Source organism: Sphingomonas sp. 179-A 2A2 NHS (assembly GCF_045371305.1).
In the GTDB taxonomy this organism is placed as follows: Bacteria; Pseudomonadota; Alphaproteobacteria; order Sphingomonadales; family Sphingomonadaceae; genus Sphingomonas.
In genome coordinates this window covers 112629-169054 of record NZ_JBIQDE010000007.1, presented here as the reverse complement: position 1 = coordinate 169054, position 56426 = coordinate 112629, and the positions used below count along the sequence as shown (strand labels likewise).

Here is a 56426-nt window from a genome sequence, read left to right as displayed (position 1 = left end):
GCTCGAATGCGTACCGGCGCGTGATCCGTTCGAGTTCGGCTGCGGAGAATTCGTTGCGGTCGATCTGGATCGCCCCCTTTGCCCCTCCGAAGGGCACGTCCATCAGTGCGCATTTGTATGTCATGAGCGAGGCTAGGCCAACGACTTCCTCAAGCTCGACATTGGGGCTGAAGCGAATGCCACCCTTGGTCGGCAGCCGGTGGTGACTGTGCTCTGCGCGCCAGGCATTGATGACCCTGACGGTTCCGTCGTCTCTCCTGATCGGAAACGCGAACTGGCAAACCGTGTTGCAAGTCCGTATTTGCGAGAGCAGCAGGGGGTCGTGCAGGGTATGGCCGGCTGCCCGGTCGAAGGCCTGGTCTACTTGCTGATCGAGGCGGATACGAGAATTTTGGGAATCATTCATCTTCCGGAGGCTCCGTATCTCGACGCTGGCATCATGCGACCAGATCAAGACCCGGGGCACCTACGTCGCCCTTCCATCGAATCGCGACGATACAGGATTGCTCGCCGGAAGTCGCTAATCGCCAGCTTTCTGGTGAAGCGCCAATAGCGCTGGGTAACCCGACCACCGGACAGAGTCCGGATCATGGTACTCCTACGCTTTCGGGCGAAGAACCTGCTTTGGTCCCGATAGCGTCCAACTAGGAGGATCGCTGGCCGGAAACGACTCAATGATAGCTTCCTCCACCGGGTCCAGTTCATCAGCGGGCTGCTCGTCTCGCATCGAGGCTAATTCGGCCTGTGTCCTGTCATTCTCGGCAGCCTTCACAGGCTGTGTGGGTTTCTCGGAAGCAGACATCATATTGGTCCCTGGTTGGAGTTCAGTTCGTTGCTTTTTATTGGCTTCATTTTCCCGTGGCACGGTCAAGCTCGCCGAAGCTTCAGACCGAGGCCGATGAGAACAAATCCGGCAAACATTGCATAGGCCCCGATCACCCACGCGGCCGAAGGCAAGGTCGTCAGGGGATCAAGGACCAGCAGGATGAAGATCGCGATCCCAAGAAATACCGAGAGGGCGCCTGAGAGGCCCATCAACCACTCTCCCCTGATTTCCTTGCGAAGGCTCGTTGCGGCAACCATCTCAAGGGCGCCCGTCACGATCGCCCAGATCGCCAGCATGACAAGAGTGACGAGAGCGTAGCCGACGGTCATGACCTCGGGCATCAGCACGAACAGGATCGCGGTCGCGATGCCAATGATCCCGCGGATCACATAGGCCCACCAGCGCTCCTCCTTACGCCGGGCGCCGCGCACCGCCGCGACCATGGAAAGGATTCCATCGGCACCGGCATAGGCGGCGAATACCATCGCAAAGGCGAACAGGGCGCTGAGCGGGAACAGGAAGGATACCACGCCAAGCGCGAGCGCGAGGACACCGCGAAAGACGATCCATCCCCAGTTGCGGCGCAGTGTCCCCAACATCTGCTGACCGACCGCGTCGGACACGCCGGAAACGGCATCGACTTTGACTCCAACCATAAGGCCTCCTTTTTTGGCACCCTAAAGGGCGCATGATGTGACGTCGCTATGCTCGTTCACGCTCCCCCATGAGGTTGAGCAGGAGCTGGAACAGGTTTATGAGATCCAGATAAAGGGATAGCGCCCCCATCACCGCGAGCTTCTCAGCTGATTCTGTCCCCGCATAGGCGAAATATTGACTCTTCAAGCGCTGGCTATCCCAGGCGGTAAGGCCGGTGAAGACCAGCACGGCGATGATCGAGACGGCGAACTGCAGTCTGTCGGAGGCAAGGAACAGGTTGATAAGACTCGCGATGACGACCCCGAAAAGCCCTACCATGAGGAAGGTCGACCAGCGCGAAAGGTCGACATTGGTCGTATAGCCCCACAGGCACATCGTCGCGAACAGGGCGGCGGCCGAGAAGAACGCCAGCGCGATGCTGGTGCCGGTGAACACCAGGAAGACGCTGGCCAGCGACAGTCCCATGATGGCCGCGAATGAATAGAAAGCGATCCGCGCAGTGTTGGCGCTCATCTGCTCGACGCGGAAGGAGAAGAACAGGACAAAGGCGAGCGGCGCCAGAATCACGACCCATTTGAGGGGCGTGTTGAAGATCGGTTGATAGAGAGCTGGCGTGCTGGCGACGAGGAAGGCGACGAGCCCGGTAAGGACCAGTCCCAGGGCCATCGTGCGATAGATGCCAAGCATGTAACGGCGAAGACCGGCGTCGTAAGAGACCGCACGCCCCGAGGCGTCGTGCAAATCCGCGCCGGAGCTTTCAATTGGCGTGTTCATCTGCAAATCTCCAACGGATGGTGCAGCGATCGAGGAAGCATGTGCCGGTCCGGTCCTGCGCCTTCCTGACACGGTGCGGCAGCCGGTTGAAACGTACCGGTCTTTTGTAAAGCTCATCTGTAAAGCTCATCAGGCGCTGCACGGCGACCGCGCTCACGATCGGCAACCCGATCGCGCCACCCTGCCTCTGGAGCACTGAACCAAGCGAGATCATGGGCTGTCCGTCCCTGCCGACGTTTTCCTCTTCTCTTGGACGGTCCCGTAGCGAATCGGTCGCAATCGCCTGCTGATCTATATCACCTCGTCGCCGCATTTCCTGAGGCAATGTCTGACCGCGCGCCATGCGATTGTGCGCGCATCGGCATTCACATGGCTGAAGCGCCAGGAAGTGCGGGAAATGTCTTGATGGTCGAAAATCGCCTTCCTAGCTATGCCGAAAACGACCGTTCCCCGCGAACGGGAGGGTCGTCACATCATGATCTGCTTTGGAGGTAATGCATGCATTTCCGTCCCCTGCACGACCGTGTCGCCGTGCGTCGCATCGAAGCCGAGGAAAAGACGGCCGGCGGCATCATCATCCCGGATACTGCCAAGGAGAAGCCCCAGGAGGGCGAGGTCGTCGCCGTCGGGCCGGGCGCCCGCGACGAGACCGGCAAGCTGGTCGAGCTGTCCGTCAAGGCCGGCGACCGCGTCCTCTTCGGCAAATGGTCCGGCAGCGAGGTCAAGATCGACGGCGAGGAACTGCTCATCATGAAGGAGAGCGACATCCTCGGGATCGTCGAAACCGAAGCGTCGTCCAAATAGGGCGGCGCACCCACAGAAATCCACGCGAACATAGGAGGAAACGATACAATGGCTGCAAAGGAAGTCCGTTTCTCGACCGACGCGCGTGACCGCATGCTGCGGGGCGTGGACACGCTTGCAGACGCGGTCAAGGTGACGCTCGGGCCGAAGGGCCGCAACGTCGTGATCGACAAGAGCTTCGGCGCGCCGCGGATCACCAAGGACGGTGTCACGGTCGCCAAGGAGATCGAGCTCAAGGACAAGTTCGAGAACATGGGCGCGCAACTGATCCGAGAGGTCGCGTCCAAGACCAATGATCTCGCCGGCGACGGGACCACGACCGCGACCGTGCTCGCCCAGGCGATCGTCCGCGAGGGCGCCAAGGCGGTCGCCGCCGGCATGAACCCGATGGACCTGAAGCGCGGCATCGATCTCGCCGTCGGAGCCGTCGTCGACGATCTCAAGGCGCATGCGCGCCGGATCAGCGCGAACAGCGAAATCGCCCAGGTCGCCACGATCTCCGCAAACGGAGACACCGAGGTCGGCCAGATCCTTGCCGAGGCAATGGAAAAGGTCGGCAACGAAGGCGTCATCACCGTCGAGGAGGCAAAGAGCCTCGCGACCGAGCTCGAAGTCGTGGAGGGCATGCAGTTCGACCGCGGCTATCTCTCGCCCTATTTCATCACCAATCCCGAGAAGCTGCGGGTCGAGCTGGAAGATCCGTACATCCTGATCCACGAGAAGAAGCTCTCGAACCTGCAGGCGCTGGTGCCCCTGCTCGAAAAGGTAATCCAGTCGGGCCGCCCGCTGCTGATCATCGCGGAGGACGTCGAGGGCGACGCCCTGGCCACCCTGGTCGTCAACAAGCTGCGCGGCGGCCTCCAGGTCGCGGCCGTCAAGGCGCCGGGCTTCGGCGATCGGCGCAAGGCGATGCTCGAGGACATCGCCGTCCTCACCGGCGGCAATGTCGTCAGCGAGGACCTCGGCATCAAGCTCGAGAACGTCACCGTCAACATGCTCGGTCGCGCCAAGAAGGTGGTGATCGACAAGGACGACACGACGATCATCGATGGCGCCGGCCAGAAGTCGGACATCGACGGCCGCGCCGCCCAGATCCGCCAGCAGATCGAGACGACCACCTCCGATTATGATCGCGAGAAGCTGCAGGAGCGGCTCGCCAAGCTCGCCGGCGGCGTCGCGGTGATCCGTGTCGGCGGCGCCACCGAGGTCGAGGTGAAGGAGAAGAAGGACCGGGTGGACGATGCGCTTCACGCCACGCGCGCCGCGGTCGAGGAGGGCATCCTGCCCGGGGGCGGCATCCCGTTGCTGCGCGCGGTCAAGGCGCTGGAAAGCCTCTCCGCGGCCAACGACGACCAGAAAGCCGGCATCGAGATCGTCCGCCGCGCCCTGAAGGCGCCGGCACGCCAGATCGTCGACAATGCCGGCGAGGACGGCGCCTACGTGGTCGGGAAGCTCGGCGAGGGATCGGACTACAACTGGGGCTTCAACGCTGCCACAGGCGAGTATGAAGATCTCGTCCGGGCCGGCGTGATCGACCCGGCCAAGGTCGTGCGCACTGCGCTCCAGGATGCGGCGTCGGTCTCGGGATTGCTGATCACGACCGAGGCGCTCATCGCGGAGCTGCCGAAGGACGAAAAGCCGGCACCGGTTCCCGCTATGGACTATTAAGGATTGGGGGCCGCAAGGCCCCCATCCGAACACCGAGTACCTTTCGTCTAGGCGGAGTCACCGGTCGCGCTTTTCGCCGACCGGATCTCGGCCAGTTTCGCGGCCAGTTCGTCCTGCCGAAAGGGCTTCATGAGGCGCGGAAAGTCGGGAGTGATCTCGCTGCTCTCGGCATAGCCGGAGACGATCAGGACGGGCGTGCGCGCCCGCAGCGCGCGGCCGAGGGCCGCGCCCGACATCCCTGTCGTCAGATGATCGGTGACCACGACGCTCGGGTTCATGCCGCTTTTCACCAGCTCCAGCGCGTCCTCCGCGGATTTCGCCTCGGTCACCTCATAGCCGATCGCCGAGAGCATCTGGCTGACGCTCGCGCGGACGAGATCGTCATCGTCGACAAGGAGGGCGGTTCCCTCCTGGGGGAGCGTTCCCTCGACCTTTGGCGCCGCGCGCTGCGGGGTCTCCGTCGAGACGGGAAGGAGAATCTCCACCCGGGTCCCGGCATCGGGAGCGGTCGTGATCGTGAGGGTTCCGCCGAGTTGCCGCGCAAGGCCATGCGCCATCGAAAGGCCAAGCCCTGTTCCCTTGCCCAGCCCCTTGGTCGAGAAGAACGGCTCGACGGCTCGCTTGGCCGTCTCCTTATCCATACCGGTCCCGGTGTCCGAGACCGCGAGGCTGATATAGCTGCCGGGGCTCAAGCCGGCGTCATTTTCCGCGCTGAAATGCCGCTCGGATGCCGAGATGCGGAGCGTTCCCCCTTCGGGCATCGCGTCCCTCGCATTCACGCAAAGGTTGAGGAGCGCCATCTCGACCTGGTTGTGATCGGCGCGTGCGGGAGGCAGCCCTTCCGGCACCTCGAACACCAGGCTGATTTTCGGCCCGATCGTCGATCCGACCAGTTCGGCCATGCCGCGTACCAGCGTGCCGATTTCGATCGCGCGGAGCTGCAGCGGCTGCTGCCGCGCGAAGGCCAGCAGCCGCTGTACGAGCGCCCTCGCCCGCTCGGCCGACTGTATGGCACCCTCGATGAGGCGGCGCTGGCGCTCCGTGCCAAGTCCGCTGCGGCTCAGGATGTCCAACCCGCCCACAATCGGCGTCAGCAGGTTGTTGAAGTCGTGCGCGACGCCGCCGGTAAGCTGACCCATTGCCTCGAGCTTCTGCGCTTGACGGAGCGCCTCCTCGGCCCGCTTGCGGTCACTGATGTCGAGCGCTTCCACGATGAGTGCCAACGTATCGCCTCGCGGACCCCGCATCGGCCGCATTCCCACGTCGAACGAGCGCGGGCCGATCGGAAGATGGATGGTCAATTCTCTTTGCAAGGTCACACCCGCTGCGACGCGCAGCACACCAGCCTTCACGGCGTCGTGGAGGTCGGGGGAATGCGCGAACCACGGTGTCTCCCATAGGGGCTTGCCGACCACATCCTCGAGCCGCGCCTCGATCCCCGCCAGCGCCGTGGCGTTCGCGTCCAGGACGGTCCCATCGAGATCGATGAGCAGCTGATATTGATTGTTGGTCTGGAAGATCGCCCGCATCCGCGCTTCGCCCAACGTTAGCTCGGCGGTCCGCTCCTCGACCTTGCGCTCAAGGGAGCCAGCGAGGCTACGCAGCTCCTCGAGGCGCGCGCGTGCCTCATATTGCCGGCGGCGGGCGCGCAGCGCGGCGCGAGCCAGGCTCATGAGGGTAGTCGGATGAAAGGGGCGTTCGAGGAAGCTGACGTTCCCGAGCCGCTCCAGCAAGCGGGCAGCCTCGGGGTTGCGCTCGAGCCCGCTGCCTTGGTGCACGAGCAGCACGAACGGAAAGTCGGACCAGTCGGGCTGGTCCGCGATCCATGTCTGCAGCGAGCCGGTGTCGGCACCGATCAGCGCCTCCGAGGTAACGACCGCGAGCCCTGCCCCCGCGCGGATCTCCTCGACCAGCCGTTCGAGCGAGGGGCATTCGAGGGCGCGGATGCCGGCGTTCGCCAGAACGGTTGCGGCGACGTCTACATCCCGGCCGAAAGGCGCGAGTATCAGCGCGCACTCGGAAACCTCGGGCATCAATGGCGTTCTTCGATCAGCTCAGGTGCATCCCCAAAGAGGCTGCGCACGCCACGCGCCATTCCCTGAAACGAGACCAGCGCTTCGCCGATCCGGACCCCGTCGGCGCCAATGCTATATTCGCGGATGGTGTCTTCATGCGCACCGGTTCGCTTCTTCACGACCGAAATCGCCCGGCGGAGACGGCCGCAGGTCTCGAAGTAGCGCAGCAAGATCACCGTGTCGGCGAGATAGGTGACATCGACGGGGGTTCGCGTATCGCCGACCAGCCCGTGCTGCGCGATGGTCACGAACGTCGTTGCGGCCTGGCGGTTCAGATACTGCAGCAGCTCGTGCATATGCAGCACCAAGGCGTTCTCGCCCGGCATCGCGGCCTGGTAACCATTAAGGCTATCCACCACCACCGTCCTCGCGCCATTCTCTTCGACGCATTTCCGGACCCGCGCTGAACACTCTCCGGGGGTCAGCTCGGCGGCGTCGATCTGCTCGACCTGCAAGGCACCGGCGTCCATCATCGCGATGATGTCGATTCCAAGCCCTCTTGCGCGTTCGGCAAGGAGCCCGACCTCCTCGTCGAACACGAACAACGCCGCCTTCTCTCCTTTCTTCACGGCCGCGGCGACGAACGTCAGCACGAGCAGAGACTTCCCCGTTCCTGCAGGGCCCAGGATCAGCACGCTCGATCCACGCTCCAGACCACCCCCCGTCAGCGCGTCCAGTTCGGCGATCTCGGTCGTGACCTTGTCGCGCTCGAAGCTGGACCGGTGCTCGGCCGAGATCAGGCGCGGAAATACGCGGGCGCCGCCTCGTTCGATGACGAAGTCGTGATAGCCGCCGCGAAAGCCTCGCCCGCGATATTTGGCGACCCTGATCCGCCGGCGCTCCGGACCGAATTCTCTTGCGAGCTCCTCCAGGCAGACCACACCATGCGCAACGCTGTGAACGGTCTTGTCTTCGGTCTCCGTCGTCATGTCGTCGAGCATCAGCACGATCGTGCCCTGGCCCGCGAAATAGTGCTTCAACGCAAGGACCTGTCGCCGGTAGCGGAGCGAGCTCTGCGACAGCAGTCTTATTTCCGAGAGGCTGTCGAGGACCAGCCGGTCGGGCTTCGATCGCGTGAAGGCTTCGAATATTCTCCGGGTCGTCTCCACCAGCTCGAGGTCCGACAAGTAAAGCAAGCTTTGCTGCTGCTTCTCGTCAACGAGGCTATCGGGGGAGATCAACTCGACGATCTCGACGCCGTCGAACGCCCACCCGTGCGCTGCGGCGGCGGCGCGCAACTCTTCCTCGCTTTCGGAGAGCGTCAGATACAGCACCTTCTCTCCGTTCCGGGCCCCTTCGAGCAGGAACTGCATCGCGACCGTGGTCTTGCCCGTTCCCGGCAGGCCCTCGAGCAGAAAGACTCTGCCGCGGCTCAACCCTCCACCGAGGATATCATCGAGGCCCGGCACTCCCGTTCCAGCAGGTTCTTCGCTATTCACCGTACAACTTGCCCCTTCGAACATGGGTTTCCCCGACCGTTCTGCGCGACCCGCACCGCCTAGCGATGGATCGCCGGGCAGGAGCAAGCCTCGTTGAACATGCCGACAAAGCACCCAGCGAAGCCTGGATTGCTGCCCCACGGCGCCCCGCCAGAAAGGGTGCCGGATCAGAGATGTAATCGTCCCTGAGCTATATCAGTCTGTCATGCAGGTGCCGGTCAGCCGCTACCCTGCTCGAGGAGCCTGGCGAGCTTTACCCGCCCGCCTGTTCCCCACTGAGCCGATCACCTCCCCCACAGCTTCTCGCCGCGAAGACAACCGCTCGTGGCACTTTACCCCGCCGGTAAAGTGCCACGGCTGTTCATTCCCGGGCTTCTCGCATCGGGAAAGTGTCTGACCTAGTCGTCAGAAGACGCAGGACGGGCGGCTCACCTTGCCAAATTTTGCCAAACCGCTTATCTATTGCGGCCATGAGCACGATGAACATCTCGCTGCCCGATACCCTGAAGGCTTTCGTGGACGAGCAGGTTGCCGGCCGCGGCTACGGCACGAGCAGCGAGTATGTCCGCGAACTCATCCGCAAGGACCAGGACCGCCAGCGATTGCGCCGGCTGCTGCTCGACGGCGCTGAATCCACCCCGGGCGCCCCAGCAGACGACGACTATTTCGAAGGACTGCGCGTGCGGGCTCGCCGCACGGCATGACCATGAAGCGGGTCGTCCCCCGCGACGAGGCCCATCGCGACGTCGAGAGCGCTATCGACCACTATGCTCACGAGGCTGGGCCGGATGTCGCGCTCGGCTTCGTGACCTCGCTAGAAGCAGTCTACCGAGCGATCGCGGAGCAACCGGGCATCGGCTCTCCGCGCTACGCGCACGAACTGATGTTGCCGGGTCTGCGACATCGCCGTCTCGCCCGCTTTCCGTGGCTCGTCTTCTACGTCGAACGCGACGATCACATCGACATATGGCGCGTGCTCGACGCGCGACGCGACATTCCGACGTGGCTCGACGACCCCGACGGCCATGAGCCCACATCGCGCTGAGGTCCGGGCGTCCAAGCGTTCTGGCGGCTGTGCCGGCTTGCGAGCCAGACACGCGACACCTCGATAAAATGGACGCGCCGCAACAAGAGGGATTCACATGAGAATCAAGATGTGCTTGATTCGTTCTCATGTTTCAACCGGACTTCTTCGCCGCCGAAGGCAATGCGGAACGAGCAGCGCCGCAGGACGCACCTGCGCTGGACCTGCCCAGCCTGCTCGATCGCCTGACGGCAGTTTGCGAGCGCCCACGCTACAGCTTCATGGTGCTCAACTTGATCGCGCAGGCTAGCGCCCAAAGCGGCTCGGCCGGCCCGTATGTCCGTGAAGGTGACCGCGAGGTGCCGGTGCGGGACTGGCTCTGCGATGCTCTGGTGCCCGTCGCCCGGCGCGACCCCCGCCGCCTTGCGATCGCCCACAAGGTTAGAGCTGAGCTCGAGCAACGCAATCAGCTTCCATTCGACACGGCAGCCGCCGAACGGCTGATCGCGGCGGAAGTTCAGAGGCGCATCCGCCTCTCCGGCCGGACAAACGTGAGCCGAGCGGTCTCGGAGCTCGTCAGGGCCGGCTTCGTGCAGCGCCACTACCAGGGCTACCGCGTCGACCATCATAACCGCGGTGCCCAGCGGCAGGCTGTCTACACGATCACCGATGGGGTGCGGCGCGCACTCTATCCGAGGTCATGAGTTTAGCGACGAATGACCGCGGGCCGACTGACGACAATGCCCAGCAACCTCGGTCCGTTCGGAGCCTCAGCCTAGCCATCAGCCGCAATCTCCATTGCTTGTGATCAAACCTCGAACCCTGTATGTTGGACAGGTTCGGAGGTTTTATGCTCAAGCTTGACACCGCGACATACTTGATGACCCAGGATAACTCTGCTGGTCCGATCGTTCAGTACGTCGACGATGGGTTTGAGCCTTACGGTCCCGTCACCGACACCGATGGCAACGTCAGCAGAACGAGCGCAGCTGCTTATCTCGTCGCCTATGCGCTTTTAGCTGGCGCTATAGGGTACCTCTTTTTCGCGCTTTAACACCCAGCTTACTCCCGCAGCTTCGGATCATTGAAGAAGCCGCGGTTGTGATCGCTATGGACCTCCTGCTGTACGCCTAAAGAACCCTGCACAGCGTTGGTCCGAGCAGCCTGCGCCGCACCACGATCGATCTCAAGCTGGTCCCCACCGGCGTCGATAATTTCCCCAGCGGCGCGAGGATCGCCGCCTGCAGGACCAGACGGAATGCCAGATACGCCATGTGGGCGATACGAGCCCACCACATCCGCCGCGCGGTCGATGCTCGGCCTGCTCACCTCAACGAGGTCGGGTGCTTGAAGCTTGCCCGCGATCTCTTCGCGAATGTCGTCCTGCTTCTCGCGCATCCAGCGAGTGACCATTTCCTGACGAACGGCACGCTGGTGGTCGCCGAGGTCGGTGGCCCAAAGCTCCGGAGCATCCAAACCCGGGTTCGAAGCCTGTTGCGCCCGGTACCACTGCGCCAGATCCTGACTCATGTTCTCGCTTAGCTGCATGCCGTGCGTCTCCGCGTAGCTGGCGTCGCGGGAGAGTTGCTGCGACAGTTCCTCCAGCTGCCGAGCGGTCTCAGTGTACGACCGGGCGCGAGCGAGTGCCTGCTCGTGGGTGAGTGAGGAGCTGGACGTCGTCGAGGCGCGGCTGAACACGCCCGAGCGATCATAGGTGCCATCGGATGACGTTGCGCCCGAGCCGTTGGAGTGTTCGTCCCGGACCCCGCTGCTTGCGGTGCTGGAACTATCAGACGAACGAGTATCCGTCGTTCCATGCCGCAAGGTATCCTGCTGCTGACCTTGCGCCGTGACGGTTCCACCTACTCCTGGCAAGCGACCTATAACTCTGCCGATGCCGCTTCGCCCACCGCCTGTGCCTTGCTGACTACCGCCCAGTCCTGCTGACAGAGAGCCGGACACCTGATTGATGGTACCTGCCGATCGGTCGTGGCCGTTCGTCACCGACAGGCTCTGCCCGGTCGACGACCGATCCTCCAACCCTTGCGAGCTGCTGCCGGTTGTTCGATCAAACTGCTCAACAGACGTGTTCGACGAGCGGCCGCTGCTCGAGTCCCAGCCTGACGAGCGCTCGCTGGACGTCCCGTGCGCACTCCGGTCAGTCTTGGTCCAGGTGAGCATCTCCTGAGCCGCATTGTCGTAGGCTTGCGATTGACGGTGCGCCTCGCTCGCCATCTCCCGCCATTCCGCGACGGTGCCGGTTGTCACGGTCGGGGTGAATGAGAGCCGCGAGATCGCGCCACCGGTGTCGAACACTTCCTGGCCATTGCCGAAGCCGCTGATTACGGCGCCGTTGTCCTGGCGCCAGCCGACGCTCGCCGCGCCACCCATGAAGCTCGGCGCCGTCTGCCACTGGTCGGCCTGCCGCATGTTCGAGGTCGAGTTCGCCCAACTTACATTTCCGTAGGAGTAGTTGCCGGTGGTCTGCTCCAGCGCAGCAGCTTCCGCGGCATTCTGCGCCGGCGCCAGCATCGACGTCGCCTGCCCCGCGATCGACATCGCGCCCCGTGCAAGCCCGCCCGCCAGAAACGGTATGCTCATCAGCATGAAGCCGGCGATCGTCGCCGTTTCGCCGTTCACCGCGCCGATGCCGGCATAGCTTCCGAGCGACATCCCTCCTGCGGCGACGCCGTTCGAGGCTGCCTCGGCCCGGGTCATGCAGATCATGTGGAGGATCACGTAGAGCGGTCCCCAGGACGCCAGATAGAAGAACCCCATCGCGTAGCCCTTCAACGAACTCAGCCCGGTCTGCGGGAGCAGGAAGAGCGGGAAGATCACAGGGAACATCGCGAAGAACACGACAGTCAGGACAATGTTCAGGATCGGCACCCACGCCATCGCCTGCTGCGCGATCGAATTGTAGGTGTTGCGGGCCTGAATGTCCGCGCGGGTCTGTGCGAAGGTGTCGATCGACGCCGCCCCGCTTCCGCCGGCCATCGAATTTCGCGCCTGCATGAAGGCGTTGATGGCGGTGTTCTGCCTCATGACGCCGGTGAAATCGTCGCCCGAGCCTGTGAAGGCCGCATTCACGATCGGGACGTCGTGCTTGAGCTTCGCCGCGGCGACAGCATTGCTGAGCTTGGGATAGACCTCTTTTGCCCAAGGCTCCGCGTTCGCCTCGATCATGCTCGCCCATTGGCCGTTCAGCGTGTCATAGGCTTGGCGACACGTGACAATGAAGTTCTGGACCGAGCCGTCGCCTTGCCTTTCCAGCCACTCCTGCGACCGCGCTTCCGAGCCCGGCCCGATCGCCGCCCACAGGTCCGGCGCCTTCGCAAGGTTGGTGAGCGACTTCTGGTAGAGCATCACGTCGCCGAACAGGCAATTCTTGAAGTGGTTCTCGAGGTTGGTCGAGAATTCCGCGTCGCGGATGGTGAAGTTGCGGGTCGCGTCGAATAGCCGGGCGCCGTACACCATGCCGTTCGTAGTGTAGTTGAGCTCTCCGGGCATGACGAAGACGGTCTCGGCCGTCCGGGTGAGCCAGTCGCCGATTTGGGTGGTGAAGCTCGCGAGGACCCCCAGGCCGAGAGGTACATTCGCCACCGTCGCGGGCGACAGGCTCGGATTGAGGCGGTCGGTCACCTTCACGTCGATCGTCGGGACCATGAGGCATAGGTAGATGCCCGTCGCCTGAAGGAACCAGTTCAACCACGCGCGGAAGTTGAGGGTGAAGGCGACGACGAGCAGCGAATAGATCAGCCCCATCACCATCACGACCCGCAGGAGAGAGCGATAGCCCCCTCCCCCCGCCCACGCGGCGACCGCGTTGAAGGTGTTGACGAGATACTCGCCCCCGCCGACCGTGTAGACCTCGAGCACGCCGCTACCTCCCTGTTGCGCGCCTAGAGCAAGCCCTGCGCGTTCAATCCCCGCGAGAAGTTCAGCGCTGAGGACATGCCGGGCGTCATTGTGTTCTGCAGCGTCGATTCGAGCATGATGCTCCGGTTGATGATCTGCATCGTCACCTGGAGCTTGGTGCTGAGCTTCACGTCCCGCTGCGCGAACTTGGCGCGGGTCGCCGCGATCTGCTGGCGCCACTGCGAGGCCGTCTCCTGGTCCGCGGTCTGGTAGAAGACCTTCGCCTGCTCCACCCTGTCGAGCATGTTGTCGAGCATGGCGTTCAGCAGATCGACCGCGACGATTTCAGAGAGCGTCTGAATCTCGCCGTCGGTGAGCGCGTAGTGGGCGTAGGCCTGAACCGCGAGGATCTTGTAGATCGGAACCGTCGCCATGTTCAGCAGCTGCTTCTCGGCTGCGTCAAGCGCGCTGTCGCTGCGAATCTTGGAGCTCATGCTCTTGATCATCGTCGCGATCCGGGGCCGAAGCGCGCTCGACGCAGGCACGTTCAGGGTCTGGTCGGAGACATCGGTGCACGGGTCGTTGTTGCACTTCAGGATTTTCACTGCCGGCGCGTTCGCGGTGCCGTCGAGCAATGCCGTCACGACCGCCTCCTCGGCCGGTCCGTAGATCACCACCTTCGGGCCATGCTCGCTGCCCGACGGAGGAGTCGTGACGATCGTCCCAACCAGCGTCATCACATATTCGGAGAAGCCCTGGTCGAACGCTCCGAACTTCGACGACTTCTTCAGCGCCTCCCACGTATAATTGTGCGGGTCGCCGATGATCTGCTCCTTCATCGCCGGGTCGGTGTTGCCGGCGAGCGTCGCGTCCCTCTGGCCCCCGTTGTTGCAGCCTTGGCGGGACGCGGCCCAGTCCGAGAAGACGCCCTGGCTGTTGCCGACAGCCTCGCAGATGGTCGATCGGGTGGTTTCCATCTGCGGCCAGATCCCGCCCACCAGCGCCTGCGCGGTCTCGCAGCTCGAGATGTTCATCTGGTTGAGGAGCTGAGCCTTCTGGCTGAACTCGTCCATGACCTTGCCAATCTCGGGCGAGACGCTGTCGATCGCCAGCTTGAAGGCGAAGCCGAGCGCGTTGTTCGCCGTCGCCTTCAGCATCGCGACGATCTCGCTCGCGTTGATGAAGCTGAAGGAGCCGGAGAACAGGTCGATACCCCCGCATCCCGCCCGCGCGCTTGGGAGCTGCAGGTTGAACGGCGACACGCTCTTCTGCGGGAAGCGCGTCCAGACGTTGCCGAGCGAGTAGTAGCCGGCCGACTGCCCCTGGAACGCCGTTGGCCCGGTGACGTTCGCCGCGCCGCCGGCGTCGTTGAAGAACCCGTTCATCTCCGAGGCGACGTCCGCCCGTGCGACACCGATGAGCGCGAAATGCGAGGCGGCGGCTACCGTCAGGACGGCGCCGGCGCGGTGAGCCAGCCTTCTCAGCCGGCCCTTCTGCCGTTGAATGGACATCAGTAGTCGCTCCCGACCTTGGTGTTGGTGAGCATGAAGATGCGATCCATGATCTCATCGGCGCTGAGGATGCCGTAGCCGACGGGGATGGTGCGCTTCGTCGCGGTATCGAACAGGACGAGTGCCGGCGTCTCGTTGCCGGGTATCCCCATCCGCGCGCGCTGGCCGGAGTCGACCACATAGTTGGGGAAGTCGCGGCTCGGCCCGCCGTCCATCGAGACGGCCATCACCGCCATGCGGTGACTATCCGCGACCGATCGCAGGATCGGCGAGAAGACCTCGCACGCGCCGCAGCTCTGCGCGTAGAAGTAGAACAGACCGTAGCGCTGACCGAGGTTAGTCAGGACCTGGTCGCGGTCGGCCTTCCGGTTGTCGAGCCAGGCGCGCTTGGCTACCGTGTTGACCGGCCGCTGCAGCGTGTAGTCGATGTCCGGGTTCTGCCAGAGCGCGCGCTGCCAGGTGTCCGAGAAGGTCGAGGCGCGGTCCAGCTGCTCGCGCTGGAAACGGACATAGGCAATGACATTCTCTTCCGACGGATCGAGGATCGCCCGCGCCTTCAGCTCATCCAGCTGCCGCGTGATAGCGGCGAGGCGGTCCGCCGCGCTCTGCTCAGGAACCTGCGGCTGTGCCTTCGCGCTCTCGGGCGGTTTCGGCTTGGTGCAGTAGAACCATTGCCCCAGCCTGCGCTCGCCGCAGTAGAAATCGTCGCCGCGGTCGGACGCCTCGACGCTGTCGTCCCGGCGCTCGGCGTCCTGCGCCCGCAGCGGCGCCGCCAGGGGCGCGACCGCCAGCAGGAGCATCGCCAGCTTCGCGATCTTGGACATGCTCATCGTCCTTCCTTCTGATCGGCCGCACCGTCCGGGGATGGCGCGGGGTGGATGAGCGGTGCGGTGAGCGGCGCCTTCCGCAGCGCGAGGTCGAGGCAGCAGTCGAAGGCGGAGGTGATGGTTGCGTGGCTACTGCACGGTGAGGCGGGCGCGGACATAGGCGCTGCAGGCGCTGGCAGGCCGACGCCGGCGAGCAGCACCGCCAAGATCGCTGGCTCAAAGATCGCGAATGCCATGGTCCAGTTCTCCTTTCGACAAGCGCAGCACGGACATCATCAGAGCGACATCGATCAGCCGCGTTCCATGGTCGAGCATCCGCACCATGCCGCTCATCAGCGGTCGCGCCGCACGGCGGCCGTCCTCGGTTGCGCACAGGCCATGGCCTTTTTCCGCGACCCATCGATTGGCCAACATGTGCTCGATCGGCGCGGCTGCGGCCGGCGGGTCGACCACGCATTCGAACCAGCCGCCGATCACCTTGCAAATGTCCTCCACGCGCCGCGGCTGCCCGGCGCGATACAGGCACATGAAAATCGCCAGCTCGAACACGGTCATCTTCCAGTCACACCCTGGAGCACCGGCAGAGAGCAGGTCATTCGCCGTGGCCGTCATCTCGATCCCCTGGCTCGTGGCTGGTCATGGCTTGCCTCCATGCAGGTCGTAGTAGTTCTGAATCTTCGACTGGATCTCGGTCATCGTCTGGACCTCGTCCGGCAGCTTGGCCGCGTCTAGGAAGTCGGCGTAGACTTCCGTGAAGTCCATTTTCGAGAGATCGAGCCGCTGGAACTCGGCAATGCTGAAGCCCTTGCACTGCTCGTTCTTGGGCTTCCCCCAAGGTTTGTTCAGCTGGACGCGGCCCTGCTCCTGAAGGACACGGCTCAGCTTGCTTTCGAAGCAGCAGTAAGCAGTCTTCTTCGTCTTGCAGATGCCGAGGAAGCTGGACGAGCACCAGGTTCCGACCTTGTGACAGAATCCCATGCGGTCCTTGATGTCGAGCTTCATCTCGTCCTGTGAGCAGGCGAACAGTGCGAGGAACGGGGTCGCGAGCGCGGCGATCGCAACGGGCCCGCCGGCGAGCGCCGCGCCGCCTGCGGCGACCGTCAGCGCGCCGGATACCTTGCCCGCGCAGCAGTTGATGAGGCCGAAGACCGGCTTGTGGCAGGTGTCCCGCGTTCCCGAGAAGACGGTGAGGTTGTTCGGGTCGAAGCCCTTTGAAGCGTCGTCGATCGCGTGCAACGCGACCAAGGCGTCCTTGAACTCGGTCGAGGCTTCGCGGGTAATCGGCTCGCAGTCCCCGTTGATGCAGTAGACATCGTCACCACAGATGTACTGCGGTGCGTTTGAGGTCGGGGTGTCCGGTGTCGGGCAACGATAGACCTTCTCCTTGACCTTGCACGCACCCTGCTGCGGGTCGTCCAGGCAGTCCTCGCGCAGAAACGTGCACTGTCGGTTCGCGTCGAGATCGCCGCAGTCGTTCCCTGCGCTCATGACATTGCAGGTGAAGTCGCGCTTCCACGCCCAACAGGCCTGCGTTACCGGCACGCCGTCGATGACCCGGGTCTCAGGTCCTTCGCTGCAGACCTCGCCGGCCCCAGCAGCGGTGCACATCGCATCGGCTGCCATATCGGCGCAGCCGTCGACCCGCTTCACCGTCACGCTGGTCTGGACGGTCCTCTCGTGCCAGCCCTCGCCAGTGATGGGGCTCGGCAAGAGGGCGATATCCCTCAGGTTCTGCGAGCAGACATATTCCGTCGCATAGTAGTCGTCGCAGAACTTGTTGGTGGACACACCGTAAATCCGGTGCGCGGCGCAGGCCTGCATGGCCACGCCTGTGGGCTTGCAGGTTCCGGCCGCGACGTGCGGCGCCATCGAGGAATAGCGTGCGAACGGCGTACCATAGGCGCTGTCGGGAACGACGAAATACTTGTACGCGTCGGTTTTCGTGATCTCAGGCGCCATCCTGATGGAACAGGACCTCGGCACTTCGTCGAGCTTCGTTCCCTGGTTGCACGTCGCCTCGTAATATCCTCCCGCGCCGGAACCTGGCGGCAGCGGTTGGCACTGGCCGGTGGTCGAGCCGATATTCTCATCGGCGAGGTAGGCCGACGGATCGTTCTCGATCGACGTTGCGCGCGACGTCGTCGCAAGGATCTCCGCGTTGCTGAAGGCGGGCCGCGTGCGGTCCGCATCGGTGACGGTCCGGTAGGACTCGTTGGTCGACCGCTGGGCCGTCCCCGCCGCGATGAGCGCATCCGGATCGTCGAAGTAGGTGCTCTGCGGCTGATTGGTCCCGGAATAGCCCGGGACGGCCTGGGCCTGCGCCTCCGAATTGGGAACAAGGCTCTCATCTCCCCGCTTTGCGTTGCCAAACGCCTTGCCCTCTTCGCGCGCCTGCTCGATCGTCATCTGCTGCGCGCCAGCAGAGCTGATCGTCAGGCACACGCCGGCAAGCACGGCCACGATGGCGCGAAGCTTCATTGGCGCCGGCTCCGCGCCAGGTTGCCGAGCGCCACCGATGCGATGCGCGCGCCCGGTCCGTTAGCCTCCGCGAAGGTGTTGAGGGCATAGTCGACCGTGACGTTGCCCTCGATGCGGTCATGGGGCGGAACCTTGGTCTGGCAGTGAAATCCGGCGCACAGGTCGAAGGTCGACGAGACCGCCACATATGTCGGTACCGCCTGCACGTCGAAGGCGCGGAAAAGCCGCGGGTCGATTCCGATGTTCGGCATGTCGCCCTTCTGGACGACCTGACCGAGACGGCTGACGAACTCCTTGGCCGAGTTGTTGGGGAACCCGCGGAAAACGACGACGCCGCCAGCCCGCGCGGTATCGGCGATCAGCTGCTTGAGCGACGCCGGCGGCATCGACAGGCTGGCGAAGACGATGAACTGCGGGGCATCGCCCCCTGGGACATTGGCATTTGTCGCCGCGCCCTGCACAAGCTCGTCGAAGTCGATCTTACCTTCCGGTCCCTTTGGCAGATCGGTCGCGGCAACCCGCTGCATGTTGTCGATGCCCGACTTACGGACGACGCTCGCCTGCTCGCGGAATTCGTCACCGCGCTCCTTCACCTGGTCGACGAAGGCCTGCGCTTCTGCCGCCATGTCGGCCGCGCGCTTCTTGACGGCCTGAACGTCGACCCCGTCGACGGATTGCGCGAGCAATGCCGAAAGGCCAGCCGTGCCGAGAAGCGCGACGATGCCGGATGTCAGAAGACGCATGTCTCTCTCCTCAGAACACGCAGCAGTTGCGCTTGCGCCAGACGAGGTAGCCCATGTCCTCGCCGCCGGCGGGAAAGGCGCGTCCAGCATCGGGCGGCATGGTCGAGGTGCCGATCGCCGAGCAGGCGAACCGGCCGCTCACCGTCGGGATCGGGTTGACCATCTGGAAGCGGTATTGCTGCTTCCGCATGATCGGCATCAGGTACTTCTTGCAGAGCCCCTGCGAGCCCATCGTGCCCCAGGCGAGGCCTTCGCGGTGCATCTTGTAGGCGAACCGGGAAAGCGCGAGCCGCGACGACTGGACATGCCCGATCGAGGCGGGAATGTTGCCGTTGAGCGGATACATGCTGCCCTGGCACCCCGCGCACCAGAACAGCGCGTCGAGCGGCAGCGCGGCCGTTCCCGCAATGCAGTCGCCCGCGCACGCCGCCTTCGCGATCGGGTTCGCGAAGACGATCGCCTCGGGGTTGATGATCGCGGTCAGCGAGTCATCCTGCCACAGCGGATCGACCTCGGTCATATAGGCGATGTCGAACGATGCCTGCTCGAAGCAGATGAAGTCGGTCAGGATCTCCATCCAGTATAGGAGCGGGTAGACGTACCAGTGGACGTGCCACTTCGCCGTGCTCTGTGACCGGCCGCCTACCATCGACGGCCCGGCTAGGTAGCCTTGGCCGATGTCGAAGCCCGGCGCGATCCGCGTTCCCCCGAGGTTGGGAAAGCACCACGGCTTCATCGTTACGTCCGCCAGCCTCGCTGGCTCCCAGAAGCCGACCGAGATGCCGATCCGGGGCAAGGGGTCGGCGCACGCGCACACCGGCGACGCAGGATTGTTGGTGTCGGGGCGGCTGCCCGGCCAGATCTTCGCCCCGCCGATCGAAAGCGGAAAGAGGCAAGACCAGCAGACGTCCGTGATGGGATTCACGAACTTGCCCGTGCACGTCGGCGCCGCCTCGGCGCGCGGCGCCAGGGCCACCACCACGAGCAGCAGCCCCAAGACGCCGAGGATGGCCCTCAGCCAGCGCATCAGCCCGCCTCCCCCGTCTCCTGGAGGAAGGCGGTGTCGGCCGCATTCTTCCGGCGAAGATAGAGCCAGGTGTACAGCGCCGCCGCGGCGAGCAGCGCGGCCGCGAGGCACGGCGCAGGCCGGCCAAGGGCGGCATGGAACTGCGCGAAGAACCCCACGACCAACGCGACCGACAGGCACAGCCCCTGCCACACCAGCCGCATGCGGCGAAGGGCGCCGGTTTCCGGTGCGGCCATGGGGGTCCGCAGAAGGTCCAGCCAAAGGGGCATCAGCTCTTTGCTCCCGGCTTGAGGACGGTCTCCGAGACGCGCAGCAGACTGCCGGCCTGCGACACCACGGCGGGGGTGTGGCGGATGCCAAACTTGGCGGTCAGGCGACCGTCCTGGTCGAAGAAGAACCGGCGCTTGCGCGCCGTCATCGATTCGATCGGCGAGCCGTTGACAAATATGATCTTCGCGTTGAGCTCGGTGAACCGCTTGGTCGCCCACGCGACCTGCGCTGTGTCGTCGCCGTCGACAAAGACGAGGCTCTGCCGCATCGAAACGAAGTCGAGCGGATTGATCCTCTGCCCGGCTTGCGCGATCACCTGTCCTTTGTGATCCCGGATCTCGCGCTCGAGCGTGATGCTCGGGTCATAGTCCCAGGCCCGCGGCTCCTCGGCAGGCGTGATGCCGGCGACCGGCACCGGGCGCCGCACCTTGGCCTCCACGCGCTTGGCGAAGGCCGCGTTGACGCGGTCCATCTCTCCCGTCGCCTGCGCGCGTTGCAACCGAGCCTCGATCGTGGAAAGCAGGTCGGCCTCGATGACGGGGAATGTCTGCCCGAGCTGGCCGAAGTCCCGCGCTTCGCCCCGCTCCGATCCGGCGACCAGGACCGCGGCGCCCAGACAGGCAGCACCGGCGAGCGAGGCAGCGGCCGCGCGGATCACAGGATCGCCTCGCCGGTGCCGACAATCTGGCGCCGACAGGCAAAGCCGATCGCCGCGTAGCGGGAGTCGAAACCATCCTTGTGGGGCGTGCCGACATAGTAGCAGCCCGCCGGTATCACGCCGCTCGGTCCGATCGCGAGCCGCTCGCCGCTTCTGGTCGTGGGCTTGGTGTAGCCCACGAGCCGTCCGTTCACCGTTACGGCGCGGTGCCAGTGCTCCACAACGTCGCCCGGCAGGCCGTAGACGATCTTGCCGAACATCTGCGGCTTGGCGCCGAAATGACGCCGCACCAGCTCGCTGGGGGGCGGATCGAAGAAGACGTACTCGCCCCTGACCGGCACCTTGTTCCGGTGGATGACGAACGCCCAGTTCGGAAGCGAGTCGGTGGTGTTGATCAGGAGCGCGTGATTGTCGCGCCAGTCGCTGATCGCGCCGAGCACCACGCTTCCCGCGACGAGCCCGCCACACAGGCCCCAAAGTCGTTTGCGCGGCCGCCAGGGGGCGGCCGTCGCATTACTGACCGCCTCTGCCATCGGGACCTCCAAAGGTGGTGATCGCTGCCCCGGGGATTGCCGCGGGAGGCGCAGCGCCGGCACCGGAGCCGGCCTGCGGCATGGCCGCTCCGGATGGGACGGCCGCCATCGGCTCGAGCGTTGCGCCGGCACCGGCAGCGGCCCCGCCGGGCATCGATGGCGTCGCCGGTCCCGGCGCCATCTGCTGCTGGAGCTGCTGCATCTCCTGAGCGCTCGCCGCCCGGGGTTGGCGAACGCCGCTCGCATAGACGGCCTTTCGCAGGCTGTCGGTGATGTCGGGCACGTTTTTCGTCAGCACCGCCTCGCCGACCAGCACCACCTGCCCCCCCGCCCCACGACGCTGGAGTTCGTGGTCGAGCGAGGACATGAAGGCACGCATCTCGGCCTCGACCTGCCCGGGCGGCGACGCCGAGCGCGCCTGCGCGCTCACATATTCGCCAACGATGTTGGAGAGGCTCGCCTTGACGATGTGCTCCTCCCGGGGCTCGACGAGGGCCTTGGTCACCCACATCGCCCAGATCAGTGCGACGATCAGGATCGCGCCCATCACCAGCTGAGCCCGCGTGAATCCGCCGAATCCGCGCCCCGAACGGGCCGGCGCAGCGGCCTTCGGCGCCGTCGGAGGAGCTTGAAGGTCGAGCTGAGGCTGATCAGACATCGGTGTTGCTCCCCTTGGGATCGCGCGAAGGCAGGATGCTGTGCCGGCGGAAGAAGATGACTCCGGCCGCCAGAAGCATGTGCGCGACGATCAGGACGTGCCGGAATGACGTGATGCGAGCGGCGTCGGCGGCGACGTACCGGCTTGCGAGATTGTCGAGCTGGTGCATCATCCCGTCGAACGAGAAGCCGCCGATGGCGAGGAAGAAGAGGACGAACAGGCCCCAGGTGATGAGCAGGGTCGACGCGAGGAACCCTGCCATGTGGAGGTAGAAGTAAAGCAGAAAGCCGACATCGAGCCCGCGCGACGGGCGTCGTGGGCTGGGGGTGGTCGGCTCTGTGAGCATCGTCGCCATGGGTTCACTCCGCAGCGATCGCCGCCGCATCAGCGGCGGGCATCGTCCATTTTTCGGGGTTCTCGGGGAATGCGATCCGCTCGATCGCCTCATCCATGCTGAGCCCGTCGGCGACCATCGCCTCAATGGCAGCAAAGGTGCGCGGACTCGACGAGAACAGCGCGGCAGAGAAGGGATCGAGGACCAGCCGGCCGACCGCCAGCGTCTCCGGCCCCTTGATCATGATGTCGGAATATTCGAAGCCGTTGCGCTTGAGCGAGCGGAGCAGCGCGTCGGTATAGTCGTCCATCTCGAAGCGATCGTGCTTCTTGAAGTCGGCGATCGTTTCCGGCTTCTGCTGGAGGATCACGAACCAGTCGCTGTTCTCGAGGGCGGCTATGGACCCGGCCGACTTGTAGTAGTCGTTGAGCGACTGCGTGGCCGTCACCAACGAGGCGCCATACTTGCGGCACGTGCGGGCGTAGGTTTCGATGAAATCGGCCATCGCCCCGCCGCGAAGCATCTGCCAGGCCTCGTCCAGGAGCAGCGCCTTGGGAATCGAGCGGTCGACCTTCCGCATCATCTGCTGCGACATGAACATGATCGCGGTCAGGACGACGCTGCGCAGTTCCTCGCGCGAGGACAGGTCGGACAGCTCGAACACCGTGAGCTGTGCCTGCAGCTCGAACGAGACCTCACCCTGGAAGAACTTGCCGTAGGTGCCGGCGCTCGAGAACGGCATCATCGCGATGGCGAGATGCGAGGCAAGCTCGTTGCCAGTCTCGTTGAGCGCGGCGATCACGTCGTCGATCGAGCCGTTCCTGCCTTTAGCCTCCCAGACGCGGTTGACTGCGCCGTCGATCAGGCCGCGCTCGGTGTCGGTCAGCCGGTCGATGTGGCGGGACATCTGGTTCACGATGGCCTTGAGCATCGCCATGCAGTCGAGGAGATAGTCCTCATCCTCGGCCGCCTGGGCGGCGTCGATCATCGAGAACGGGTTCAGGCAGAAGCCGCTCGACATCGTGAACTCGACGAAGGCACCGCCCTGCAGCTTGGCCGAGTGCTCGAAGGAGCGGCCGTCATCGATCACGACAACCTTGGATCCCGCACCGCACAACGAGGCGCACAGCTCCTGCAGGGCGACCGACTTGCCCGACCCCGACTTGCCGAACACCGCCACGTTATGGTTGCCTGCGGCGTTCTCGAACGGGCTCCAGAAGAAGGGCTGGCCCCGTCGGCCGATCAGGAGCAGGTGCGGCGTGTGACCACCGAGATACTCGCCCTGTATGGGAGCCAGGTTCGCCGCGGTCGTGCTGAGCATGGTCCGCATGCGCTTCATGCGCTCGAGGTCGCGGGACAGCCCGTTCGCCATCGTCATGGGCATCGCGCACAAGAGGCCCATCACCTGGAGGTAGCGGTCGTCGAGCAGGTCCCAGCCTGCGGCCCGGTAGACCGACTTGAGGACGCGCTCGTTGGCGTCTCCCTTCCCTTTGGGAGAGAAGGACGTAACGCTGTAGAACAGGCGCACGAGCTTGCGCCCCTGGCGGATCTCGTCATTGACGAACTTCCACTCCTGGGACTGGTCGCGGAGTTGGGGAAGGAAGCGCGCGGACTTGGAGTCGGCGAGGCTCGTGGTGCGCATGAACTTGAAGCCGGCCTTGTTGCTCGAGGCCTGGGGATCGGGAAAGTCGAGGCACAGGTTCGTGGAGACCGGGCACGGCATTCGCAGCTTGTCGGCGAACATGTCGCCGATCAGCCGCGCGCAGTCCCAGGGCGCCCAGCGCTGAGGAAGATTGCGGACCGAGAACGAGCGCACGTCGAATACGTCGGGATAGATCTCGCCGATCTCGGGCGCGCCGTTGACCTCCTTGCCCGTCGGGCGGAACCGTTCGGTCCGCAGCAGGATGCGGTCCGGATCGACCTTCATCTCGATGTCGCGGCGCACCGCCTGGTCAGCGATGGGGTCGAGCGGATTGTAGCTGATGACGTCGTCACCGGCAGCCGTGGTCGGCGAGGTGATGTCGTCGATCCACCCGATCAGCGCGACCGGGTCCATCTTGCGCGCGGAGACCCCGATCGAGCCTAGCACCGAGATGAGGCCGTCCATCACGGCGACGATTTCCTCGGTCGAGACACGCGAGCTTTCCGGCGTCGAATAGGAAATGGCGACGCGGTGGTTGCGGAGACAGAACGGCGCATCGGCCGAAAGCGAGTTCCACACGCCGTCCGTGAGGAAGTCGACCCGATGCTTGGCCATCCGCTCGTAGACGCCGCTCGCCGAGTAGCGGGGCAGATACCATTTGGAGAGCCGCTCGCTGATCCGCGGGCTCATCCAGTCGTGGAACTGCAGGCATCCGGGCACCGGGATGCCCTCGGACAAGAATTGGGTCAGGATCTCGCCGGTACGCTCATCCGCCCCGACGAGCGGTGAGACCTCGATCACGAATCCGCGCGAGGCGGAGTTGTAGAAGATGCCCGTTTTCGGGTCGTAGCTGCGATAGGGCAGCCAATGCGCGAGCATCGGCACGGCCAAGTCCGGACGCTCGGCCTCTGGCCGCTTGCTATCGCCGAACAGACCGGAGAGCAGGCTGTCGTAGAAACGGGGCTTCGCGCTCATGTCAATTGTCCTCCGGAACCGCCGCGGGGAAGCTCGCAGCGCGGACGGTGGGGCTCGTCAGGGTCGTGAGCCCCGCCCCGGGCGTCGCTCCGGCGGAGCCGCGCGCGCTGTCCTCGATCCGCTCGCGCGCTTCCTGATACTCTTGGCTCGCCTTCACGCGCGCAGCTGCCTCCTGGCCGGACGCAGTGCTCGTGGCGGGAGCACCCTCCGAGCGCTGTTTGACTTGAGGCGGCGCCTCGCTTCGGCGGCTGGCTGGCACGCCCGCCGCGGCGCTCTCGCCGCCGCCAGCTGCGCGCTTGGTGGCCGTGGCGGACGCAGTCGGTTGCTGCGACCCAGTCGCTGAGGATGCCGAGGCGGGCGCTCCAGCCGTCGGCGCGCCGCGCGCCGGCTTGACCTTGATAGCCAGACGGCTGGCGACATCCGCCTTGATCGCTGCAACCGGATCCGGCTTTCTGGACCGGGCAGCCGCCACCACATCCGGGTCCGGCATGTTCGGGTCGAACGCGGCGACGTCCACCACACCGGGAACCTCGCGCTCGACCGCATCGACAAGGCTCAGCTGAACAGGTGCATCAGCCGACCTGCTATCGGGGATGGGGGTCGCATCCGCAAGCGCCTGGGCCTGCCACTCGGATTGGACGACCGCGTGGACGGCGCTCGATTCATGCAGCCGGCCCCGGTCATCAACATAGGGCTGAAACACGATCCGGAGCACCTTCTCGCGGGTTCGCGACGCGACCTGCCCATGTGCGTCTGAGGACGGCGCTGGCACAGCGGTGCGCAGGGCGCGGGGCTGTTGTGCCGGTGTCGGATAGGGCCCTGCCGGGATCATGACATCGCCGGCGTCACCGGAGATCATCGCCAGCGCGCGATCGTCGATCGTGGAGGACGGCGCGCAGATGCCGTCCGGCGCCTGGCAGGTGAAGCTGCCCTTCACGTTGCCGCCGAAGGTCGTGCAGCCGTTCAGGCTCATCAGCGTGCCGAAGCCAAGCGCGGCGACCGCAGCCCGGCGGCCGAGGCGCGGCGCGCTCACGAGCGCCCGTCCTTGAGCCAGCTCTGCAGGAACTCTTTGGGCCGATAGCCCTCGAGCATCGCTCCATCGCTGCGCACGATCACCGGCGTTCCGCTCAGGCCGTGCTTGTGAGCGAAGGCCTCGTTCGCATCGAGGCCCGACGTATCGCACGACGGGCCGCTCTTGAGCGGCTCGCCGGCATAGGCGGCATGTAGCGCCTCCTCGCGATTCCTCGCGCAATAGACCCGGTCGGCGATATCGCGACTGCCGAGAACGGAGATCGGCCGCTCGACGACCCGAACGTTCATGCTGCGCAGCACGTTCGTCAGCGCGCGGCAATACCCACACCGGAAGTCGGTGAAGACCGTGACTGTCTGCCCTGCCGGATTGCCCCAGACGATCGCGCCGTCCTTGGGAAGTCCGTCCAGCGCCAGCCTAGTCGGCCGCGCGGGGAGCGCGGTCTTCTCGACCCTCGCCTGCGCCGGAGCCGCCGCTTCCATTTCCTGGCCCTCGCCTTCCGCGGCATTGGCCTTGGCCGCACCGCCGACGAGCATGTCGGGGTTGATCTCGAGCAGCCGGGCGGCCGTGAGATCCTGGCGTGTCTCCATGTCATAGACCCGGCCGATGATGAGGTAGCGGGCGCCGGCGTCGACGTAGAAGAGGTTCGACCCCGCCGTCACCTCGCAGAGGCCACGTACCTTCTCGCAATTGACCTGGGTTAGGGGCGTCTTCGGCAGGCGCGTCTTGAGCAGGTTCGTGACCTCGGCGCTGCTCGGACCCGCGACCTGGGCCGCGAGGGCGACGCTGGCAGCGCCAAGCGCCGCGACGCCGGTGAGCAGCTTCCAGGGGCGCGCGAACGCGCTCCGGCGCAAGCGATCAATTGCGGACATAAACACCCTCCAGGAAGACGATTTCGACATCGACGCCGGTCGGCATCTCGATGACCGGCTGGTACTGTTCGGCGCGCTCGATCAGGTATTTCGAGACGTCCTTGCCCGACTCCGCGGCACCGCCGCCGAGCGCACGCAGGCCGACATTGCCCAAGCTCGGCGTGCGGTTAGTTCCACCGTCGCCATCGGTGCTGATCGTCGCCAGCGGCTGCTGGAAGGCCGTGTTGAGCGCGTTGCCGGCACCGCCGACGAGGCCCGCGAGGAACGCCTGCATGGCAAGCGAACCCTCGCGGCTGACCACCCGCCCGCGCACGCCGGTCTTGCCGCCGAACGCGATGAAGCCCTTGACCTCCGAGACGGCGTAGCGGCCGCCGGGCTGCGGGCACGTCATCTTCTGCAGCTTGACGTAGACCTTCTCGCTGGAAAGGTCTCCGCGCGCCGCGCCGTTGATGAGGCAGCCCTGGATCTTGGTCGTGAGGAGCTTGCCGTTCTGCAGCACCGAGCGCGCCGGCCCGGTAACGCGCAGAACGACGGGCAACGGATCGGTCTGGCTGTTCACGCCGGCGCTCGCGTCCACCCCCACGATGACCTTGGCCGAGGCGAAGCTATTGGGCGGCAGATAGTTCGGGCTGTCGGTATAGACCGTGCTGCCCTTCGCCACCTTGGATGCAGTCCCCGTGTCGGAAGACGAGAAGCTGACCATCTTGACCTCGGCGGCGCGGCTGAGCGGAGGCGCTGCGCCGGCCTCGCCCGGCGCGTCCGGCCGCTGATAGGCTTGCGGGCCACCTCGCCCGTACAGTGCCGCGGGGCCCGGCGCCGGGGGCGGCGCCGAAGGCCGCTCGTTCAGCTGCTTGCGGAGCTGCTCATTCTCCGCCTGGTAGGCGGACAGCACTCGCTGGCCGTCGGCCTGCATCGACGAGTTCTGCCCCTTCAGTGCTTCGATCTGAGCGGCGAGATTGTCCATTCTCGCCTGCTGGCCGTTCACCGACTTGAGCTGGTTCTCGGTGGACTCAAACCGGTTTTCCGAGAGCGCCATCCACTCCTGCTGCGAGAGGTTACGGTTCACCAGATCCTTGGTGGAGACCTCGACCTTCTCGGCGCCATCGGCGTCGGCGGCCTTCTCGCCTTCGTCGCCGCTGAAGATCCACATGGAGGACAGAACCAGCCCGACGCCGGCGACCCCGGCGAGCAGCATTCGCTGCTTGCGGCGCACCGCTTCGTTGCCCGCCAGTTCGCCTCCGACAGGCGAGACCCCCTCGCCCTCCGCCTCGTCGAGGGGCCTCCGCTTACGAGTGAAAATGTCCGAGAAGGCCATGGGCTTACCTCACATTCTGGGAGACGAGGTAGGCCGTCGTGACCTTCCCCGGGGCGAGCTTGGGCTCGGCGATGGAGACGGCGAGCGCGCTTGCCGGAGCAACCGTGCGCTCGGTCAACTCGGTCGGCGCATCGCCCGTGTTCTCGATGCGCAGCACCTTGCCGGTCAGGTCCTGCCCGCGATATTCAGCGATCATCTGGACCTTGAGCTTGCCGACATAGACCGGCTTCAGCGCGCGCTGCCGCATCTCATAGCCGTCGGCGACGCTGTTGGCGTACATGGCCTGGACGAGCTCGACCGCGGCATCCTGCGGCCCGGCGGCGACCTGCTGGGGCGAGCCCTCGGCTGCCTTTTCCCGGGCGATCGCCGGATTGGACACAAACACCTGCGCCGCCTGGTCGCCGGCGATCCGGCAGACGAACTTGTAGACGTAGCCGCGCTTGCTCGTGCCGAAGAAGGAAAGCGCCGGGCGGCCGAAACCTTCGGGCACGCTCAGGTAGATGTCGCCCCGGACTGGCTCGTTGACGACCGAGAAGTCGTCCTGCGGGTTGCCGGTCGAGATCTTCGACACGCTCGCGAACTCGTCATCGACCAGGCTGATCCGGGTCAGGTCCTTGGCCGACGCCTGACAGTCGACCTGGGCGCTGTCGGCGGCCACGACCGTCTGGTCTGCCCATGCCGGCTGCGCGAACAGGAAGACCGCCAGCGTGATCAGGCAGGCGCCCGCCACCCTGCTCAGGATGCAGTAGATGCGGGACATGAGGATGGTGCCTGCAGCAGCGCTGCCGACGGCATAGAAAGCCATCATTTGTCTTGCTCCTTGCCGGTGCGGACCATCCCGAAGCCGACCAGGCGGAGCGACAAGCCCTCATACTCCCAGTCGTAGCGGAAGGTGCGGCGCTCCCTCGAGATCACCTTGTTGCCGACGATGGTGTGGAGCTCGCCTGTCACCTCGGACCGCAGGTTCTTGGGATCGATGTCCATCGACTCGATCGTGAAGAACTGCGAGATCGAGGAGCCGCGCTGCTCGTTGACGATCTTGAGGAGGTCGGACTTGATCTTGCCCTGAACGCGCGGCGATGTGATCTCGAGCACCGCGTTCATCCAATATTCGAGGTTTTGCGGACTGCGGTCGAGCGTGAGCACCACCACGTCGCGCGTGATCATCTCGAGATATTCGCGGGAGACGCCGGCACTGCTGACGGTCACCGGCGAGCGCAGTACGGGCTGGAGGACGATCTCGCGGTCTCGCGAGATGCCGAAGGCGAGCAGCAGCGCTGTTATCGCCGCAAGCGCGCCTGCGACCACGACCAGGAAGTTGCGCTGGCGAAGAACCCGCTGGTTGCTTGCGTGGCTGAATGCGAGGTCCATCTCAGCCCGCCATCAGTCGGAGATAAGAGGGTGGCGTGGCCCTCAGGCCGGTGAAGCCGGCCGGAAGATGCCAATAGGCCAGATGGAGCAGCCAAGACGCGGCACGACCCGCTTTTGCCTTTTTCAATCCCCACCAGCCGGCGAATGCCAACGCCGTTCCGATGACGATGTGCTGGGTCATGATCCCCCAGACGAATGGCGTAACCATCGCCAGGAACTCATCCAGCGTCCACAGCCCGATCAGTTCTGGATCGTCCAGATGAGATGGGATCGCGTACTTGTCTGCGGCCATTGCACCACCCTCCCCCTGTGCGGCGCCGAGGCTGCCACCCCGACGCGCCAGGCTCGTTGCGTCAGATCGTCGCCGTCACCGTCGAGGTGACGATCGGAATGCCCGTGCCGGCGCCGACACCGACGCCGACCGGAATGGCGATCTGACCCATGGAGAAGCGGCCCGAGGCGAGCGCCACGATGCCGCCGGCGAGCGACAGCACGGTAATGACCTTGCCGCCCGACCCCTCGAGGAAGTCGGTGAACTTTGTGAGGGCCGTGTCGAACGTGGTATCCGCCCCGGCAAAGGCCGGCCCGGCGAACCACAGGAGCGCGAACAGCATCACAGCGAGGGCGAGGATCGCCATCTCCATGCGCCCGCTCCGATTCAGCAGAGACTGCATAAGAGTTTTCCCTTCGATGGAGACGCGGCACCTCCGCGCCCAATTGAAGGGTGGGTCCCCAACGACTTTCGCTACAACCGGCTTTTGTTGGAACCGCCGGGCTCTCGGCGGATTTATCTAGCGGCCGTGCCTAAAGAACCTTCGGCAGAGCCAAACATCGTCCGCGAACAACGATTCTTCATCTTGATTCGCGGACACCTTGTCCCGGCTTTCAGGCGCGCTGTCCGCGGTTGCGGACCCAGGTCCGGCTTTGCGGGCAAGTCCATGTGCGGGTACACTTGGCTCGCCCCGGACGAGTCGTATAGGGCGATGTCACTTCACCTTGGCGACTTCAGCCGAAGCCAGGCAAGCAAGGACATGCGGGAATGGGCGGGCAGGCAATGCGGGGGTACACCCTCGACGTATCCGAGTATCTGTTTCGGCTGACCACCGAGAGTCTGCGGATTCACTCCAATCAGACACGGCGCTACCAGTCGCTCGGGAACCTCGTGAACGCGCGCGCCACCGCCGGCGCCGCAGGCGCGATCGAGCAGCACGACGTGGAAACGCTGCGCAAGCACCTCGAGAAGGTGCCGACCAAGGGCCCGATCCGCATCCATCTGAGCATCACGAAGACGAGCGCGGAAAGCCTGACGGAGGCCAAGCGGCGACTCGAAAAGCATCTCGGATCGGCCCTGACGGTCGGCGACGCTATCTCCATGCTGCTGTTCGATTATGTGGTCGAGCAGGGCACCGCCAAGCTGTTGAGCAAGATCGGAATCGACGAGCAAAAGCCACCAAAAAGCGCGGGCGGGCGTGGTCGTGACGAGGGCGAAAAGGTTGTGAGAATTAGATAAATTCGGTTGTGAGGGGTGCGCGGGCTTTTCTCGAAGGGCTTGCCAAGATCGATAAGGTTTGATTGTGTCGCTCTGTCCGCAAAAAGGACTGCGGGGGCGAAAAGTGTCATCGCTTACGAATCGAATGGAGCAGGAGCTGCCCCTCGAGGCAGAAGCTGAAGCAGCGGCCGACTATGTGCCGATGATCATGCGCGCGATGGAGGCCAACGACATCGGCATCCGGACGATGGCGCTGCGCTCAGGTATCAAGAAGAGCAGGCTCGGCACGATCCTTCACCGGGATCCGGAGAAGCGCGCCTCGATGACCTTGCCGGAATTCCAGGCGATCCTCAGGGCCCTTAACATCGACCTCATGCAGGCAGTCATCAGCGTCGAGATGACCCGCGAGATGGAGCTCGTGCAGGACGATCGCTTCACCGCACTCGTGGCGATGCTGAGCACCTTGTTCAAAGGTCTGCCCCACCGGCTCGTCGAGGCTCTTCAGGAGCTCGAGGGCATGGACGGCAGCGAAATCCGCAGCGAGTGGGGCACCTATTTCCAGTCCGCGGTCATCAAGCGGATGGTCACCGAGATCACGGCGGTCCTCCAGCGTCGCTCGCAATTCGGCTCGGGGCGCGACCCGCTTCTCTAGCGCGGCACCCGTGCGATCGGCACGACTTCTCAGAAGCTCGACACCGTGGCGGCGCGAACGAATGGTTCACGGCGCGGTGCCGGCGATGCACTCGTCTGGATGGTCGCAACTCTCGAAATGCCGGTGAGCCGAGACCAATTGAGCAGGACGTTCGAGACATAATCCTGGGTCTCGACGATCCGCGGCACACTCCCGTTCCTGACGCGCCCGGGCCCGGCATTGTAGGCCGCCAAGGCCAGGTGATAGGCACCGAACCGGTCGAGCTGCTGACGCAGATACCGCGCTCCGCCACGAAGATTCTGCTCCACGTCGTAGCGGTTCACGCCAAGACCGGCGGCCGTCCCAGGCATCAGCTGCGTCAGGCCAAATGCGCTTTTCGGGGACACCGCGGAGGCGTTGTAGCGGCTCTCCCGAATGATCATCGCATCGAACAGCCCGACTGGAATCCCGTATTCGCAGGCGACGTTGCTCATCATCGAGAAATATATCTGGCGGCGGACTTCGGCATCGGCGGGCAGGAAGCCGCTTCGCCGGTAACCCGTCGGCGAGCATCCGGGGACGAAGGTCGTGGCAGCCGCAGCGAATACCGGGCCGCCGCGCATCCATGCCGGCACGGCGATCGCGGAAAATGGAGCAGGTGCCGCCGTCTGACTGGCCGGGGCGCCGAGCTGGGCAACACCGACCGGGGCAAAGGGGTCCTCCTCCGCGACCGCCGTCGTTGCGCCAGCCTCTGCCGCGAGTCTTTCACCCATCTGATACTCGACCCAGCGACGGCTCAGATCGTGGACCCGGAAGCCCTCCACATCCGCTATGACGGCTTCGGCCGGACCCTCCATGCTGGGCTCGGCCGTCCCATCCTTACCGTCGGCGGCGACGTCCGACCGCCCCGTCATGCTGATCAGCTGGACGCTGCGCACCGGCGAAGCGGCGCGTTGGGTCGCCGCGAGCGCGGCCCCGCTATCAACGATGACAAGTGTGCTCGCGAGCAACAACGCACGCATATCAAACCTCCCTGACCCCTGGTTCAGGAAGTTGAGATCAGCCGATTTGCAGTTGTCAATTCCCTGGAGCGGGCAAACTATGGCTGCATTGGATCGCCCGAAACTGGATCATGTGGCTGATTGACCGAGACACGGATGGCCGCGGCCCTCGGATCGCGCTGCCCGCTCCGCTCCGCGAGGCGCTGGTGCGTTGGTACATCGGCCAGGGATCGCCCGGCGATGAAGAAGCAGGAATCACGCTCGTCCAGAACGCCCGCATCGGCGCCAAGTGGATCGCCTGTGATTGCCTGGCCGCGGACGATCCGCCGCCGATACTTACGCCCGCCTTCCTGTCGGAGGCGGAGACCTATTATCTCCGCCGGCTGACCAGCGCGAAGCGACCCGACCACCGCGCCGACTGCCCCTTCTTCCGGGATCAGGTCACCCATCGCATCTCGGAGGTACGATCGCGCGAAACGCCGGCGGCGCCTCCCGAGGGCTTCTTCGAGGTTCTGCGGCCTGCCCCCAGCAAGCTCGCGCAACAGCCCGAGAGCGACGCCAGCGACGATCGCACGCGCCACGCCTCGGTGCCAAGGCTGGCCCGGCTGCTATGGCGCCTCCTCGACGTTGCAGGGACGACCCGGGCTTTTCCCTTGTCCGATGGCGCGGAGGAGCCTTCGATCAAGCGGGAGTTCGATGCTCTAGTGAAGGCGAGCAGCAGGATCGAGATCGCGCCCGGCATCGAGCTCAGCCGCGCCTTCTGGACCCACGCCGATGCCCTGCACAGCCGGCGCGCCTATGCGGTTCTGAGGCGTCTCTCCCGAGACTGGCCTCCCGGCCACGCGCCGCAGGCGTTCTTCGCGCTCTTCTCGCATCAGATCACCGGCCATGTCATCGAGACCGCCGACAACCGGCCAGTGCGCGTCGCCAATCGGGTGCAATCCCCGTCGGTGCGGGGCAACCTGGTCCGTGGCCCCTTCCTCGTGATCGTCGTCGCTGGTCAATATCCCGAGGCGCGTGGCTATGCTCCGCTTCGCGCCTACGCGCAGCCGATCTACTCGGGGCAGCGCTTCATCCCGGTCGACTCCGAGTTCGAGCGCAGCCTGCTGCGCGAATTGCTGTCGATCCAGCGCAACCTTCACCGGCATGGCATCGATGCCGCGATCGAAAAGCCCGTGTTCGATATTCTGACGCCGCTCGGCCCTGCGCGACCGGACTTCCTGATCGAGGCGCGCTCGCGGATCACCGGGGAGATCAAGCGTCTGGCGATCGACGCCATCGACCACGGTGACGACGAGCATGACGGATCGAGCACCAGCGGGCATTCCCGCATGCGCGAGATCGCTCCGCTGCTCTGCCTCAGTTCCGGCGACCTCGAGCTGGGCCGGGTAGCGCGAAAGGTTGCCGCCGCCCTGGACCTGTGAGTTGAGCCCCGTGCTTCTCAGCTCCAGCGAAGCGTCATCGCGAACCCGCCCACAATGGCGATGATAACCGGCGTCGAGCGAAAGTAGAGCCGTTGCCACAGCCACCAGAGCTTGGGCACGAAGAGGATTGCTTGTCGAACGCTCCGAACTTCTTCCCAGGCGCGTTCGCGGCAGACCTGCACTCCAGCGCCGACAATCGACAATGCGAGGGCGATCGCACAGCACATCGCCGTAGCAGCATAGAGGGCTGCCCAGTTCGCCAGTTCGAGTTGCGTTAGCTGCGCCATTTCGACCGTACCTACTCGCACCGCCATCCAGGTAAGTGTCTGCCCTCGTCTCGGTTCCTACAATCGTTGCTGGCCGCCAAAGTCTGGCCTCCGACCCTTGACGGGGCGCGAAAGAATACTAGCTCGACTGACGCCGAACGCCATAGCGGGTTCGGCTGGGACTAGAGGGCGCCGGCTCTCTCTCCGGCGCATCTCATGCCCGAATTGCTCATGTAGAGGATTTGGATATGAGGACGGTTATTCGCGATCTGATCCGTGGGCGCCGGGGCGGTGCTGCCGATAGCTCCCACCACAACTCGCTCCGCCATCTGGAGAGCCAGACGCCACCCTCTCGATCGGAGGTGCGTCGCTGGCCCTCGCGCGCGATGAAGGTGCTGGCGTCGGCAATCGTCGGTCTGCTGGCGCTCTTCGGCACGTCCCTTACCCCCGCCGCGGCTCAGGTCTGGGCGCCGCCGCCGGCGTGGGGGCCGGGCTGGCATCATTGGACCGGCCACCATCGCTGGACGCCAGGATGGCGCGGCCCAGTGTGGATAGCCGAACCAGGCCCTCGTCATGGTTGGTACCGCTGGCACGGCCGGTGGTACCGGCATTGCGGGTGGCGCTGGGAAGCACCGCATCTCCGCGTGTGGCGCTGCTACTGACGCGTTGGCCCGACCCGCGGCGGTCAGGCCAGCATCGACCACGTGGCGATGGACCGCGACCAGATCCAGCGACCTGCTCAACCGGGTTAGACGGATTGGCTCGCTAAGCATGCCTTCCGCCGACCGAAGGCCAAGGGAACCTTTAATGTTCGAGTGCCTGATCCTTGGGGACAGCACGGGCGTCGGCACCGCGCAGGCGATCAACGCCCGCTATGAGCGTCATTGTGACGTTAAGGCGACAGAGCGGGCCACGGCCGCCCAGGTCCTCTCCTGGCGAAGACCGGGAAAACGCTACGATACGTGCATCTTCTCGATGGGCTCCAATGACATGGCCGGACCGGCTCTCGCCGCCCGCCTCGCTGAGATACGTGGGCAGTTCTGCTTCAACCGTGTGATCTGGCTGCTGCCCTATTCCCGTCCGCAGGCCTATACCGTCAGCGCTGTCGCTGCCCGCTTTCGAGATGAGACCGTCGACCTCCGTCGCTTCGCTTCTGCCGATGGAGTTCACCCGCTTCGGTACGGGGACGTGGCCGCGGCCTTGCTAAAATAGCGTCGGAGCGGCGTGGCTTCGCTGACGATTGATTTCGGAGCGGGGAACGAGGAGAGCGGGAAGTCAGCCATCGGCGGCAGCAGCCAGCCTCGTGCCCGCGATCCGTTCGACAACTCTCCGCGCAACGTCGGAAGGCACAGCGAGCCCGATGCCGACATTTCCGCCGCTGGGGCCGATGATCGCGCTGTTGATGCCGATTACCTCGCCGCGCATGTTGATCAGCGGCCCACCCGAGTTCCCTGGATTGATCGGGGCATCGGTCTGAACATAGGGCGGCCCCCCCGCGGACGGCGGCCGTACCGCGCTGATGATGCCGGCGGTGACGGTCTGGCCCACCTCGAAGGGGTTGCCGATCGCCACGACATAGTCGCCGACATGGGCCTTCGCTGACTCCCCGAGCGGCAGGGCCTTCAGCCCTCTTGCGGGGATTCTCAGGACGGCGATGTCGGTCAGTGGATCGCTCCCGAGCAGTTCCGCCTCGACCTGTCGATCGCCGATGCCGACTGCGATTGCGCGCGCGTGCGAGACGACATGCTGGTTGGTCACCACCAGCCCGCGTTCGGCGTCGACCACGAATCCCGATCCGGCCGATATGCGCGGCGCCAGGGCTTCGTCAGGCACGCCAAGAAAGAGGCGGTAATAGGGATCCCGGAGCAGAGGGTTCTGCGCATAGGGCGAACTCTGCAGCACGGCGATGTTGACCACCGCAGGCGCGACCCGCTCCACCAGCGGCGCCAGCGTCAGCCGGTTGATGGGAACGGCGTCGCTCGAGATCGCCCGTTGCCCGGTCGCTTCAGCCGGCTCGGCGCTCGTCAACATCTCGACAGCCGCGCCGCCAAGGGTTGCGCCAACGAACGTGAGCACCAAAGCCCATGCCGCCCAGATACCCCTGGATTGCCGATGGGATCGAACCATGATTGTTCCCTTCGCTTCGTCCTCCACCAGCTGGCGCAGGGAGCGTGTGTTTCGAAAGCCGCGCACCGGCGGCGCCGGCGCGCGGTATCGATCAGTGCTGCGTCGCGCCGTCGCCGAGCGGTATCCTGCGACCGCGCGTCGTCCGCTGCGACTTGGGCATCCGCACCGTCAACACACCATCGCGTAGCACGCCCTGGCAGTTCTCCTCATCGGCGCCGTCGGGCAGCACGATCGAGCGTTCGAAACGGCCATAGTAGCGTTCGGACCAGCCGCGATCCTTGTCCTGGTGCTCGGACTTCTTCTCGCCCCGGAGCGTCAGCACGCCATCGTCGACGGTGACGTCCACATCCTTCTCGGTCAGGCCGGGAAGCTCGGCGGTGACGATCACCTGATCATCGGTCTCCTTAACCTCCAGATACGGCCAGCTCTGCACATTACTGGAGAGGCCGATGCCGCCTACGAGCGGTGCCCGGAAAAAGTCCTCGAACAGGCGATCCATCTCTCGGCGGAGCTGGACATAGGGGCTGCGCTCTTCGTCGCGGAAGAGCGCGGGCACCGGGTTTTCCTGCCGGCGCCACGGAATCAAATCACGCATCGACATGATTCGTCTCCTTGGTTGCTGGCGAAGAGGGCTCGCCGCCCCGGACGGCGCGGCGAGCCCGGTTCGGCATCAGGCAGCTTCGCGCTGCTTGGCGCCGTCGTTGGCCTTCTCGTTATTGTTCGCGGACGAGTCCTCGATCCGGCGGGCATTTTCACCAGCCGCGCCGATGCTGATCTTCCGCGGCTTCATCGCCTCGGGGATCTCGCGCACCAGCTCGATCGAGAGCATGCCATCCTTGAGCTCCGCATTCTTCACCTGAACATAATCCGCCAGGCCGAAGCGGCGCTCGAAGTCACGCGCGGCGATGCCGCGGTGGATGTAGCGGCTTTCCTCGCTTTCCTGCTTGCGACCAGAGACCACGAGCAGATTCTGCTGTGCGGTCACTTCGATCTCGCCGGGGCGGAAGCCGGCCACCGCCATGTTGATGCGGTAGCGGTCCTCACCTTCGCTCACGAGATCGAACGGCGGATAGTTGTCGGTAACCTGCGAAGTCAGACCGTTCTCGAGCAGGTCGAACAGCCGGTCGAACCCGACAGTCGAACGCCGGAACGGTGTGAAGTCATAGTTGGTCCTCATAAACAAGTCCTCCTTTGAGCAACGAGTGTATGAAGAGCGTCCGAGAGAGCGGACGCACTCTCCATGCCGGGTCCTGTCGGCACCCGGCAGGAGTTTATTTGGTTTCGTCAGAACGGCTTTCAAGATCATTCTCAACAGCCTGAAGTCGCTTCAGGCGGATGCCGAGGCTGATCAGCGTGAAGCCGGCGAAGAAGGCCCAGGCCGCAATCACCCACGCCACCGAGAGGATGCTGGCGATCGGGTAGAGCCACAGCATGGCCCACACCCACACACCCAGCAGGATCGACAGCGCGCCAGAGATCCCGAGCAGCCATTCGCCCTTGATCTCCTTGCGCAGCCGGATAGCGGCGGCGATCTCAAAGGCACCGGTAAGGAACGCCCAGGCGATCAGCACGCCCAGCGTGACCAGCGCATAGCTTAGGGTTGCGACCTCGGGCATCAGCGCAACGGCCACCGCGGCCGCGATGCCGATAACGCCGCGCAGGACCATCGCCCACCAGCGATCCTCCTTTTTCGTCGCCCCCCGTACACCCGCGATCAGCGACAGGATGCCGTCTGCGCCGGCATAAGCGGCAAACACGAGAGTGAAAGCGAACAGAGCATTCAGCGGAAACAAGATAGTGACCACGCCCAGCAGAAGGGCCAGGACACCACGGAACACAATCCAACCCCAGTTCCGCCTCAGCAGCGCGGAACCCCGGGCATAAGCACTCCCCGTGGAGAAGGGGGAGGCAAAAGACATTGCGGTCATATGATCTCTCCCAGTTCAACAGCGGAGGCCGACACGGGAGCCCTGATCAGGCACTTCCGCGCCGGCGACCATCAGGCGCAGAGATAGGTGACGCGTTCATGATTTGAATAGTTGCTCGTGCGGCCTCTGACGACGCGCGTCGCTCGAATTGGACGAGGAGCATTCCCGGCAACTCGGGCGGAACCAAGCGAGGCGTAACGGCGGGACTGGCTGGCTCGCCGATTTGCGCACTTTGGCCGAGCAGAGCATGAGGCGACGCGTTCAAGATTTATGACATCAGACCGCGCCACGTTGCCGAGGCAGATCTCGATCTGGCCACGGGGCAACGAGCTGCCCATCCGGTCGGTGAGCACCCCGAAGGAAAGGCGGTCCAAGCTGGAGATGGTTGATGCTGTGGCAGTCTCCAACGCGTACCCCGATTATCCGCGGCTCCCGTCAGTGGCTCGGTCCGACGCTCGCCGGCGGATAAATCGTCGCGATCACCGACAATCCGGTGGAGTTAATCGGCCGTCTTGCCTATCGTTGCTCCGGCGGGAGCGACGGGATTGATGACGGCACTAGCACAGACAGCAGATACATACCGTTTCGGCGGACATCAGACCTTTCCGCTTCGAATCGCTTGGTTACCCAAGACCGCAAAGGGCCTCAGCGAAGGCCGCGATGTGCTCGGCAACGTTCTGGCAGGGGTCGTCAATCTCGGTCTCGGTAAGAACATGGTCGAAGCGCTGCGATGCTGGGCAGACGCCTATGGCGTCGCATGTCGGGGCGAGGCCGGCTGGCAGCTGACGCCCGAGGGTCAGGCGATCTTCGGCCCCAAGGGCTATGACCGATATCTCGAGGACACTCAGACTTTGTGGTGGCTTCATTGGAAGATCGCCACTCAGGAGAAGGGGCGCTTCTTCGCCTGGGAGCTCTTGTTCAATCGCTGGAACGACCCAACGTTCACGGCCTCGGCGGTGCTCGCGGCGTTCGCCAAGGAAGCCGCCCGCAGCGGGCGAAGCCTGTCCGAGATCAGCTTGAAGCAGCATTATGACGTGTGGCTGCGCACCTACTGCCCGCCACGCGGCAGCCGTCTTGGCGAAGATGGGCTCGACAGCCCGATGGCCTCCCTCGGTCTCGTCCGCGCAGCAGGCGAACTCGAGGATGTGGGCCGACGCGAGCCCGTCTACAGCTTCGATCTCGCACCCAAGCGCGGCATCAGCCAAGCGCTGTTCCGCTATTGCCTGATGGCCTGGTGGGAGGCGCGTGACGGTAGTGAGGAGACGGTGCCGTTCCATGAGGTGGTGAGTGGCCCGGGGAGTCCCGGCCGGATCTTCCGCATGCCCGAAAGCGAATTGCGCAGCCGGCTCGAGATGCTCGGCCGCGTCGACGGCGAGATCCAGCTGGTGGAGAGCCTCAATCAGCAACAGCTTCGCCGAACGCGGAAATTTCCACCGGCGAAGCGCCGGCTCGCCGCGATCTATGCGCGCGACGCAGCGGAGCTCGTCGCCCATGGTTGAAACCGACACCAAGCCGGCCACGATGCTCGACCTGCTCAAGGTCCGCTCGCAGCATCTGCGCTCGATTCAGATCGAGCGCGACTATTCCGACCCTGCCACCTCTTCTCACTATGTCGTGACGCCGTTCGTCGCCGCCACCTTCGAGCGCATCGCGCAGAGCCTGCAATTCTGCAGCACGGCGAGGGCGTGGCGGCTGACCGGCGACTATGGTTCGGGCAAGTCGAGCTTCATGCTGGCCTTCGCCCGCTATGCGGCACGCGCCGCTGCGATGCTGCCGGCAGAGCTGCGGGCCACAACTGCCGCGGTTCGCCTGGAACCGGTGCTGGTGGTGGGGGAACGCGAGCCAATCGCCCGCAGCCTGGTTCGCGCGCTGCGCCAGACCGTGTCGCGGCTCGGCGCGACCCCGCCCAAGCCATTAGTCCGGCAGTTGAGCGCCGCCGAGGCGCAGAGTGCCCCGGACCTGCTCGCGCTGGTGGGCGCGATGGGCGATTGGCTTCGCGAAGAGGAGATTGCTTCCGGACTGCTGATCGTCTTCGACGAACTCGGCAAGAACCTCGAATTCGCCGCGGCTTCGCCCGGGGACGGCGACCTCCAGCTGCTCCAGGATCTCGCCGAAGCAGCTGCGCGCAGCGGCGCGGCGCCACTCGTGACGGTGGCGGTGCTCCACCAGGCGGTGACGGCCTATGCTCGGGATCTCCCGAGCCTCGATCGGCGGGAGTGGGAAAAGGTCAGCGGACGGTTCGAGGAAATCCTGTTCGCGCCGCCGCTCGAACAAGGCGCCGCGCTTGTGGCCGCAGCGCTCGGCCTCGATACGGCCGAACTTCCCGGCAAGCTCTCCGGCCGCGCCACGGCGCAGATGCAGGCCGCGGTGGCGGCCGGCTGGTACGGTCCGGGCGCCAATCTCGCCAGCCTCGAGTCCATCGCCCCAGCGCTTGCGCCCTTTGACGCGTTCGTGCTGCCGGTGCTCGCGCGCATCCTGCGGCGCTTCGGGCAGAATGAACGCTCGCTGTTCAGCTTCCTCTCCTCGGCCGAACCGGGCGGGCTGCTCGCCCATGCGGGCCGGCCGCTGGCGCGCTATCGACCTTATCGGCTGCACGATCTCTACGATTATCTGGTGCAGAATCTGAGCGGCGCGCTTGCCAGCGGCACGAGCGGCGTGCGCTGGAACCTGGTGGAGGGCGTGGTTCGCTCGCCGTCCGCGCAGACTGCGCTCGAGCGCGACACGCTCAAGACTGTCGGCCTCATCAATCTGCTCGATGATCCGGGATTGTCGCTCACCCCCGAGCTGCTGGTGCGCATGCTCGCGGACGAAGCGGGACGCGCCGAGGCCATGGCCGCAGTGCGCCGGCTGAAAGAAGACTGCAGGATCCTCTATGACCGCGGCGCCGGCGGCGGGCTGTGCCTGTGGCCGCACACCAGCGTCGACTTACAGGCGGCCTTCGAGCAGGGGCTCGAGGCAGTGGCGCACCAGAGCGATGTGGTGACGGCGCTGCGGCCGGTGCTGCCCAGTGAGCCACTCGTCGCCCGCCGCCATTATATAGAGACCGGCACGATGCGGCATTTCGAGGTGCGCTACGCGCCGCTGGCATCGCTTGGCGACGCGCTCAGGGCGCCGCTCTCCAAGGCATCGGACGGCCATCTGCTGGTGGCGCTTGCCCGCAATCAGCGCGAACGCGACCAGGCGCTGGAGCTGATCGCGGGCCATGATGCCTGGCCCAAGACACTCGTGGTGGGCGTGCCGCCGGCGGTGGGCGACCTCGCGCCGCTGCTGCGCGACCTCGATGCCTGGACCTCGGTCGCGAGCGAAACCCCTGCCTTGTCCGGCGACCGGCTCGCCCGCGAGGAGGTGGCGCGGCAGATCGCGCTCGCCGAAGACCGGCTGCGCCGCGCGCTCGGTGCGCTCATCGACTTCAAGGGCAGCGGGTCGATGGCGGCCCGCTGGTTCTACCAGGGCGAACCGCTCGCCATACGTTCGGGCCGGCAGCTCACCGAAGCCTTGTCGGACGTGTGCGACAGGGCGTTCGAAAAGGCGCCGGTCGTCACCAACGAGCTGCTCAACCGGCGCCAGCTCAGCTCGGCGGCCGCGCGCGCGCGCACCGTCCTGATCGAGGCGCTGGCGCAAGCCTCGGACAAGCCGCTGCTCGGACTCGACGAGACCCATATGCCGCCGGAAATGGCGGCCTACCTCTCGATCCTGCGGGCCGGCAACGTCCATGTGCTGCGCGACGGGCGCTGGCAAATCGTCCGTCCCGATCCCGATCCCCTCAACCTCGCGCCTGCGCTCGATCGAATCGGCGAGGTGCTGCGGCGCGAGGAAGACCGCCGCGTGCCGTTTCTTGAGGTTGTGGAGGAACTCAAGGCCCCCGATTACGGGATCCGCGACGGGCTGATCCCGCTGCTGGTGGCGATCTATCTCGCCGCCTATTGGCATCACACGGCGGTCTATGAGGAGGGCACCTATCTCGAACAGGTGGGCGGCCCCGAGTTCATGCGCATGCTCAAGGAGCCGGAGTTCTTCACGCTCCAGCATTGCGCGGTGGAAGGGGTGCGGACCGCCGTGTTCAAGCGGCTGGCGAGCGTAGTGGGCGTGCCGCAGGCCGGCGATTCGCCTGATCTGCTTGATGTGGTGCGCCCGCTCATGCAGTTTGTGGCGAGGCTGCCCGACCATGCCAAGCGCACCCGTAATCTGAGCGTCACAGCGGCGTCGGTTCGCACTGTTCTGATGCGCGTGCAGGATCCGAGCGCGATGCTATTTCGCGACCTGCCGCGCGCGTGCGGCCTCGACCCGTTCAGCGCCGACGAGGCGGTGGACGACGAACGCCTTGATGCCTTTGTGTCGGCGATCTCCAAGTCGGTACATGATCTCCATGCCGCCTATCCCGCGCTGCTCGACCGGATCGCCGAGGCGCTGGCGCGGGCGACCGAATCCACGGCCGGCATCGAGACGCTGCAGGCGGCGCTGACGCGCCGCGCCGCGCCGCTCGTTTCGACCGTCGCGGAGCCCGAGCTCAAGAGCTTCGCGCTGCGCCTCGCCGACGAGAATCTGACGTCCAAGGCCTGGCTGGAATCGATTGCGAGCTTCCTTGCGCGAAAACCGCCCGAACGTTGGGCCGAGGCTGACGAGCGCGAGTTCCACCACCGGCTCAAGCTGTTGGCGCGCCGGTTCATCCGGGTGGAGGCGGCGCACAGGGAAAGCCTCACGTTGGAAGGCGCGCCCGGCGAGGCGGTTTACCGGCTGGTGATCACCGCGGGCGACGGCCGCGAGCTCGAGGATCTGCTGCGCGGCCAGGCCGATGACGCTGCGGTGGCTGCGTTGGAAGCACAGCTCGGCGCGCTGATCGACACCCATGGGCGTGCCGGGATGCTGGCGATGGCGCGGGCATTGCTCGCCCGCGCCGCCGAAAACGTCCCCTCTTCCGATACGTAAGAACTGGACCCAAGTAGATGAATCGCGAAAGATGCTCGTTAAGGGGCACTTGATGACAAGCACCAAACCCGTTCGCCACATTCTCAGTCTTTCCGGGGGGAAGGACAGCACGGCGCTCGCCATCTATCTGCGCGACCGCGTGCCCGAAATGGAATATATCTTCCACGATACCGGCAAAGAGCTTCCCGATACGCTCGATTATATCGAGCGGCTCGAAGCATATCTTGGCAAGCGCGTGATTCGCACGACAACGCGCGAGGGGTTCGACGACGTGCTGCGCACCAAGGGCGGCATGCTGCCGTCGAACAAGCGGCGCTGGTGTACCGAGTTGCTCAAGCTCAAGCCCTTCGAGGCCTATATCGGCGATGAGCCGTGCATCAACTATGTCGGCATCCGCGCCGATGAGGACCGCGTGGGCTATGTCAGCCACAAGCCCAACATCAAGGCGGTGTTCCCGTTTCGCGAGGATGGCATCGACTATGAGGGCGTGGTGCGCATCCTCGAGGACGCGGGACTCGGTATGCCTCCCTATACCAGCTGGGGCCGCACGCGCTCGGGCTGCTTCTTCTGCTTCTACCAGCAGAAGATCGAGTGGGTGCGTCTCAAGCAGCATTATCCAGAGCGGTTCGAAGAAGCCAAGGCGTATGAGAAGCCCAACCGGGTGAACGGGCAGGTCTTCTATTGGGGCGACGAACCGCTGGCCGACCTCGAGCAGCCCGAGCGCATGGCTGAGATCGAAGAGAATTGGCGAAAATCGCAGGAGCGCCGCCGGGCGCGGCGTGCGAACCGTCCGCTCGCCGCCGTGCTGGGCGGAATGGAGCTTGATGACACACCGCGCGACGGGTGCATGATTTGCCAGCTGTGAGCACACCCGTTCCTGCCAAAGACATGGGCAAGCCAGCACATCCGAGCTTAGGCGAGCGCTGGGTGGGATTTCTGCGCGGCTATGGACCGATCAACCGAATCGAGGGCATGTTCGCCGAGACGCTTCCCAAGCATGCCCGCGCGTTCGGCTTCGAACCGCTGCAATTCGAGCACCCCTATCTCGAAAAGCTGCTCGAGGTCCTCGATCCGGCGCAAGGACGGCTCACCAATGTTGTGCTTACCGGTACGGCGGGCGATGGGAAAACGACCTTGTGCCATGAGCTCTGGCACCGCTTCGGCGGCAGCGCCGAGCGCAAGTCGGGCAAGAACCGCCAGAATTACCTGCCGCTCGATGTGGACACGCCGGACGGCGTGCGGCGACTCCATTTCATCTTTGAGTTCAGCGGCTGGTGCCCCGAGAAGGGCCAGCCTTGGCCCGAGGACCGGCTCGACCTCATCAATCGCTTCGTGGCGTCGGTGCATTCGCCCGACCCACAGGAGTTCTTCGTCATCGCAGCGAATGATGGGCGTCTGATCCAAGCGTTCGACAGCCTGCCCGAATCACCAGCGAAGACCCTGGCTCCCGCGATCGAGGAGCTGCTAGCCGACGAGCTCTCGCGCCTCGACGCGCTCAATCTGTTATTCCTCAACCTGACGCGGATGCCGACCGCCGACATCCTCGAGCGCGCGCTCGATTGCCTGCTCGCACGGCCCGAATGGTCGTGCCTGGAGAGCGAAGCCGAAGACCCGGCCTTTTCGCCTGCTTCGCCGCTCACGCGTAATTTCCGGCTGCTTGGCGACGCCGCGGTCCGCGCGCGACTGCGCGCGCTTGCCGACCTCATGGATTCGAACGGCCTCCACGTCTCGATCCGCGAAATCCTACTGCTCCTGGTCAACGGCCTGCTCGGCTGGCCGGCCGCGCAGGAGCATGTCGCCACCGCGGAGGATCTGCGCACGCTGACCGAAAGCGGCAAGGTTCATGAGGCTGCGCTGTACGGAAACCTGTTCGGCGCGAACTTGCCCGAGCGGCGCCGCGACAAGCTCTCGGTGTTCCGTTTCTTGGGCGGCTTTCGCATCGGCCATGAGACCACCAACCTTCTCGACAGCCTGCTGATCTTCGGGCGCAACGATCCCAACCTCGCGAACGACCACGAGGCCTATCTCGCGAGCGACCCTTATTACGCCGACGATCCCGAGTTCGAGCGGCTGCGCCTCGCCTATCTCGAAGCAGAGGACGAGCGCGCCGACGGTGCGCAGGCATTTCTCGAGGCGCTGGTCAATGAGCGGCGGCGGCTGTTCTTTCGCCTGCCCGAGAATGACGAGCGGCTCGACCCTTGGAAGCTCAGCATCTTTCCCTCAGCCGGCGCCTACCGCCGCCAAGTGCTGGAACCGCTTCGCAGTGGCCGGCCGGTGGACACGATCATCCTTCAGCGGCTCGTTTGCGGCCTCAATCGTATCTGGACGGGGATGCTGGCCGGCGACCTCGACCGGCTGTTCCTGAGCACGGGCCTCGACTTCAGCTCGGCCAAGATCAGCGACATCTATCTCTATGAGGTGCCGTTGCGCAAAAGCCTGCACGGCGACGAGGTCACGATCGTCGCCAGGGACGAAGCGCCGGTGCTGCGGGTCATGCTGGGCCGCGACGAGCAGCCCATCGACTTTCCCTTGTGGCTGGTGCGCTATGAGTTTCTAAGCCGGGTGGCGCAGGGCGCGCTGCCCTCGAGCTTTTCCAAGGAGTGCAATGAGGACGTGCTGGCGTTCAAGAGCCAGGTACTCTCGCAATTCTACAAGCGCGCGGGCGACAATCTCGGCAGCCTCGCGGTGCTGTCCACCGGACCGCGCGGCAGCCTGACGCCGCATCAGCTGGGGATCAGCCTGTGAGCCTGCGCGATCCGCAGAATGTGGGGCAAGTGCCGCGCACCTCGCGCGTGTTCGACGACGTCAAGCTGTGGGTCGAGGAAGCGGTCTTCGGGCATCGTCTCTATGCGCGGCAGAACCCCTGGCTGCTGTTCCTCGAGTTCATGAATGTCGCCGAGGCGCATCATCGTGAGGGCAATCTGTTCGCACGCACCGAGCCTGAGACCAGCACGCCATATTCGCTGCGCTGGCGCATGGGGCTGCGCTCCGTCCTGTTCGACAACAGCCAGCTCGGCAGGCTGGCCGAGGAGAAGCTCGACGACGAGAGCCTGTGGCAGGAATGGTTCAAGGAGATGGCACGGGCAGCCGCGCCGCCGGCGGAAGGCTTCGACTATCTCAAGCAGCGCTTCCCGCGCTTCCAGGATTTCGTCGAGCTGGTGGGCCTGGTGCGCCAGACCGCGCTCGAGACCTCGAACAATGTCCGCTGGTCCTCGCGCTTCATCTTCCCGTTCGGGGTCAACGCGATCTACAGCGACGCGATCATCCAGCAGCGCTCGCCCAAGCGCGACTATACCAATTTCGGCCGCACCGGCGAGCTTCTCTATCTGATGGTCACAAGGGCGCGCGGCGGCGAGGCACTCAAGCCGCACTTCGAAAAATTGTTCGATCCCGATCTTCCCAAGAACCGGCTGATCGGCCTGTTGTGCGCCGATACCGATCAGCGCGCCCCGCTCGAGATGCCGGGGAACAGCTTTCTTCCCTATCGCAGCCATCCGACATTCGATCGGCTGGCGGAAGACTGGACCGCGATCTTCAAGCTCGGCCTTCCCGGCCAAGACGCCTATCAGCATCTGGCGCCGCTCAGCAGCCTGCACGTGCTGCTCTACGCCCTGGAGACGGCCGCCGCGACGGTGGACCTGCCGCGCCCGAGCCTGGTGTGCGAGATCATCGCGCCGAGGCGCGAGCTCGTCCGGCAGCGCTCGATCGCGTCCTATTACGGCAATGACGCGCTGAGCCGCCAGGCCGCCGAAGCCTATGCCGAACGCCTGATCGCAAGCGAGGACTGGCGCGACGTGCATGATCCCGAGCTTCCCGAGAGCGAGCGGCTCCAGCTCGCCGCCGATCTGCTCGAGCGCGACTTCGGCTATGCGCCCAAGGAGCTGCATGTCGCCACGCCCGAGGATCTGCTGCTGCAGTTCCGTCAGGCGCTCGAAGCCAAGCATGACGACAATTGGAGCTCGGTCCATTTGAGCTATGGCAAGGGAATCGGGCTGGTGTCGAGCCGCGGCACCAACCGTAATCGTTACGCCCCCACCGACGAGTTGCTGAAGACGCTGGTGATGGCGCGTGTTCCCGGCCGCACCGAGTTCGGCAAGTTCCTGACCGACCTCTACGCCCATTACGGGCTGGTCTTCGGGCCGGTGGAGGCCAAGGACGCGCTGGCCGCGGCCGATTTCGACGACACGAGCTTCGAGCGCAACCGCGCGCGCCTCGAGGCCCGGCTGAGCAGCATGGGCTTGCTCAAGCGGCTGTCGGACGCCTGCGCCTATGTGATCAACCCCTTCGCGGAGAAGGCGGCATGACCGCCGAGCTGTCGCTGATCGGGCGGCTTGCCGCCGGGCTGATCCAGACCACGCTCGACCAGGGTGCGAACGAGACCGGCTGCGCACGGTTCCTGGTGCATGCCATGGCCCCCGACGAGGTGCTGGCGATCGTGGAGGCGGTGGACAGCGATCCCCATCTTGCGCCGCGGCTCGAGATTTGTCTGCCGCGCTATCGGTTCGAAGGGCTAGAAGGCGTCAAGCCCGAGCATCTGACCGACCACGCGACCACCTATCTGCGCCATGCCGAATGCCCGCGCGAAGGCCGGCTGATGGTGCTCGCCGACGACAGCCAAATGCAGTCGATGGCGCAGGTGGAGCCGCTCGATGCCGAGGCGCTCCTCGATGAAGGTCGCGCGGGGCGCTGGATCGACATCGCGGCCGAGACGCTGTCGCTGGCGGATGAGACCAAGGTCGAGTGGCAGGCGGCGCTGACGACATTGCTGCGCATGCACCGGGCGGGCTTGCGGCAGGTGGCGCAGTTCGTCTCGGCCACCGCCGCGGCGCTCGCCGGCGGCGAGACGCTGTCGCGGTCGCTCGGCCGCTCCTTGCCCGCGCTTCGGCTGCCGCGCTTCGACGGGCTGTTCGACGACCTGCCGCCCGCGCGCCGGCACCAGCCCTCGCAGTGGCGCTCGCGCTTCGAGGCGCATTGGCGCCGCGATTGCTACATCGCCAAGCGCGATCGCAGCCAGATGCCGCTCCCGGGCCGCGCGAAGCTGCGCGAAAAGCTTGACGAGCTGCGCGAGCAGATGCGCGAGGAAGTCCAAAGCGCGATCGAGGCCTATATCGATGCCCCCGACGGCGCGAGCGAAGCTTCCTTCGCGCTCTTCCACACCGACTGGTCCGAGCTCCAGCAATTCTTCGAGGAAGCGCAGAAGAGCGAAGGCCGCTCGCTTGGCCAGGAAACCCATGATTTCTATCGGATCCGGGACCGCGAGCTGCTGACCGACGCCGAGCGCGACTATCTCAGGATCTTCGTCGAGCAGCGCCGCCAGAACCCCACAAAGACGCCCGAGGACGAGGCATTCTATGCGGCGCATGCCCATGAGCTGCGCGAGGACCAGCGCCTCGCCGCGCTGTGGGAGCGCTTCATCTTCGGCCAGCGCGTCGAATGCCGCGATCTTCTCGATGGTCTGGTCCAGTGCATCCGCCGAATCTATCAGGCCGGCAGCGCCGCCGAACAGATCCTGGTGGTAGAAGGGCTTGAACGTAGCGAAGTCAGCTTCCTTCCGCTCAACAACGAAGTCTGTACCTTCTTCGCGAGGCGCTATCATGGGCTCGACGCGGCGCTGAGGGGCCTGGTGGAATTCAGAAACGTCAAGGCATTCGACTATCTCGAATTCCGCGATGACATCGCCGGCTTCGCCAAGCGAACCCCGGACGCCTCGAGCCGCCGGAGCCGGCAGCTGAGCTTCAAGGTATGGCTCGAGACCCGCGAAGGGCCGGTGCCGGTCAAGACCTCGGAGCTGCGCCTGGTCTGGGAGTGCAATCCGAAGGCCGTGGGCATGGGCCTCCACACTGATCTCGACCGCCTGCGCACCAACAACGCGGGAACACCGCTAGTCCAGTGTCGCGCGAGCCGTCCGGGCATCGGCCGCTTCAAGACGGGCGGGATCGACCTCCACGACCGCACCACCTTCGAGCCGGAAGGGTCGCGCGAGCGCGGCTGCTTCGCTCCCCCGCGATCGCGGGCCGAATCGATCACCAAGGCCTGGAAGCAGGCTCTGGCCGGCGTGGTAGCGGACGAGCTCGCCAGCGCGGCGACCGCCGATACGCTGCAGGAGGCGTTCGCTGCCTTCGAGACCGCCTATCGCACCGCGTTGGACGACCTTGCCGTCACCGGGCTCGCCGCCGCGAGTTTCACGGTCCAGGCCGAGCGGTACGGCGCGCTCCTTGGGGCGGTGGTGGACGCGGTGGATGCACCGGTGGCGCTCGATCGCCTGTTGAAGCCCTTGCTCGACATCGGCGTGGCGCAGCTCGACGGGCCCGGCGCGGCGCGTCCGGTGGCGGTGGTCACGCCCTGGCATCCGTTGCGGCTCGCCGGCCAAGCTGCTCGCTGGACGATGTTTCGCGACAATCTTGCTCAGCTGTTCTCGTCGAATGCCTCGGGCTTCACCGACGCCGGCGGTCTTTATTTCGGCGAGCTGCGCCGGGCGCTGGCGCAGCCGATCCGGCCCGATGTGGTCACCGGCTGGAACGCATCGAAGCCGATAGTGCTGGCACTGACCGACGCCGTCAACGATTACAGCCTGCACGAGCCAGCGGTCACCGCGGCCGGCGAAGCGGCTGCCACCAACGATCATGTGGGTCCAATCGCGCGCCAGATCACCGGGCTCGTCCAGAACTATCTGCAGCTGCAGCCGCACGAGAAGGACAACCTTTCGGTCGTTCTCTACAATTGCGACGCGGCCGCCCTGCCACAGGCCGTGGTGGACAGCCTTCGCGTGGAGGCCGAGCGTGAAGGCGGCGATGCGATGTGTCAGGTGATCCTGCGCCATCGCGACGAAGACCGGCTGAGCCAGCTCTACCAGCAGCTGGTGTCGCGCGACATAGGCGACGACAGCCTGCACGCGAGCGAGGCGACGCGCGATTTCATGTCGCGGCTGCGCATTTCGATCATGGTCAACACATCGGTTCCCGCCATGACCGCTGACGGCCCGCCGCTCGACATCGTGTTCTGCCATGACGTGATCTCACGAGCCGCGATGCTCGGCTGGGTGGAGGTTGGCCGGGTCACCTGGCCCGCGGATAGGATCGATCCGGGTCAGTGGTCGCGAAGGCGCCCGATCCGGCGCGGCGACCGGGATGCGGTGGTCTATCTCGTCTGCCCTGCCCAGCCCGCCGAGGGCTGGGACTATCTCGACGCGGTGGCGGCGCTTTTCCAGCCGAGCGCGGCGCGCAAGGCGCGGCAATCCGGTGAGACGCTCGTTCCGGCGCGCCAGACCACCGTCCAGGATCCAGCGACTCGCCAGATCCTCGAGGAGACGCACCGCCTCGGCAGTTGGGTCGTCAATTTTGACGATCTGCTCGACCGGCGCCAGCTCATCGACAATCATATCCGGATCATTCGCTACAAGCACGCCGGCCCCGACGGCCGTAGCCTGGTCATCTCCTCGCAAGCTCCCGACAGCATGCTGAGGGCAACCCTGCGCAGCAGGATCAAGGCGCTCGATCCAGACTATAGTGAGGCGGAACTCGAAGCGTTGACCGCGCGGCTGATCGACGATGCAAACGCCGTTTCCGGCGACATCGTCCTGCGGGCGGCCAAGCGCGGCAGCAACGCCAATGAGCTGATCGGGGTGGTCCTTTCGAAATATCTGGTGGACGCGGAACTCAATCCGGAGGCGCCGAGAGCCTGGCTGTTCCTCGACGACTATGCCGCCTGGCTCGGGCAGGACGAAAAGCGCATCGCGGATCTCTTGTGCCTCGCGCCGGGAACCGATGCGGAGGGCAACAGCGTGCTTGAGGTGGTGGTCACCGAGGCAAAATATGTCGCGGCGGCAAGCGCCAGCGCGAAGGCCGGCGACAGCGAGCGCCAGCTGCGCGACACGCTGACCCGGCTGGAAGAGGCGCTGCTTGCCGATCAGGCGCCGGCCGACAGCCATATCTGGCGAGCCCGGCTCTCCGACATGTTGCTTGATGGCCTGCGCGATCCAAGCGGCGCGGTGGCGACGCTTGGCGCGGACTGGAGAGTGGCGTTGCGCGAAGCCGGCTGCGGCATCGCGCTACGCGGCTACTCGCATGTCTTCGCACATGGCGCGCCGGGCACCGGCGATCAAGTGACGGACGAACGTATCGGCGTGCGCACCACTAAAACCGGCTTTCAGGAGCGCTATTCTCCGGAATCGTTGCGGAAGATCCTGCGCTGCTATGCCAACCGCCAGTCTCCCAACGCAGTGCGCTGCGACGCGGTTGGCGATTGGCTCGCTGATGTCGAGCGGGTGGCGCCGAACGTTCTGGAGTCGCCCAAGGCTATGCCGCACGAATCGGTGCCTGCGGCTTCCGCCCCGCAGGATATCGGCCAACGGGCGGAGCTGCCGGTAGCAACTGAAGTCGCGCCAGTGGAAGCGCTGCCGATGCACGTGAGCCGGTTTCAAGCGCTGATCGCCAGCCTCGCTGCAGAAGTACGGCACCGCCAGAATGACGCGGCGTGGCTTGAGGACGTGACTACGCGCTGCCGCAACGCCCTACTTCGCTACGGTATGTCCGCGCGCTTGGAGAGCAATATCCTTACGCCCAATGCAGCGCTCCTCAAGTTTAAGGGCAGCGACGAGCTTACGGTGGCCGCGGTGCTGCGCCGGCTCACCGAGCTTGAGACCACGCACGGGCTCGAGGTGCTGAGCGTTCGCGCCGAACCCGGACGCGTGGCCATCTCGATCATGCGACCGCACCGCGAGGTGCTGACGCTCGCCGAAGTATGGAAGGACTGGATCGTTCCGCCGGCCCAAGCGAACAATCGGCTGCTGATCGCCGTCAAGGAGGAGGATGGCGCTCCCTTGTTTTTAGAACCCGAGCCTGCTCCGCACAGCCTCGTCGCCGGCAGCACCGGCAGCGGCAAATCGGTTCTTGTTCAGAACATTCTGTTGGGTATCGCAGCAACAAATCTTCCCGAACTTGCCGAAATCGTGCTCATCGACCCCAAGTCCGGTGTCGACTATTTCGCGTTCGAGACGCTGCCCCATCTCACCGACGGGATCATCGATACAACCGAGGCGGCGCTCGCCAAGCTAGAGGCGCTCGTCGCCGAGATGGAGCGTCGCTACGGCCTCTTCAAAGAGGCGCGGGTCTCCAACATTCGCAGCTACAATCAGAAGGCCGAGACGCCGCTGCCCACGATCTGGCTCGTCCATGACGAGTTCGCCGACTGGATGCAGATCGATGCCTATCGTGCCGGGGTGGAGGCAGCGGTAAGCAGGCTCGGCGTCAAGGCCCGAGCCGCTGGCATCTACTTGATCTTCGCCGCCCAGCGTCCCGACGCATCGGTGTTCCCGATGCAGTTGCGCAGCAATCTCGGCAACCGGCTGGTGCTGCGCGTGGATAGCGCGGGCACGTCGGATCTCTCGCTCGGCGTCAAGGGCGGCGGGGCGGAGCGACTGCTCGGCAAGGGCCATCTCGCCGCGATTCTGGGGGGCGGCACGGAGCCGATCTATGCGCAGGTTCCCTTTGTCGGTGAGGAAGAGCTTCCGCGCCTGGTGGAGGCGATCATCCAGGATCTGGAGGCGAGGTGAGGATCCGGGCCTATCTCGACAATAACGCGACGACCCGGCTCGCGCCTGAAGCCCTCGCCGCGATGATGCCCTACCTCACCGACCTATACCTGAATGCCTCCTCGAGCGCCGGCGAGCTCATGGGCGCCGCCCGCCCGCTGTCGCAGGCGAAGCGGGCGCTCGGGCAGCTGTTCGGCGACGAGACTGCCGCCGGCCGCTTCTTTCTCACGTCCGGAGCCTCCGAAGCCAATAGCTGGGCGCTTCACGCCGCCACCTTCGGTCGAAGCGCCGGGCATCTGGTCGCCTCGGCGATCGAACACCCATCGCTATTAAGTGCTCTTGACGCCTTGGCTGCCCTGGGCTGGGACGTCGATCTCGTACGTCCCCGCAGCAGCGGCCGAGTGGAGCCGGCCGACATTGCCGCGCTTCTGCGCGAAGACACGGCGTTCGTCGCGGTGATGCTCGCCAACAACGAAACCGGCGTCATCCAGCCGGTGGCCGAGATCGGCGCTCTGGTGCGCGACGCGAGTCCGGCAGCCCTGCTCCACATCGATGCAACCCAGGCGGTGGGGCGCATACCGCTGAGCCTCGATGGAAATCTGGTGCAGGCCGATCTCGTTTCGCTGTCGGCACACAAATTCCACGGACCGAATGGTGCCGGCGCCCTGTTCGCGTCGGGCGACATCCGTCTTCCGGCGTTGGTCCATGGCAGCCAGCAAGATGGCCGTCGCGGCGGTACCCCCGACACCGCCGCTGCGGCAGGCCTGGCCGAGAGCGCTAGGCTGGCGCAGGCGCGCCTTCCGCTAATGGACCGAGTGCAGGCGTTGCGTGACGAATTCGAGCGCGCGCTGCTCGAGCGGGTCCCGCACGCGTATGTTCTCGGCAGCGGGGCCCACCGCCTACCGAACACGTCCAGCTTCGTCGTGCCAGGCATCAGCGCAGACCAGCTGGTCGAAACGCTTGCCCTGGAGGGGATCGTCATCGCTTCGGGCTCCGCTTGCTCCAGCGGCACAACAGCACCGTCGCACGTGCTGACGGCGATGGGTGTCGACTATGAGGATGCGAAGGCCGCTCTGCGCGTCAGCCTCTCGGTGGAGACGAGTGCCGAGGAGCTGGGGCTTGCGCTAGACGCAATTGTCGAGCGTGCGCTCGCGCCGGCCTGAGCGGGCGCGGGCACAGCGTACGGGAAGGGTTGGTCGGACTTCCGAACAACGCCGGCCAGCTATCGGTTCTTCTAGATCTCTCGTCATGCTGCGGCTGCGCCCCTGCCATGAGACTGTCCTAGCGCGCTCGATCGTCTCGGTAATGTGCATGCACCCCGCCGCAAGCGTATCCTCAAGATAGCGTGCGAGACGATTAGTCAGATGTATGGCCTCCCTATGCGCTGCAACCGCAACAACCGCAGTCGAGCAGATATTTCAGCAGCGGTCGAAGCGACTGGTCTCTCGCAAGCCCCAGCTCACCATCGAGGCCATACGCACGCCGCACTCACCTGACTCCTGCCGGCGCACAATCCCCGTATGCCCAACACCACTAACGAGGTAAGGCTTCCCCGGTGGTTGCGAGCATGCGCGACCGCTAAAGCGGCGTTTGGGTGCAGTCGGGTTTGTCACCATAGTGCTGACCATCGCTCAACGGTTCTCCTGAAAGCGGCGTGCGAGGCGCGCCGACGCCCCGCTCTTGGCGGCAAGCCGCGCGCCGTAGCGCATGACGGTCTTGGGATCGCGCCAGCGATAAGCTTGCATGATCGCGGGCAGGCTCTCGCCGGCGGCGAAGTTGTCCTGCGCCACGCCGACCCGGATCGAGTGGCTCGAGACGGCCGCCAGCCAGCGCTCCAGCTCGGTTTCGCTCATGGTGCCCAGCAGCTTCTTCTCGAACGCCGCGCGGATGAGGCGACGGTAGATCAAGGTGATCGCGTTCGGGTGCAGTGGCCCCTCCCCTACCGACCGGACCGAGCCGTCGAAATAGGTCTCGACGCGCCGGAAGAGCGGTCCGCCCGCGATCGCGCCGGCCCGCTTCCACTCCTCAATCGCCTGCATGGTCGCGGGCGAGAGATAGGCGATAGCGCCTGCGCGCTCGCGGTCGGTCTTGCTGCTCGCAATGAACAGGGTTCCCGAGCCGTCGGAATCGGGCCCTTCGACCGCGTCACAGACGATCGCCACCAGCTCGGAGCGCCGGCAGCCGCTGTCGTATGCGACGCGCAGCAGCGCCCGGTCGCGCGCGCCGAGCATGTCGCGGCGAGAGGCCTTGAGCAGATGCGCCAGGCAGATACCGGTCGCCGGATCGTCGAGGTCGCTCACCTCGCCCTTGAACCGGATGCCGCGCGCCTGGCGCTGGCGCGTGCCCAATAGCTTGCGCAAGCCCTTGAGCTCGAGCCGCACCAGCGGCGCCGCTGTCGGATCATCAAGCCCCGCCATGCGATAGGCCCAGCCGATGTTCACCAGATAGCGCTCGATCGTCGCCGGCGCCCGCTGCTTCAGCGGATTGCGCGGATCCTGCTCGACCCCCGACAAGGCGCGCAGATAGGACGCGACCGCCTCCGCATCGGCCCGCGCTGTCGCAAGTCCGCGCCGCCGACACCATTGGTCCCAGATCTTCAGGTCCGACAGGAAGGCGCGGATCGTGTTCGTCGACCAGGCCCGCGCGGCCGCGGCGACGAGCTGCGGATCGGCGAGCCGGCGGGCCGGCGCCAGCGCCTCGACCTGCGAGACGATCTCGCTGATCGGCGCCGCCTCGGCACGGTGGAGCGCAGGTTCAGCCATGATTACGCGCGAAGCGCAACGTCTCGTCCGTGCGCACAAGCTGCACGGCCCGCCAGGGCGCCGAGGCCAGCGCATGCCGGGATTTGATCGCCCCGACCCGCTCGAGATAGCAGATGGCGCTGTTCATCCGGCGCGGTTCCCATCCGAGCGCCTCGGCAAGCCGCTTGGTGTCTGCGGCCCGCTCCTCGCCCGTCACCATCCGGTTCGCCAGCGTCCGCGCATCCTCGCTGGGGCTGAACGGCATGAACGCCTCGTCAAAGTCCACGAACAGCGCCGGCTGCGGAGCATAGTGCCCGCTCACGTTCAACTCGCGCAGATAACCGCCGTCCTTCAGGTCGAGCAGCGCGATCCTGAGATCATCCGCCGCGATGTCGAGCGCGGCCGTGAGGTCCTCGAGGGTCACCACGGGGTCGACGGCCAGCGCATGCGCGCTGGTCTCGACGACATGCTTGCCGACCGCGACCGCCGCCGGCGACCAGCCCTCCAGCCCGCTCGGCGCCGTCTGGACATAGCGGGGCGCGGCGCCGAGCGCCGGCTTGCGGCTCACGCCGTGCAGGCGGTCCGCCAGGCCCTTGAGGTCCGCCTCGCTTGCGGGATCGATCTTGAGGAACAGCATCGCCTGCAGGAAGGGCGACAGCTTTGCGGGATCGAGATCGACGACGAGCGGCACGAACCGGCTCTTGCCCCCGACCTGCTGGACGAGCCCGACATCGATCTCCTTGGCCACCCAGGGCTTGGCGATCGACGTTTCGGTCAGCACCACGACGAAATGGGTCATGGCGCCGAGGCCCTCCTCCATCTTCTGTCGAAGACTGTCGCCGGGCTCGATCTCCCACTCGTCGAACCAGACGTCGACGCCGTTCGCCATCAGATATTCCGCGACCGGACGCACCCGATCCTTGTCCTCGCTCGCATGCGCCAGATAGACTTTGGGGTGCGGGGCGCCGTCGGCGGCATTCATGACCTGAACCTTT

Annotated in this window: 52 protein-coding genes (2 of these 52 cut by a window edge); 17 read left to right on the top strand and 35 right to left on the bottom strand. The window is 65.3% G+C overall.

The genetic code is table 11. The annotated features are described in order from the left end of the window. The 4 genes from ACH0AE_RS16260 to ACH0AE_RS16245 all read right to left on the bottom strand — a co-directional run. Positions 1 to 406: the beginning of a Glu/Leu/Phe/Val dehydrogenase gene (locus tag ACH0AE_RS16260; protein ID WP_047867100.1), read on the bottom strand. The gene continues 1001 nt to the left of window position 1, outside the view; the window shows 406 of its 1407 coding nt (coding positions 1-406); its start codon is at positions 404 to 406; the stop codon falls past the left edge of the window. A 461-nt stretch (positions 407 to 867) separates the two neighbouring features. Further along, on the bottom strand, positions 868 to 1449 hold the full coding sequence (locus ACH0AE_RS16255) for an HdeD family acid-resistance protein (RefSeq protein WP_241216821.1): 582 nt from the start codon (positions 1447 to 1449) through the stop codon (positions 868 to 870). A gap of 79 nt (positions 1450 to 1528) precedes the next feature. After that, positions 1529 to 2257: a Bax inhibitor-1/YccA family protein gene (locus ACH0AE_RS16250; RefSeq protein ID WP_075153432.1), complete on the bottom strand. Its 729-nt coding sequence runs from the start codon at positions 2255 to 2257 to the stop codon at positions 1529 to 1531. Continuing rightward, on the bottom strand, positions 2241 to 2471 hold the full coding sequence (locus ACH0AE_RS16245) for a hypothetical protein (protein WP_047867073.1): 231 nt from the start codon (positions 2469 to 2471) through the stop codon (positions 2241 to 2243). The genes ACH0AE_RS16250 and ACH0AE_RS16245 overlap by 17 nt, the downstream gene beginning before the upstream one ends. Before the next feature lie 284 nt (positions 2472 to 2755). On the opposite strand from ACH0AE_RS16245, the gene groES reads away from it, so the two are divergent. Together groES and groL are read left to right on the top strand one after the other, a co-directional pair. Further along, complete coding sequence (gene groES / locus ACH0AE_RS16240) at positions 2756 to 3061, top strand: co-chaperone GroES (protein ID WP_007406608.1); 306 nt, start codon at positions 2756 to 2758, stop codon at positions 3059 to 3061. A gap of 48 nt (positions 3062 to 3109) precedes the next feature. Further along, entirely contained in the window at positions 3110 to 4729 is a 1620-nt protein-coding gene (groL, locus tag ACH0AE_RS16235) for a chaperonin GroEL (RefSeq protein WP_047867072.1), read from the top strand. 47 nt (positions 4730 to 4776) lie between these two features. Here groL and ACH0AE_RS16230 read toward each other — a convergent pair whose 3' ends face one another. After that, positions 4777 to 6762, bottom strand: a complete 1986-nt coding sequence (locus ACH0AE_RS16230) for an ATP-binding protein (protein ID WP_406875972.1) — start codon at positions 6760 to 6762, stop codon at positions 4777 to 4779. Beyond that, on the bottom strand, positions 6762 to 8267 hold the full coding sequence (locus tag ACH0AE_RS16225; RefSeq protein ID WP_406875971.1) for an ATPase domain-containing protein: 1506 nt from the start codon (positions 8265 to 8267) through the stop codon (positions 6762 to 6764). The genes ACH0AE_RS16230 and ACH0AE_RS16225 overlap by 1 nt, the downstream gene beginning before the upstream one ends. A gap of 446 nt (positions 8268 to 8713) precedes the next feature. On the opposite strand from ACH0AE_RS16225, the gene ACH0AE_RS16220 reads away from it, so the two are divergent. The 4 genes from ACH0AE_RS16220 (at position 8714) to ACH0AE_RS16205 (ending at position 10321) form a co-directional block, all read left to right on the top strand. After that, a complete protein-coding gene (locus ACH0AE_RS16220; RefSeq protein WP_047867069.1) occupies positions 8714 to 8947 on the top strand; it encodes a type II toxin-antitoxin system ParD family antitoxin in 234 nt (77 codons plus the stop codon). Positions 8948 to 8949: 2 nt separating this feature from the next. Beyond that, complete coding sequence (locus ACH0AE_RS16215) at positions 8950 to 9288, top strand: type II toxin-antitoxin system RelE/ParE family toxin (RefSeq protein ID WP_047867068.1); 339 nt, start codon at positions 8950 to 8952, stop codon at positions 9286 to 9288. A 128-nt stretch (positions 9289 to 9416) separates the two neighbouring features. Continuing rightward, positions 9417 to 9971 carry a hypothetical protein gene (locus tag ACH0AE_RS16210; protein WP_197939325.1) on the top strand — a complete coding sequence of 185 codons (555 nt, stop codon included), beginning with the start codon at positions 9417 to 9419 and terminating at the stop codon, positions 9969 to 9971. A 146-nt stretch (positions 9972 to 10117) separates the two neighbouring features. After that, the gene (locus ACH0AE_RS16205; RefSeq protein WP_125964326.1) at positions 10118 to 10321 is read left to right on the top strand and encodes a hypothetical protein; all 204 of its coding nucleotides are present in this window, start codon (positions 10118 to 10120) and stop codon (positions 10319 to 10321) included. A gap of 8 nt (positions 10322 to 10329) precedes the next feature. Here ACH0AE_RS16205 and ACH0AE_RS16200 read toward each other — a convergent pair whose 3' ends face one another. The 21 genes from ACH0AE_RS16200 to ACH0AE_RS16100 form a co-directional block, all read right to left on the bottom strand. Then, entirely contained in the window at positions 10330 to 13146 is a 2817-nt protein-coding gene (locus ACH0AE_RS16200; RefSeq protein WP_406875970.1) for a conjugal transfer protein TraG N-terminal domain-containing protein, read from the bottom strand. A 23-nt stretch (positions 13147 to 13169) separates the two neighbouring features. After that, on the bottom strand, positions 13170 to 14510 hold the full coding sequence (locus tag ACH0AE_RS16195; RefSeq protein WP_406875976.1) for a conjugal transfer protein TraH: 1341 nt from the start codon (positions 14508 to 14510) through the stop codon (positions 13170 to 13172). A 125-nt stretch (positions 14511 to 14635) separates the two neighbouring features. Further along, positions 14636 to 15460: a conjugal transfer protein TraF gene (locus ACH0AE_RS16190; protein ID WP_194922091.1), complete on the bottom strand. Its 825-nt coding sequence runs from the start codon at positions 15458 to 15460 to the stop codon at positions 14636 to 14638. Between the two features lie 2 nt (positions 15461 to 15462). Beyond that, positions 15463 to 15699: a hypothetical protein gene (locus ACH0AE_RS16185; RefSeq protein ID WP_397567891.1), complete on the bottom strand. Its 237-nt coding sequence runs from the start codon at positions 15697 to 15699 to the stop codon at positions 15463 to 15465. Next, positions 15680 to 16075, bottom strand: a complete 396-nt coding sequence (locus tag ACH0AE_RS16180; protein ID WP_241216817.1) for a hypothetical protein — start codon at positions 16073 to 16075, stop codon at positions 15680 to 15682. The genes ACH0AE_RS16185 and ACH0AE_RS16180 overlap by 20 nt, the downstream gene beginning before the upstream one ends. A gap of 24 nt (positions 16076 to 16099) precedes the next feature. Then, a complete protein-coding gene (locus tag ACH0AE_RS16175; RefSeq protein ID WP_406875969.1) occupies positions 16100 to 17941 on the bottom strand; it encodes a conjugal transfer protein TraN in 1842 nt (613 codons plus the stop codon). Next, the gene (trbC, locus tag ACH0AE_RS16170; RefSeq protein WP_406875968.1) at positions 17938 to 18684 is read right to left on the bottom strand and encodes a type-F conjugative transfer system pilin assembly protein TrbC; all 747 of its coding nucleotides are present in this window, start codon (positions 18682 to 18684) and stop codon (positions 17938 to 17940) included. The genes ACH0AE_RS16175 and trbC overlap by 4 nt, the downstream gene beginning before the upstream one ends. 10 nt (positions 18685 to 18694) lie before the next feature. Continuing rightward, the gene (traU, locus tag ACH0AE_RS16165) at positions 18695 to 19711 is read right to left on the bottom strand and encodes a conjugal transfer pilus assembly protein TraU (RefSeq protein WP_406875967.1); all 1017 of its coding nucleotides are present in this window, start codon (positions 19709 to 19711) and stop codon (positions 18695 to 18697) included. Continuing rightward, positions 19711 to 19980, bottom strand: coding sequence for a hypothetical protein (locus ACH0AE_RS16160; RefSeq protein ID WP_406875966.1), 270 nt, complete (start codon positions 19978 to 19980; stop codon positions 19711 to 19713). Before ACH0AE_RS16160 ends, traU begins: the two co-directional genes overlap by 1 nt. Beyond that, positions 19980 to 20639, bottom strand: coding sequence for a type-F conjugative transfer system protein TraW (gene traW, locus ACH0AE_RS16155; protein ID WP_251652221.1), 660 nt, complete (start codon positions 20637 to 20639; stop codon positions 19980 to 19982). Before traW ends, ACH0AE_RS16160 begins: the two co-directional genes overlap by 1 nt. Further along, positions 20636 to 21172 (bottom strand): S26 family signal peptidase, encoded by a 537-nt coding sequence (locus tag ACH0AE_RS16150; protein ID WP_406875965.1) that lies wholly within the window; start codon positions 21170 to 21172, stop codon positions 20636 to 20638. Before ACH0AE_RS16150 ends, traW begins: the two co-directional genes overlap by 4 nt. Then, positions 21153 to 21719 (bottom strand): type-F conjugative transfer system protein TrbI, encoded by a 567-nt coding sequence (locus ACH0AE_RS16145; RefSeq protein ID WP_406875964.1) that lies wholly within the window; start codon positions 21717 to 21719, stop codon positions 21153 to 21155. The genes ACH0AE_RS16150 and ACH0AE_RS16145 overlap by 20 nt, the downstream gene beginning before the upstream one ends. A gap of 103 nt (positions 21720 to 21822) precedes the next feature. Further along, a complete protein-coding gene (locus ACH0AE_RS16140; RefSeq protein ID WP_406875963.1) occupies positions 21823 to 22185 on the bottom strand; it encodes a hypothetical protein in 363 nt (120 codons plus the stop codon). Between the two features lie 4 nt (positions 22186 to 22189). Then, on the bottom strand, positions 22190 to 24781 hold the full coding sequence (traC, locus tag ACH0AE_RS16135) for a type IV secretion system protein TraC (protein WP_406875962.1): 2592 nt from the start codon (positions 24779 to 24781) through the stop codon (positions 22190 to 22192). Between the two features lies 1 nt (position 24782). Next, positions 24783 to 25814, bottom strand: a complete 1032-nt coding sequence (locus tag ACH0AE_RS16130) for a TraV family lipoprotein (protein WP_406875961.1) — start codon at positions 25812 to 25814, stop codon at positions 24783 to 24785. Further along, complete coding sequence (locus ACH0AE_RS16125; protein ID WP_406875960.1) at positions 25811 to 26683, bottom strand: DsbC family protein; 873 nt, start codon at positions 26681 to 26683, stop codon at positions 25811 to 25813. Before ACH0AE_RS16125 ends, ACH0AE_RS16130 begins: the two co-directional genes overlap by 4 nt. Beyond that, positions 26670 to 27998 (bottom strand): TrbI/VirB10 family protein, encoded by a 1329-nt coding sequence (locus tag ACH0AE_RS16120; protein ID WP_047100308.1) that lies wholly within the window; start codon positions 27996 to 27998, stop codon positions 26670 to 26672. The genes ACH0AE_RS16125 and ACH0AE_RS16120 overlap by 14 nt, the downstream gene beginning before the upstream one ends. Positions 27999 to 28002: 4 nt before the next feature. After that, positions 28003 to 28806 carry a type-F conjugative transfer system secretin TraK gene (locus tag ACH0AE_RS16115; RefSeq protein ID WP_007406605.1) on the bottom strand — a complete coding sequence of 268 codons (804 nt, stop codon included), beginning with the start codon at positions 28804 to 28806 and terminating at the stop codon, positions 28003 to 28005. After that, the gene (locus tag ACH0AE_RS16110) at positions 28803 to 29369 is read right to left on the bottom strand and encodes a type IV conjugative transfer system protein TraE (RefSeq protein WP_047100309.1); all 567 of its coding nucleotides are present in this window, start codon (positions 29367 to 29369) and stop codon (positions 28803 to 28805) included. The genes ACH0AE_RS16115 and ACH0AE_RS16110 overlap by 4 nt, the downstream gene beginning before the upstream one ends. Position 29370: 1 nt before the next feature. Further along, on the bottom strand, positions 29371 to 29661 hold the full coding sequence (gene traL / locus ACH0AE_RS16105) for a type IV conjugative transfer system protein TraL (RefSeq protein WP_007406717.1): 291 nt from the start codon (positions 29659 to 29661) through the stop codon (positions 29371 to 29373). A gap of 61 nt (positions 29662 to 29722) precedes the next feature. Beyond that, entirely contained in the window at positions 29723 to 30043 is a 321-nt protein-coding gene (locus tag ACH0AE_RS16100) for a TrbC/VirB2 family protein (protein ID WP_030541416.1), read from the bottom strand. Positions 30044 to 30423: 380 nt separating this feature from the next. On the opposite strand from ACH0AE_RS16100, the gene ACH0AE_RS16095 reads away from it, so the two are divergent. Beyond that, positions 30424 to 30879, top strand: a complete 456-nt coding sequence (locus tag ACH0AE_RS16095) for a hypothetical protein (RefSeq protein WP_406875959.1) — start codon at positions 30424 to 30426, stop codon at positions 30877 to 30879. A gap of 124 nt (positions 30880 to 31003) precedes the next feature. Then, positions 31004 to 31510 carry a hypothetical protein gene (locus ACH0AE_RS16090; RefSeq protein WP_047100311.1) on the top strand — a complete coding sequence of 169 codons (507 nt, stop codon included), beginning with the start codon at positions 31004 to 31006 and terminating at the stop codon, positions 31508 to 31510. Between the two features lie 29 nt (positions 31511 to 31539). Here the strand turns inward: ACH0AE_RS16090 and ACH0AE_RS16085 are convergent, their stop codons facing one another. After that, entirely contained in the window at positions 31540 to 32511 is a 972-nt protein-coding gene (locus ACH0AE_RS16085; protein ID WP_406875958.1) for a lytic transglycosylase domain-containing protein, read from the bottom strand. A 110-nt stretch (positions 32512 to 32621) separates the two neighbouring features. Between ACH0AE_RS16085 and ACH0AE_RS16080 the strand changes: the two genes are divergently transcribed. Then, positions 32622 to 33914 carry a hypothetical protein gene (locus ACH0AE_RS16080; protein WP_007406700.1) on the top strand — a complete coding sequence of 431 codons (1293 nt, stop codon included), beginning with the start codon at positions 32622 to 32624 and terminating at the stop codon, positions 33912 to 33914. 17 nt (positions 33915 to 33931) lie between these two features. On the opposite strand, the gene ACH0AE_RS16075 is transcribed toward ACH0AE_RS16080, so the two are convergent. Further along, the gene (locus ACH0AE_RS16075; protein WP_037569879.1) at positions 33932 to 34201 is read right to left on the bottom strand and encodes a hypothetical protein; all 270 of its coding nucleotides are present in this window, start codon (positions 34199 to 34201) and stop codon (positions 33932 to 33934) included. A 786-nt stretch (positions 34202 to 34987) separates the two neighbouring features. Here ACH0AE_RS16075 and ACH0AE_RS16070 point away from each other — a divergent pair. Continuing rightward, the gene (locus tag ACH0AE_RS16070) at positions 34988 to 35392 is read left to right on the top strand and encodes a hypothetical protein (RefSeq protein WP_007406723.1); all 405 of its coding nucleotides are present in this window, start codon (positions 34988 to 34990) and stop codon (positions 35390 to 35392) included. Positions 35393 to 35455: 63 nt separating this feature from the next. Here ACH0AE_RS16070 and ACH0AE_RS16065 read toward each other — a convergent pair whose 3' ends face one another. The 4 genes from ACH0AE_RS16065 to ACH0AE_RS16050 all read right to left on the bottom strand — a co-directional run bounded on the left by ACH0AE_RS16065 (position 35456) and on the right by ACH0AE_RS16050 (position 38235). Beyond that, on the bottom strand, positions 35456 to 36334 hold the full coding sequence (locus ACH0AE_RS16065) for a trypsin-like peptidase domain-containing protein (RefSeq protein ID WP_406875957.1): 879 nt from the start codon (positions 36332 to 36334) through the stop codon (positions 35456 to 35458). Positions 36335 to 36398: 64 nt separating this feature from the next. Further along, positions 36399 to 36902: an Hsp20/alpha crystallin family protein gene (locus ACH0AE_RS16060; protein WP_406875956.1), complete on the bottom strand. Its 504-nt coding sequence runs from the start codon at positions 36900 to 36902 to the stop codon at positions 36399 to 36401. A 75-nt stretch (positions 36903 to 36977) separates the two neighbouring features. Next, on the bottom strand, positions 36978 to 37484 hold the full coding sequence (locus ACH0AE_RS16055; RefSeq protein ID WP_007406710.1) for an Hsp20 family protein: 507 nt from the start codon (positions 37482 to 37484) through the stop codon (positions 36978 to 36980). 94 nt (positions 37485 to 37578) lie between these two features. Next, positions 37579 to 38235 carry an HdeD family acid-resistance protein gene (locus tag ACH0AE_RS16050; RefSeq protein ID WP_172463290.1) on the bottom strand — a complete coding sequence of 219 codons (657 nt, stop codon included), beginning with the start codon at positions 38233 to 38235 and terminating at the stop codon, positions 37579 to 37581. A 548-nt stretch (positions 38236 to 38783) separates the two neighbouring features. On the opposite strand from ACH0AE_RS16050, the gene ACH0AE_RS16045 reads away from it, so the two are divergent. The 7 genes from ACH0AE_RS16045 to ACH0AE_RS16015 all read left to right on the top strand — a co-directional run bounded on the left by ACH0AE_RS16045 (position 38784) and on the right by ACH0AE_RS16015 (position 53853). Then, the gene (locus tag ACH0AE_RS16045; protein WP_406875954.1) at positions 38784 to 39734 is read left to right on the top strand and encodes a DUF4007 family protein; all 951 of its coding nucleotides are present in this window, start codon (positions 38784 to 38786) and stop codon (positions 39732 to 39734) included. Then, positions 39727 to 43161 carry a hypothetical protein gene (locus ACH0AE_RS16040; RefSeq protein ID WP_406875953.1) on the top strand — a complete coding sequence of 1145 codons (3435 nt, stop codon included), beginning with the start codon at positions 39727 to 39729 and terminating at the stop codon, positions 43159 to 43161. The genes ACH0AE_RS16045 and ACH0AE_RS16040 overlap by 8 nt, the downstream gene beginning before the upstream one ends. 52 nt (positions 43162 to 43213) lie before the next feature. Next, a complete protein-coding gene (locus tag ACH0AE_RS16035; RefSeq protein ID WP_406875952.1) occupies positions 43214 to 44026 on the top strand; it encodes a phosphoadenosine phosphosulfate reductase family protein in 813 nt (270 codons plus the stop codon). A gap of 62 nt (positions 44027 to 44088) precedes the next feature. Next, positions 44089 to 45906, top strand: a complete 1818-nt coding sequence (locus ACH0AE_RS16030) for a hypothetical protein (protein ID WP_406875951.1) — start codon at positions 44089 to 44091, stop codon at positions 45904 to 45906. Beyond that, the gene (locus tag ACH0AE_RS16025; protein ID WP_406875950.1) at positions 45903 to 47465 is read left to right on the top strand and encodes a hypothetical protein; all 1563 of its coding nucleotides are present in this window, start codon (positions 45903 to 45905) and stop codon (positions 47463 to 47465) included. The genes ACH0AE_RS16030 and ACH0AE_RS16025 overlap by 4 nt, the downstream gene beginning before the upstream one ends. After that, positions 47462 to 52711 (top strand): FtsK/SpoIIIE domain-containing protein, encoded by a 5250-nt coding sequence (locus ACH0AE_RS16020; RefSeq protein WP_406875949.1) that lies wholly within the window; start codon positions 47462 to 47464, stop codon positions 52709 to 52711. Before ACH0AE_RS16025 ends, ACH0AE_RS16020 begins: the two co-directional genes overlap by 4 nt. Further along, positions 52708 to 53853, top strand: coding sequence for a cysteine desulfurase family protein (locus ACH0AE_RS16015; protein ID WP_037569863.1), 1146 nt, complete (start codon positions 52708 to 52710; stop codon positions 53851 to 53853). Before ACH0AE_RS16020 ends, ACH0AE_RS16015 begins: the two co-directional genes overlap by 4 nt. 468 nt (positions 53854 to 54321) lie before the next feature. On the opposite strand, the gene ACH0AE_RS16010 is transcribed toward ACH0AE_RS16015, so the two are convergent. Continuing rightward, positions 54322 to 55452, bottom strand: a complete 1131-nt coding sequence (locus ACH0AE_RS16010) for a tyrosine-type recombinase/integrase (RefSeq protein ID WP_406875948.1) — start codon at positions 55450 to 55452, stop codon at positions 54322 to 54324. After that, positions 55445 to 56426, bottom strand: partial view of a toll/interleukin-1 receptor domain-containing protein gene (locus ACH0AE_RS16005; RefSeq protein ID WP_406875947.1) — the 3' portion only. Its footprint extends 260 nt past the window's final position; only the last 982 of its 1242 coding nucleotides appear in the window; its start codon lies beyond the right edge, outside the window; it ends in the stop codon at positions 55445 to 55447. Before ACH0AE_RS16005 ends, ACH0AE_RS16010 begins: the two co-directional genes overlap by 8 nt.

What these genes read in the sequence shown, in the direction of transcription:
- ACH0AE_RS16250 (WP_075153432.1), bottom strand. Translation starts at nt 2,257, where the DNA reads ATGAACACGCCAATTGAAAGCTCCGGCGCGGATTTGCACGACGCCTCG.
- ACH0AE_RS16245 (WP_047867073.1), bottom strand. Translation starts at nt 2,471, where the DNA reads ATGATCTCGCTTGGTTCAGTGCTCCAGAGGCAGGGTGGCGCGATCGGG.
- groES (WP_007406608.1), top strand. Translation starts at nt 2,756, where the DNA reads ATGCATTTCCGTCCCCTGCACGACCGTGTCGCCGTGCGTCGCATCGAA.
- groL (WP_047867072.1), top strand. Translation starts at nt 3,110, where the DNA reads ATGGCTGCAAAGGAAGTCCGTTTCTCGACCGACGCGCGTGACCGCATG.
- ACH0AE_RS16230 (WP_406875972.1), bottom strand. Translation starts at nt 6,762, where the DNA reads ATGCCCGAGGTTTCCGAGTGCGCGCTGATACTCGCGCCTTTCGGCCGG.
- ACH0AE_RS16225 (WP_406875971.1), bottom strand. Translation starts at nt 8,267, where the DNA reads ATGTTCGAAGGGGCAAGTTGTACGGTGAATAGCGAAGAACCTGCTGGA.
- ACH0AE_RS16220 (WP_047867069.1), top strand. Translation starts at nt 8,714, where the DNA reads ATGAGCACGATGAACATCTCGCTGCCCGATACCCTGAAGGCTTTCGTG.
- ACH0AE_RS16215 (WP_047867068.1), top strand. Translation starts at nt 8,950, where the DNA reads ATGAAGCGGGTCGTCCCCCGCGACGAGGCCCATCGCGACGTCGAGAGC.
- ACH0AE_RS16210 (WP_197939325.1), top strand. Translation starts at nt 9,417, where the DNA reads ATGTTTCAACCGGACTTCTTCGCCGCCGAAGGCAATGCGGAACGAGCA.
- ACH0AE_RS16205 (WP_125964326.1), top strand. Translation starts at nt 10,118, where the DNA reads ATGCTCAAGCTTGACACCGCGACATACTTGATGACCCAGGATAACTCT.
- ACH0AE_RS16195 (WP_406875976.1), bottom strand. Translation starts at nt 14,510, where the DNA reads ATGAACGGGTTCTTCAACGACGCCGGCGGCGCGGCGAACGTCACCGGG.
- ACH0AE_RS16190 (WP_194922091.1), bottom strand. Translation starts at nt 15,460, where the DNA reads ATGTCCAAGATCGCGAAGCTGGCGATGCTCCTGCTGGCGGTCGCGCCC.
- ACH0AE_RS16185 (WP_397567891.1), bottom strand. Translation starts at nt 15,699, where the DNA reads ATGGCATTCGCGATCTTTGAGCCAGCGATCTTGGCGGTGCTGCTCGCC.
- ACH0AE_RS16180 (WP_241216817.1), bottom strand. Translation starts at nt 16,075, where the DNA reads ATGACGGCCACGGCGAATGACCTGCTCTCTGCCGGTGCTCCAGGGTGT.
- ACH0AE_RS16175 (WP_406875969.1), bottom strand. Translation starts at nt 17,941, where the DNA reads ATGAAGCTTCGCGCCATCGTGGCCGTGCTTGCCGGCGTGTGCCTGACG.
- trbC (WP_406875968.1), bottom strand. Translation starts at nt 18,684, where the DNA reads ATGCGTCTTCTGACATCCGGCATCGTCGCGCTTCTCGGCACGGCTGGC.
- traU (WP_406875967.1), bottom strand. Translation starts at nt 19,711, where the DNA reads ATGCGCTGGCTGAGGGCCATCCTCGGCGTCTTGGGGCTGCTGCTCGTG.
- ACH0AE_RS16160 (WP_406875966.1), bottom strand. Translation starts at nt 19,980, where the DNA reads ATGCCCCTTTGGCTGGACCTTCTGCGGACCCCCATGGCCGCACCGGAA.
- ACH0AE_RS16150 (WP_406875965.1), bottom strand. Translation starts at nt 21,172, where the DNA reads ATGGCAGAGGCGGTCAGTAATGCGACGGCCGCCCCCTGGCGGCCGCGC.
- ACH0AE_RS16145 (WP_406875964.1), bottom strand. Translation starts at nt 21,719, where the DNA reads ATGGGCGCGATCCTGATCGTCGCACTGATCTGGGCGATGTGGGTGACC.
- ACH0AE_RS16140 (WP_406875963.1), bottom strand. Translation starts at nt 22,185, where the DNA reads ATGGCGACGATGCTCACAGAGCCGACCACCCCCAGCCCACGACGCCCG.
- traC (WP_406875962.1), bottom strand. Translation starts at nt 24,781, where the DNA reads ATGAGCGCGAAGCCCCGTTTCTACGACAGCCTGCTCTCCGGTCTGTTC.
- ACH0AE_RS16125 (WP_406875960.1), bottom strand. Translation starts at nt 26,683, where the DNA reads ATGTCCGCAATTGATCGCTTGCGCCGGAGCGCGTTCGCGCGCCCCTGG.
- ACH0AE_RS16120 (WP_047100308.1), bottom strand. Translation starts at nt 27,998, where the DNA reads ATGGCCTTCTCGGACATTTTCACTCGTAAGCGGAGGCCCCTCGACGAG.
- ACH0AE_RS16115 (WP_007406605.1), bottom strand. Translation starts at nt 28,806, where the DNA reads ATGATGGCTTTCTATGCCGTCGGCAGCGCTGCTGCAGGCACCATCCTC.
- ACH0AE_RS16110 (WP_047100309.1), bottom strand. Translation starts at nt 29,369, where the DNA reads ATGGACCTCGCATTCAGCCACGCAAGCAACCAGCGGGTTCTTCGCCAG.
- traL (WP_007406717.1), bottom strand. Translation starts at nt 29,661, where the DNA reads ATGGCCGCAGACAAGTACGCGATCCCATCTCATCTGGACGATCCAGAA.
- ACH0AE_RS16100 (WP_030541416.1), bottom strand. Translation starts at nt 30,043, where the DNA reads ATGCAGTCTCTGCTGAATCGGAGCGGGCGCATGGAGATGGCGATCCTC.
- ACH0AE_RS16095 (WP_406875959.1), top strand. Translation starts at nt 30,424, where the DNA reads ATGCGGGGGTACACCCTCGACGTATCCGAGTATCTGTTTCGGCTGACC.
- ACH0AE_RS16090 (WP_047100311.1), top strand. Translation starts at nt 31,004, where the DNA reads ATGGAGCAGGAGCTGCCCCTCGAGGCAGAAGCTGAAGCAGCGGCCGAC.
- ACH0AE_RS16085 (WP_406875958.1), bottom strand. Translation starts at nt 32,511, where the DNA reads ATGCGTGCGTTGTTGCTCGCGAGCACACTTGTCATCGTTGATAGCGGG.
- ACH0AE_RS16080 (WP_007406700.1), top strand. Translation starts at nt 32,622, where the DNA reads ATGTGGCTGATTGACCGAGACACGGATGGCCGCGGCCCTCGGATCGCG.
- ACH0AE_RS16075 (WP_037569879.1), bottom strand. Translation starts at nt 34,201, where the DNA reads ATGGCGCAGCTAACGCAACTCGAACTGGCGAACTGGGCAGCCCTCTAT.
- ACH0AE_RS16070 (WP_007406723.1), top strand. Translation starts at nt 34,988, where the DNA reads ATGTTCGAGTGCCTGATCCTTGGGGACAGCACGGGCGTCGGCACCGCG.
- ACH0AE_RS16060 (WP_406875956.1), bottom strand. Translation starts at nt 36,902, where the DNA reads ATGCGTGATTTGATTCCGTGGCGCCGGCAGGAAAACCCGGTGCCCGCG.
- ACH0AE_RS16055 (WP_007406710.1), bottom strand. Translation starts at nt 37,484, where the DNA reads ATGAGGACCAACTATGACTTCACACCGTTCCGGCGTTCGACTGTCGGG.
- ACH0AE_RS16050 (WP_172463290.1), bottom strand. Translation starts at nt 38,235, where the DNA reads ATGACCGCAATGTCTTTTGCCTCCCCCTTCTCCACGGGGAGTGCTTAT.
- ACH0AE_RS16045 (WP_406875954.1), top strand. Translation starts at nt 38,784, where the DNA reads ATGACGGCACTAGCACAGACAGCAGATACATACCGTTTCGGCGGACAT.
- ACH0AE_RS16040 (WP_406875953.1), top strand. Translation starts at nt 39,727, where the DNA reads ATGGTTGAAACCGACACCAAGCCGGCCACGATGCTCGACCTGCTCAAG.
- ACH0AE_RS16035 (WP_406875952.1), top strand. Translation starts at nt 43,214, where the DNA reads ATGACAAGCACCAAACCCGTTCGCCACATTCTCAGTCTTTCCGGGGGG.
- ACH0AE_RS16020 (WP_406875949.1), top strand. Translation starts at nt 47,462, where the DNA reads ATGACCGCCGAGCTGTCGCTGATCGGGCGGCTTGCCGCCGGGCTGATC.
- ACH0AE_RS16010 (WP_406875948.1), bottom strand. Translation starts at nt 55,452, where the DNA reads ATGGCTGAACCTGCGCTCCACCGTGCCGAGGCGGCGCCGATCAGCGAG.